The 50,573-nt window shown below is 32.3% G+C and carries 47 protein-coding genes and 1 pseudogene; 31 read left to right on the forward strand and 17 right to left on the reverse strand.

Translation table 11 applies throughout. From position 1 onward, the window contains the following. The 4 genes from sprA to B3R94_RS06295 all read left to right on the forward strand — a co-directional run. The coding region (gene sprA / locus B3R94_RS06280; RefSeq protein ID WP_291099406.1) for a cell surface protein SprA at positions 1 to 1,959 on the forward strand (1,959 nt) is incomplete at its 5' end. A gap of 20 nt (positions 1,960 to 1,979) precedes the next feature. After that, complete coding sequence (gene gcvH / locus B3R94_RS06285; protein WP_280036610.1) at positions 1,980 to 2,360, forward strand: glycine cleavage system protein GcvH; 381 nt, start codon at positions 1,980 to 1,982, stop codon at positions 2,358 to 2,360. Next, positions 2,353 to 2,733, forward strand: a complete 381-nt coding sequence (locus tag B3R94_RS06290) for a VanZ family protein (protein WP_291094136.1) — start codon at positions 2,353 to 2,355, stop codon at positions 2,731 to 2,733. Before gcvH ends, B3R94_RS06290 begins: the two co-directional genes overlap by 8 nt. A gap of 51 nt (positions 2,734 to 2,784) precedes the next feature. Continuing rightward, positions 2,785 to 3,195, forward strand: a complete 411-nt coding sequence (locus B3R94_RS06295; protein WP_180905292.1) for a hypothetical protein — start codon at positions 2,785 to 2,787, stop codon at positions 3,193 to 3,195. Between the two features lie 255 nt (positions 3,196 to 3,450). Here B3R94_RS06295 and nadE read toward each other — a convergent pair whose 3' ends face one another. Then, entirely contained in the window at positions 3,451 to 4,245 is a 795-nt protein-coding gene (gene nadE, locus B3R94_RS06300) for an NAD(+) synthase (protein WP_180905291.1), read from the reverse strand. A 100-nt stretch (positions 4,246 to 4,345) separates the two neighbouring features. Here nadE and B3R94_RS06305 point away from each other — a divergent pair, with 100 nt between their 5' ends. From B3R94_RS06305 to B3R94_RS06335, 7 genes are all read left to right on the forward strand, one after another. Further along, on the forward strand, positions 4,346 to 5,395 hold the full coding sequence (locus tag B3R94_RS06305) for a gliding motility protein, GldB (protein ID WP_180905290.1): 1,050 nt from the start codon (positions 4,346 to 4,348) through the stop codon (positions 5,393 to 5,395). A gap of 17 nt (positions 5,396 to 5,412) precedes the next feature. Next, complete coding sequence (gene gldC, locus B3R94_RS06310) at positions 5,413 to 5,739, forward strand: gliding motility protein GldC (protein WP_038335027.1); 327 nt, start codon at positions 5,413 to 5,415, stop codon at positions 5,737 to 5,739. 96 nt (positions 5,740 to 5,835) lie between these two features. Beyond that, a complete protein-coding gene (locus B3R94_RS06315) occupies positions 5,836 to 7,158 on the forward strand; it encodes a TolC family protein (RefSeq protein WP_291099411.1) in 1,323 nt (440 codons plus the stop codon). Positions 7,159 to 7,174: 16 nt separating this feature from the next. After that, a complete protein-coding gene (locus B3R94_RS06320; protein WP_291059682.1) occupies positions 7,175 to 7,744 on the forward strand; it encodes a hypothetical protein in 570 nt (189 codons plus the stop codon). A gap of 69 nt (positions 7,745 to 7,813) precedes the next feature. Beyond that, complete coding sequence (gene tsaB / locus B3R94_RS06325; RefSeq protein WP_038335034.1) at positions 7,814 to 8,485, forward strand: tRNA (adenosine(37)-N6)-threonylcarbamoyltransferase complex dimerization subunit type 1 TsaB; 672 nt, start codon at positions 7,814 to 7,816, stop codon at positions 8,483 to 8,485. A gap of 18 nt (positions 8,486 to 8,503) precedes the next feature. After that, entirely contained in the window at positions 8,504 to 8,887 is a 384-nt protein-coding gene (locus tag B3R94_RS06330) for a DUF423 domain-containing protein (RefSeq protein WP_280049058.1), read from the forward strand. Between the two features lie 35 nt (positions 8,888 to 8,922). Beyond that, entirely contained in the window at positions 8,923 to 9,444 is a 522-nt protein-coding gene (locus B3R94_RS06335) for a hypothetical protein (RefSeq protein ID WP_291099414.1), read from the forward strand. 33 nt (positions 9,445 to 9,477) lie between these two features. Here the strand turns inward: B3R94_RS06335 and B3R94_RS06340 are convergent, their stop codons facing one another. The 3 genes from B3R94_RS06340 to B3R94_RS06350 all read right to left on the reverse strand — a co-directional run bounded on the left by B3R94_RS06340 (position 9,478) and on the right by B3R94_RS06350 (position 11,443). After that, positions 9,478 to 10,038: a cytochrome b/b6 domain-containing protein gene (locus B3R94_RS06340; RefSeq protein WP_291099417.1), complete on the reverse strand. Its 561-nt coding sequence runs from the start codon at positions 10,036 to 10,038 to the stop codon at positions 9,478 to 9,480. Positions 10,039 to 10,094: 56 nt separating this feature from the next. Then, on the reverse strand, positions 10,095 to 10,595 hold the full coding sequence (locus tag B3R94_RS06345; protein ID WP_038335039.1) for a hypothetical protein: 501 nt from the start codon (positions 10,593 to 10,595) through the stop codon (positions 10,095 to 10,097). A gap of 161 nt (positions 10,596 to 10,756) precedes the next feature. Continuing rightward, positions 10,757 to 11,443, reverse strand: a complete 687-nt coding sequence (locus B3R94_RS06350) for a YceI family protein (protein ID WP_221854254.1) — start codon at positions 11,441 to 11,443, stop codon at positions 10,757 to 10,759. A 148-nt stretch (positions 11,444 to 11,591) separates the two neighbouring features. On the opposite strand from B3R94_RS06350, the gene B3R94_RS06355 reads away from it, so the two are divergent. Both B3R94_RS06355 and B3R94_RS06360 read left to right on the forward strand, forming a co-directional pair. Continuing rightward, positions 11,592 to 12,557 carry an ABC transporter ATP-binding protein gene (locus B3R94_RS06355; protein ID WP_291099420.1) on the forward strand — a complete coding sequence of 322 codons (966 nt, stop codon included), beginning with the start codon at positions 11,592 to 11,594 and terminating at the stop codon, positions 12,555 to 12,557. Continuing rightward, positions 12,548 to 13,087, forward strand: coding sequence for a GNAT family N-acetyltransferase (locus B3R94_RS06360; protein ID WP_125350502.1), 540 nt, complete (start codon positions 12,548 to 12,550; stop codon positions 13,085 to 13,087). Before B3R94_RS06355 ends, B3R94_RS06360 begins: the two co-directional genes overlap by 10 nt. An 88-nt stretch (positions 13,088 to 13,175) precedes the next feature. Here B3R94_RS06360 and B3R94_RS06365 read toward each other — a convergent pair whose 3' ends face one another. The 3 genes from B3R94_RS06365 to B3R94_RS06375 are packed head-to-tail and all read right to left on the reverse strand — an operon-like array spanning position 13,176 to position 15,950. Next, positions 13,176 to 13,952 (reverse strand): alpha/beta fold hydrolase, encoded by a 777-nt coding sequence (locus tag B3R94_RS06365; RefSeq protein WP_291099423.1) that lies wholly within the window; start codon positions 13,950 to 13,952, stop codon positions 13,176 to 13,178. A gap of 3 nt (positions 13,953 to 13,955) precedes the next feature. Next, positions 13,956 to 14,681: a pyridoxine 5'-phosphate synthase gene (locus B3R94_RS06370; protein WP_125350500.1), complete on the reverse strand. Its 726-nt coding sequence runs from the start codon at positions 14,679 to 14,681 to the stop codon at positions 13,956 to 13,958. Positions 14,682 to 14,690: 9 nt separating this feature from the next. Then, on the reverse strand, positions 14,691 to 15,950 hold the full coding sequence (locus B3R94_RS06375) for a mechanosensitive ion channel family protein (protein WP_114997928.1): 1,260 nt from the start codon (positions 15,948 to 15,950) through the stop codon (positions 14,691 to 14,693). 65 nt (positions 15,951 to 16,015) lie between these two features. Here B3R94_RS06375 and B3R94_RS06380 point away from each other — a divergent pair, with 65 nt between their 5' ends. The 6 genes and pseudogenes from B3R94_RS06380 (at position 16,016) to ggt (ending at position 26,173) form a co-directional block, all read left to right on the forward strand. Beyond that, a complete protein-coding gene (locus B3R94_RS06380) occupies positions 16,016 to 16,501 on the forward strand; it encodes a DUF456 domain-containing protein (protein ID WP_286495298.1) in 486 nt (161 codons plus the stop codon). A gap of 110 nt (positions 16,502 to 16,611) precedes the next feature. Continuing rightward, complete coding sequence (rimP, locus tag B3R94_RS06385; protein ID WP_291099429.1) at positions 16,612 to 17,073, forward strand: ribosome assembly cofactor RimP; 462 nt, start codon at positions 16,612 to 16,614, stop codon at positions 17,071 to 17,073. A gap of 15 nt (positions 17,074 to 17,088) precedes the next feature. Further along, a complete protein-coding gene (nusA, locus tag B3R94_RS06390) occupies positions 17,089 to 18,324 on the forward strand; it encodes a transcription termination factor NusA (RefSeq protein ID WP_280037281.1) in 1,236 nt (411 codons plus the stop codon). A gap of 63 nt (positions 18,325 to 18,387) precedes the next feature. Further along, a pseudogene (gene infB / locus B3R94_RS06395) lies at positions 18,388 to 21,388 on the forward strand (translation initiation factor IF-2). Between the two features lie 239 nt (positions 21,389 to 21,627). After that, positions 21,628 to 24,429 (forward strand): TonB-dependent receptor, encoded by a 2,802-nt coding sequence (locus B3R94_RS06400; protein WP_291099431.1) that lies wholly within the window; start codon positions 21,628 to 21,630, stop codon positions 24,427 to 24,429. Positions 24,430 to 24,505: 76 nt separating this feature from the next. Continuing rightward, on the forward strand, positions 24,506 to 26,173 hold the full coding sequence (gene ggt / locus B3R94_RS06405; RefSeq protein WP_280037276.1) for a gamma-glutamyltransferase: 1,668 nt from the start codon (positions 24,506 to 24,508) through the stop codon (positions 26,171 to 26,173). Positions 26,174 to 26,237: 64 nt separating this feature from the next. Here the strand turns inward: ggt and metQ are convergent, their stop codons facing one another. The 5 genes from metQ to B3R94_RS06430 all read right to left on the reverse strand — a co-directional run bounded on the left by metQ (position 26,238) and on the right by B3R94_RS06430 (position 30,164). Continuing rightward, complete coding sequence (gene metQ / locus B3R94_RS06410) at positions 26,238 to 27,047, reverse strand: methionine ABC transporter substrate-binding lipoprotein MetQ (protein ID WP_280037274.1); 810 nt, start codon at positions 27,045 to 27,047, stop codon at positions 26,238 to 26,240. An 8-nt stretch (positions 27,048 to 27,055) separates the two neighbouring features. Then, positions 27,056 to 27,709 carry a methionine ABC transporter permease MetI gene (gene metI / locus B3R94_RS06415; protein WP_280037273.1) on the reverse strand — a complete coding sequence of 218 codons (654 nt, stop codon included), beginning with the start codon at positions 27,707 to 27,709 and terminating at the stop codon, positions 27,056 to 27,058. Then, positions 27,690 to 28,727 carry a methionine ABC transporter ATP-binding protein gene (locus B3R94_RS06420; protein ID WP_280049069.1) on the reverse strand — a complete coding sequence of 346 codons (1,038 nt, stop codon included), beginning with the start codon at positions 28,725 to 28,727 and terminating at the stop codon, positions 27,690 to 27,692. The genes metI and B3R94_RS06420 overlap by 20 nt, the downstream gene beginning before the upstream one ends. A 258-nt stretch (positions 28,728 to 28,985) precedes the next feature. Beyond that, positions 28,986 to 29,267: a GNAT family N-acetyltransferase gene (locus B3R94_RS06425; RefSeq protein ID WP_280037269.1), complete on the reverse strand. Its 282-nt coding sequence runs from the start codon at positions 29,265 to 29,267 to the stop codon at positions 28,986 to 28,988. Between the two features lie 24 nt (positions 29,268 to 29,291). Beyond that, the gene (locus B3R94_RS06430) at positions 29,292 to 30,164 is read right to left on the reverse strand and encodes a pirin family protein (RefSeq protein WP_291099436.1); all 873 of its coding nucleotides are present in this window, start codon (positions 30,162 to 30,164) and stop codon (positions 29,292 to 29,294) included. A gap of 223 nt (positions 30,165 to 30,387) precedes the next feature. On the opposite strand from B3R94_RS06430, the gene B3R94_RS06435 reads away from it, so the two are divergent. Both B3R94_RS06435 and B3R94_RS06440 read left to right on the forward strand, forming a co-directional pair. Continuing rightward, a complete protein-coding gene (locus B3R94_RS06435; RefSeq protein ID WP_185144212.1) occupies positions 30,388 to 30,546 on the forward strand; it encodes a hypothetical protein in 159 nt (52 codons plus the stop codon). 71 nt (positions 30,547 to 30,617) lie between these two features. After that, positions 30,618 to 30,869, forward strand: coding sequence for a hypothetical protein (locus B3R94_RS06440; protein ID WP_125350491.1), 252 nt, complete (start codon positions 30,618 to 30,620; stop codon positions 30,867 to 30,869). Positions 30,870 to 31,120: 251 nt separating this feature from the next. Here the strand turns inward: B3R94_RS06440 and B3R94_RS06445 are convergent, their stop codons facing one another. From B3R94_RS06445 to hutH, 4 genes are all read right to left on the reverse strand, one after another. Continuing rightward, the gene (locus tag B3R94_RS06445; RefSeq protein ID WP_125350490.1) at positions 31,121 to 32,785 is read right to left on the reverse strand and encodes a hypothetical protein; all 1,665 of its coding nucleotides are present in this window, start codon (positions 32,783 to 32,785) and stop codon (positions 31,121 to 31,123) included. A 6-nt stretch (positions 32,786 to 32,791) separates the two neighbouring features. Beyond that, complete coding sequence (locus B3R94_RS06450; RefSeq protein ID WP_291099439.1) at positions 32,792 to 34,771, reverse strand: urocanate hydratase; 1,980 nt, start codon at positions 34,769 to 34,771, stop codon at positions 32,792 to 32,794. A gap of 88 nt (positions 34,772 to 34,859) precedes the next feature. Beyond that, positions 34,860 to 35,234, reverse strand: a complete 375-nt coding sequence (locus tag B3R94_RS06455) for a DUF2809 domain-containing protein (RefSeq protein WP_291099442.1) — start codon at positions 35,232 to 35,234, stop codon at positions 34,860 to 34,862. 230 nt (positions 35,235 to 35,464) lie between these two features. Further along, complete coding sequence (hutH, locus tag B3R94_RS06460) at positions 35,465 to 36,973, reverse strand: histidine ammonia-lyase (protein ID WP_291099445.1); 1,509 nt, start codon at positions 36,971 to 36,973, stop codon at positions 35,465 to 35,467. A 138-nt stretch (positions 36,974 to 37,111) separates the two neighbouring features. Here hutH and folE point away from each other — a divergent pair, with 138 nt between their 5' ends. From folE to B3R94_RS06500, 8 genes are all read left to right on the forward strand, one after another. Further along, complete coding sequence (folE, locus tag B3R94_RS06465; RefSeq protein WP_114997904.1) at positions 37,112 to 37,789, forward strand: GTP cyclohydrolase I FolE; 678 nt, start codon at positions 37,112 to 37,114, stop codon at positions 37,787 to 37,789. A 17-nt stretch (positions 37,790 to 37,806) separates the two neighbouring features. Then, on the forward strand, positions 37,807 to 39,279 hold the full coding sequence (gene cysS / locus B3R94_RS06470; protein ID WP_114997901.1) for a cysteine--tRNA ligase: 1,473 nt from the start codon (positions 37,807 to 37,809) through the stop codon (positions 39,277 to 39,279). 138 nt (positions 39,280 to 39,417) lie between these two features. Next, positions 39,418 to 42,528, forward strand: coding sequence for a SusC/RagA family TonB-linked outer membrane protein (locus tag B3R94_RS06475; RefSeq protein WP_291099451.1), 3,111 nt, complete (start codon positions 39,418 to 39,420; stop codon positions 42,526 to 42,528). Positions 42,529 to 42,539: 11 nt separating this feature from the next. Further along, a complete protein-coding gene (locus tag B3R94_RS06480; protein WP_291099454.1) occupies positions 42,540 to 43,973 on the forward strand; it encodes a RagB/SusD family nutrient uptake outer membrane protein in 1,434 nt (477 codons plus the stop codon). 104 nt (positions 43,974 to 44,077) lie between these two features. Beyond that, positions 44,078 to 46,006: a putative porin gene (locus B3R94_RS06485; RefSeq protein WP_291099457.1), complete on the forward strand. Its 1,929-nt coding sequence runs from the start codon at positions 44,078 to 44,080 to the stop codon at positions 46,004 to 46,006. A gap of 109 nt (positions 46,007 to 46,115) precedes the next feature. Next, entirely contained in the window at positions 46,116 to 47,150 is a 1,035-nt protein-coding gene (locus tag B3R94_RS06490) for an alpha/beta hydrolase (RefSeq protein WP_291099460.1), read from the forward strand. Positions 47,151 to 47,171: 21 nt separating this feature from the next. Beyond that, positions 47,172 to 48,233: a DUF2891 domain-containing protein gene (locus B3R94_RS06495; protein ID WP_291099463.1), complete on the forward strand. Its 1,062-nt coding sequence runs from the start codon at positions 47,172 to 47,174 to the stop codon at positions 48,231 to 48,233. An 84-nt stretch (positions 48,234 to 48,317) separates the two neighbouring features. After that, positions 48,318 to 48,614, forward strand: coding sequence for a hypothetical protein (locus B3R94_RS06500; protein WP_038335098.1), 297 nt, complete (start codon positions 48,318 to 48,320; stop codon positions 48,612 to 48,614). 78 nt (positions 48,615 to 48,692) lie between these two features. Here the strand turns inward: B3R94_RS06500 and dusB are convergent, their stop codons facing one another. Then, the gene (dusB, locus tag B3R94_RS06505; RefSeq protein ID WP_291099467.1) at positions 48,693 to 49,688 is read right to left on the reverse strand and encodes a tRNA dihydrouridine synthase DusB; all 996 of its coding nucleotides are present in this window, start codon (positions 49,686 to 49,688) and stop codon (positions 48,693 to 48,695) included. A 32-nt stretch (positions 49,689 to 49,720) separates the two neighbouring features. Here dusB and B3R94_RS06510 point away from each other — a divergent pair, with 32 nt between their 5' ends. Both B3R94_RS06510 and B3R94_RS06515 read left to right on the forward strand, forming a co-directional pair. After that, positions 49,721 to 49,936, forward strand: a complete 216-nt coding sequence (locus B3R94_RS06510) for an AtpZ/AtpI family protein (RefSeq protein ID WP_114997876.1) — start codon at positions 49,721 to 49,723, stop codon at positions 49,934 to 49,936. 5 nt (positions 49,937 to 49,941) lie between these two features. After that, entirely contained in the window at positions 49,942 to 50,322 is a 381-nt protein-coding gene (locus B3R94_RS06515) for a hypothetical protein (RefSeq protein ID WP_038335112.1), read from the forward strand. Positions 50,323 to 50,573: the final 251 nt, after the last annotated feature.

Here is a 50,573-nt window from a genome sequence, read left to right on the forward strand (position 1 = left end):
TTCTTGTTCAATTGGCAATATAATTTAGGTTTTGATTTGACAAAATCGTTGCGTTTAGATTTAACATCTTCGACAATGACGTTGAATGATGGAACAACTTTCCAGCGTGCAGATCAAGATATGATTTGGCAAAATATGTTCACAATTGGACGTCCAGTTCAGTATGATCAACAATTTCAGGTGAATTATAAATTACCTTTAAAATTCTTCCCATATTTAAATTGGATGAATGTTGAAGCTGGATTTACTTCGAATTATAACTGGATTGCAACTTCTACAGCTTACAGAAATTTTGAGACAGAAGTTACAAATCCTGATGGTTCTACATCAACACGAATTGCGAATTTAGGTAGAGGTACAGCTCAAAACTCGAATTCGATCAACTTGATGGGAGATTTAGATTTTGCAAAATTTTATCCAGAATTTAAAGGATATAAACGTTACGATTCGATCTTAAAAGGTCGTCGTGCAGAAATAGATTCGTTGAATACAGTTTACACAACTTTATTCTCTAAAAAACGTCGTACAAATAAGAAATCAGCATACAAATTCAAACATAAATTTACAGCAAAAGATTATGGTTGGATGGTTTTATCATCGTTAAAACGTGCTAATTTTACGTATAATCAGACAAATGGAGCTGTAATTCCAGGATTATTGTATGAGCCAGGTTTCTTTGGTGTTGATGGTAAAAATGGACCAACTTTAGGTTTTGTTTATGGAACGCAATTCGATATCAAACGACAATTAGTCGAAAGAGGATTGATTGTTGGTGATGAATTGATGACAGATGCATATCAAATTACAAAAGGTTCTGATTTTAATGGAACTGCTTTAATTGAGCCTATTCCAGATTTACGAATTGATTTGAATGCAAAACGCACAAAAGATCGTCGTATTTATCATTCAGGATTTAATTTAGCAGTCGAAAATCCTTACATTGATGAATTAGCAAATCTTAATATTTCGACCGTAAATATCAAAACAGCTTTCAAAGATGGAGATGCAATTTTTGAGCAATTCCTAACAAATACTAAAACTATTTCTGGACGTTTAGCACAAAAAAGAGGTAGCGGAAATGTAGATGGACTTGGTTATTACGAAGGATTTAATGCAAGAAGTTCTGATGTACTTTTACCAGCCTTTTTAGCGGCGGTGCAAGGAAAAGATGCAGGTTCGTCTAAGTTAGGATACAATCGTTCTATTCCTGTTCCGAACTGGCGCGTAACGTACACAGGATTGAAATCTGTTTCAATTATCAATAAATATTTTGATAATGTTGAGGTTTCGAGTTCATATAATTCGACTTACACAACAACTGGTATTCAGTCTAATCCAAACTTTATGTTAGATACAGGAATTATGGGTGGTGGACAAGTGACTGGTAAAGATGAAAATGGAAACTTCTATACGCAGAATTTATATGGATCCGTTACGATGATCGAATCATTTTCACCATTATTGGGAGTGGATTTAACATTCCGTAACAGTATGCAATTACGTGCGCAATATAACAGAGATCGTTTATTATCATTAAGCACAACAAATTATACGTATACAGAAGATTATGGATCTGAATATATTGTTGGATTTGGATATATTTTTAAAGATTTCAAAATGAAAATTCGTTACCAAGGAAATCAGAAAACAATCAAAGGAGACTTAAATATTCGTGGAGATTTTTCTTTAAGAGATAATCAAACAACAATTCGAAAAGTAATTTATAACTTTGATGACGTACAAAATCCAAACGTACCAACAAGTATTTATGGAGATTCGCAAATTACAGGTGGACAGCGAATTATGACGTTTAAGTTGACAGCAGATTATAACGTGAGTAAGAATTTGAACTTGAGATTCTATTGGGATCAGATGATGAGTAAATATAAAATTTCAACAGCTTTTCCAATTTCTCAAATTCGTGCCGGATTTAGTGCTACCTTTACATTCGGAAATTAAAAAACAATAAAACAAACATTATGAGCATTCCAAACAATTTAAAGTACAGTAAAGATCACGAGTGGATTTCTGTAGAAGGAGATGTAGCAACAATCGGTATTACAGCTTTCGCACAAGGAGAGTTAGGAGATATTGTTTATGTTGACGTAGAAACAGAAGGAGAAACTTTAGGTCAAGAAGAAGTATTTGGAACAGTAGAAGCAGTAAAAACAGTTTCTGACTTATTTATGCCAATTAGCGGTGAAGTTGTAGAATTTAACACTGAATTAGAAGGTGAGCCAGAATTAATCAATACTGATCCTTACGGAAAAGGGTGGATTATCAAAGTTAAAATTGAAGATGCTTCTCAATTAGATACTTTATTAGATGCAGCTGCTTACGGAGAATTAATCGGTGCATAAGACAAAGAAAATAATATTTTTTGCATATGTAGCGTTGGTGTTTTATCTGACGCTACTTCCACAAGAAAATTTCTCGAAATTAAGCACAATCAAAGAATTAGAAATCTTTTTGGAGATTGATAATTTTGATAAAATAGTACATTGTGGAATGTTTGGGATGATGACGATTTTGTTATTTGTCGCATACAAATTAACAAACCTACGCTTGATGATAATTCCGTTTTTGGTAAGTTTCCTCATCGAAATTTTACAAGGCGTTTTAACTTCACTTCATCGTAGTTTTGATTTTGTCGATTTAATGGCAAACTTATCCGGAATCGCCCTCGCATATATCGCAATAACATATTATTTACAATATAAAAAAACTCAGTAGTATTACTGAGTTTTTTGTTTTTAGTATATTTAGAAATAAAATTTATTTACTATGTTTAAAACAAAAAGTATATGGAGTATGATAATTTTCTCTTCTTTATTTTTGATAGTTATTTATGTATTATTGAATAATCATTTTGATAATTCAACTAAGGAAAATTACAGATATACTATTGCTACTTTGACTAGAATTGATTTTATAGGTAAGAATTCTTCAAATAAAATAAAATTTAATTATTTATATAATGATAAATTAAATAATGGTAGTGACTATTTCGATAATGATAGCACATCTTTCTATAATAGTAAAATAGGTAAAAGATTTTTAGTTAAAATCAATAAAAATGAATGGGTTAATAGACTATTTTTTACGACTAAACTATATATAAATAAACCTGTTCTAGATAATATAAAAGAAGCTCCATCACAAGGTTGGAAAGAGTTACCAAGCTGGGCTAAATAATAAAATTTCACTTACGACTTCTTCATTTATATTATCAATTAAGAAAATGTCATTCCGAGTTTGTCGAGGAATCTGAGATTCTTCATTCCGCTAACGCTACATTCAGAATGACATTATACGTAAGTCATGTTGAATTCGTGTCAACATCACATCAAAATAAAAAAGCAAACTTTCGCTTGCTTTTAAATTGTATTCTAATTATATGTTTTATTGAAGTTCGAATTTCGAAACTCGGAATATGTTTTACCTGTTCACTTACTTCATCAATTCCTCTGGAATATCACAAATCGGAATTGGAACCATCTTGTGTTGGTTAATACGATTTAATCTCGAATAAATCTCGAAAACTTCTTTTTCTCTTCCTTCAAATTCATCTGCAGTTTTTCCAGCTTCTTTCGCTTTCATCGCCCATTCCAATTCATCGTAATTTGCTCCTAATTGATCTTCATCCGAACGATCATCGCCAAATAAACCATCGGTTGGTTTTGCTTTTTGAATATCTGTATTAATGCCTAAAAACTCAGCAATTTTATACACTTCCGATTTCATTAAATCAGCAATCGGACTAAGATCTACACCGCCATCACCGTATTTTGTATAAAAACCAACGCCAAAATCTTCGACTTTATTTCCTGTTCCTGCAACCAAATAATTGTGTAAACCAGCAAAATAATACAATGTTGTCATACGTAAACGAGAGCGTGTATTGGCCAACGCTAAATTCACTTTGTCTGTCGTTTCCGTTTCTGGTAAAGCCGAAACCATTGCATCAAAAGTTGAGGTTAAATCAACTTCTATCGAATCGATTGGCGACGAAAACTTATTTTTTAACCATTCAATATGACGTTTTGCTCTATCCGCTTGATTTTTTTCTTGATGAATTGGCATTTCCAAATTAAGCAAAGGATAACCTGTCATTGCACAAAGCGTTGAGGTTACAGCCGAATCAATTCCGCCCGAAATTCCAATCACAAAGCCTTTTTGGTGCGCTGTTTCCAAATAATCTTTCAACCAAGAAACAATATATTCTACAACTTTTTCAGTTTGCATAGTTTAATAATTTATTTCAAAGATAGCAGATTATGAAAAAAATTAGGGTTGAAAATACTACAGATTATTTTACTATTTTTGTTAGCTAAATAACCAAGCAATGAAATTTGTATATGGCTTAGCTTTTGCGAGTTTAATTTTATTTACTGCGTGCAAAAAAGAAAAATCGTGGGAAGTGGATGTCAAAGAACAAAATGTTCAGTTGAATATTCATGATATCAGCCAAGATTTTTTTAACGATTCGATTCCTTTAGCGGCTTTACGAAAAGATTATCCTTTCTTTTTTGATGCAAAAACTGCGGATGACGTATGGGAAAGTCAACGTCGTAATAAAGAAGAATTGAGTATTTATGGACAATCTCGAAAGGTTTTTGGAGATTTTAAAAACTTAAATCAATCGTTAACGCCGATGTTTCAACGTTACCAATTTTATTTTCCAGAATATAAAATTCCGACGGTTTATACCTATTCATCAGGTTTACAAAATATAGATTATCCTGTGATGTTTAGTCAGCAATCTGGCTTGATGTTTATTGCGATGGATGCGTATTTGGGGTCAAAGAATAAATTATATGATAGCATTGGCGTAGAACGTTATTTACGCACAAATTTAGATTTTAATCGTTTGCCTTCTCAAGCTGTTGATGCAATTGCGAATGATGTGGTAACATTTAGCCCAAGAAATCAATTATTTATTGATAAAATGATTTATGAAGGGAAGAAATTGATTTTGCAAGATGCATTGTTAACAGTTACACCAGACGAATATAAAGTTGGTTACACGCCAGAACAAATTCAGTGGTGTATTGAGAACGAAGGTCAAATTTGGAACTTTTTTGTGGAGCAAAATTATGTATTCAGTTCAGATGCTTCTTTGGATAAACGCTTTTTAGCAGTTAGTCCATTTTCAAAATTTAATAATGAAATAGAACAAGATTCTCCAGGAAGAATTGCGGCTTGGATTGGTTTGCAAATTATTCGCCAATACATGAAAGAGAATCCGAAGGTAGAATTGAAAGCTTTGTTAGATGATATGGATGGTCAAAAAATCTTCAAAGATTCTAAATATAAGCCAGCTTTAGAAAGTAATAATTCAACAAATTATACAACAAAAACAATTGATGGTAAAGTTTACCATTTTGTGAAATAAACTAATAATTAGAAGTTATGAGAACAACAAATATTACGGTAGAGATTGAATTGGACGAAAATCACGTACCAGAAAAAATGACTTGGAATGCACCAGACGGTGGAATTAGTCACGAAGAAACAAAAGCAATGTTACTTTCTGTTTGGGATGATAAAGCAAAAGAAGCTTTGCGCATCGATTTGTGGACAAAAGAAATGACACAAGATGATATGAAACGTTTCTTTCACCAAATTTTAATTTCGATGTCTAGTTCTTACGAAAGAGCAACAGAGGAAAAAGAAGTTGCAGAAAGAATCGCTGCTTTTGCAGAAGAATTTGCAATTGCTTCAAAAATTAAAGGTTAATTTACTGACCAAATAAAACTTTAAGTCGAATTTCGTAACATTTTGGTTAGAAATTCGACTTATTTTATATCTTTAATTTTCTGACAAGAATAGTCTATGAAACAATTATTTTTTACTTTACTATTTATTACTTCTCTTTCTTCGTTTGCCCAAGAAGAATGGACAATTGAAAAATGTATTGAATATGCTTCGAAAAATAATTTGACTGTTCAACAGAATACCATCAACCAAGAAATTTTTAATAAAAATTTAGAATTAACCTATAACGCTTGGTTGCCAACGGTTTCGGGTTATGTAGATACTAACTTTACAATCGGAACTTATAATCCAACAATAGAAAAGGGATATTATCAATTTGCGCATTCATTTGGCGTACAATCTAGCATCAATATTTACAATGGTGGAGTTGTTCAATTGAATAAAGACAAAGCTGCTTTGGAATTAGAAGCGTCGAAAGTACAAACTGCGATGACGATAAATGATATTTCGTTACAAGTTGCAAATTATTATTTGGCGGTTTTATTGAACAAAGAATTGAAACAAGTTGCAGTAGGAAATCTAACTATTTCGAAACAATTATTGGATCAAAATCAAAAGAAATTCAAAGCTGGTTCAGTAGCTCAATCTGTTGTTGCTCAATCTGAATCTGAAGTCGCGACAAATACACGTGAAGTGGTAAATGCACAAATCGAAATAGAGCGTGCATTGTTCAATTTAGCGATGTTGTTGCAATTAAATGATTACCGAAATTTTGCTGTAACTGATGTCAAAATTCCAGATAATGTAACGTCTCAATTGTATAATTTGGATGATGTGGTAGAAACGGCTTATCAAAATCAACCTTCTGTAAAACATGCCGAATTGCAAATTGATGTTGCTGCGAAAGAAACTCAAATCGCGCGAACTTCATTATTTCCAAAAGTGACAGGAAGTTTCAATTTCGGGACAAATTATCTGCAATATTTTAACAAGAGATTACATCAAGATGCGTTATTAGAGCAATTAGGACATAATGTAACAGGCGTTTTTGGAGTTGGTGTGAGTATTCCAATTTGGAATCAATATTCCTATAAAATTAATATTCAGAAAGCATTAATCAACGAGGATTTAGCAAAAGTTGATCTTTTACAATCGAAACAAGATGTGTTGAAAAACGTTCAGTCGGCTTATTTCGAATTAAATAGTTCGTTTGCGTCATATGAATCATCGAAAGAAGCGGTAAAATATGCGAAAATTTCATACGATTTTGCGCAAAAATCTTACAATGCTGGAGTTATTAATCAATATGATTTTAACCGTTCGCGTAATGACATGATGGTTGCAGAATCGCAAATGTTGCAAGCGAAATACAACTACATTTTCAAACAAAAAGTATTAGATTTCTATGCTGGCGTTCCTATTACGTTGGAAGGGAAATAAAAGTTAAATAAAGCTTATGAAAAATATATTTTTATTGTTCTTATTCAGTTTTTTATCGTGTTCAAAAATAGATGAGGTTAAAGATAATACTATTCAGAAAGTAAAAAATAAAGCATCAACTACGACTGAAGTTGTGTGGAAAAAAGGTATTGACAAACTATTTCAAAATACTACAGCTATTAATTCCATTAAATTAGGAGATGTTTATGGTAAAGGTTTAATATTTGAAATTAAAAATCAAAAAGGGGTTAAAATGGATTTTTTAGGAGGTTTTTATCAATGCTTTTTTAAATATCAATCAGATAAAAATGATTTATTCAAATTTTTAAATGATTTGAAAACAGATAAAGCTGACATTTCGGATAATGAATTAATGAAAACAAATGAAGTTACAATTTTAGAGAAAATAAATTTTATCAAGAGTAAATTTCCTGAAATATATAATAAACTTGATTTTTTTACAGAATTTAATAATATAGGAGAATTAGAATATTATCAAATTGCGAAATATCCTCATTATAATATCCTTATATACGATAAATCAAATAATACTTTTTATCATTTCGTAGAAAATTATCAGGATTAACTCCATTTCCGAAAGAAAATCATCTTTTCAAACATAAAACATCTAACTTTCGTGATGTATCTTTGCATCATGGCAACAATCTTAAATTTAGAAACTTCAACAAAAAATTGTTCGGTTTCGATTGCTAAAGATGGCGTTCAACTATGTTTGGTTGAAGAAAGTGATGAAAATTATGCACATGGCGAAAAACTGAATCAGTTTGTGGATTGGTGTGTGGAAGGTGCGCAAATAAATTGGAAAGATATCGAGGCGGTTTGTGTATCAAAAGGTCCAGGTTCTTACACTGGTTTGCGTATTGGCGTTTCGTCTGCCAAAGGTTTTGCGTATGGTTCTGATATTCCATTGATGGCAATTAATTCGTTGCAAATTTTGGCGGAATCACAATTAAATCAAGAGGTAGATTATATCATTCCGATGATTGATGCAAGACGAATGGAAGTCTATACAGCTTTATTCGATAAGCAAGGAAATCAGTTGACAGAAACCGAAGCGAAAGTAATTGACGAAACTTCTTTTGAAGAATTGAAAGGAAAGAAAATTATTTTTGTGGGTGATGGAGCAGAAAAATGTCAAGAAGTTTTAGCGCATTTGGATGCTACGTTTATACAAACTTTTCCATCGGCAAAGGATATGATTCGTGTTGCGGAAGAAAAATTTAATCAAAAATCATTTGAAGATGTTGCGTATTTCGAGCCATATTATTTGAAGGATTTTGTGGCTGGAAAAAAGAAATCTGAATAAAATAAAAAGAGATAATTTATGAAAAATCTTGTGTTGACAATTGCTTCATTATACGGAATGACGGCGGTTATATTAGGCGCTTTCGGAGCTCATGCGTTCAAGAAAATTTTACCAGCCGAAAAATTAGCAAGTTTTGAAGTCGGAGTACGTTATCAAATGTATCACGCAATTGTTTTGTTAGCTGTTGGAATGTATTTTCAATTTAATAACGGATTAGAACGTTCTGCAGCTTGGTGTTTAATTGCCGGAACATTTGTTTTTTCTGTAAGTATCTATTTGTTGTCATTCGCAGAACATTGGAACGCAAATCTTAAATTTTTAGGGCCAATTACGCCACTTGGAGGTCTATTTATGATTATCGGTTGGGGTTTATTGGCTTGGATTTTTATGAAAGGAAAATAATTTTCTTTAAATTTATATAATTGTTAATCAGTTATATGGATTTGTGGAATAAACTATTGGTTGGATTATTATTTTTACTTGCAATTAATACAAAAGCGCAAGATAAATTAGTATTGACGACTCCTTTAATCTTTAAACATAGCAACTTTGAATTGAAATTGTTTAATAATCAACAATTCAAATACAAGTCGGTTTTTTATAACTGTATTGTAGAGTTAGATAAAAACGGTAAAGAAATCAATAATGCTAATTATGGTTTTGCAGAAGGAACTTATCAAGTAAAGGATAATAAATTAATCTTAACTGTAAAATCGTCAAGTAACTATTATTCTTTAGAAAAAGAATATTATTTTTTGATTCTTGATAAAAAGACTTTTTTGATATCTAACAAGGATCGAAAAAATCTCAAAGAAGCAAGAATGAGAAGACCAAATAAATCTTTTCCGAATTATATTATAGATACGGATAATCGTAGAGAATATACATTTTATAGTACTGATCAAAAAGTAACTATCGAAGGTTACGAAAAAGATAAAATATATCAATTGTTTAAATAAAAAAGACACTTTATAAAGTGTCTTTTTCTATTTTTAATCTTTACCATTTATCATCTTCGAAACAATTCCAGAATTTTTATTGACTTCATCGATAATAACTCCAATGAGATGAATGAGAAAGAAGATAGGAAACCAATAAATTGCAGTTTTATGCAGTTCTTCCATTGGGTCTTTGTAAGTTCCATTTCCCCACATTAAATAAAATCCTGTCACAATATTAATTAGCATTAACAAATAGAAAATCATATAAATTATTCCCTGAAATTTTTCGGATGTTGAATGACTTTTCAAAGGATTAGGAAATCGGATTCCCTTTACAAGCATATAAACAATTCGGATAGCAAAAAGAACTAAAGCGATATAAGCAAATATTTCGTGCCATTGCCACATTGGTTCTAAAGAACTTCTTCCAATTGTTTTTAAAGTAGCGTCAGAAATGTTTAAACCTTCTTTTGAAACTTCATTGGTAATTAAAGCAGAAAGATTTTTCTTGCTCATCCATTCCATTCTCAAAAAGCCAGTTAAGAAAAGCATTATCATCGATATTCCGATTGTCCAATGTAATAATCGATGAGTTAAAGTAAACTTTTTCATAATTTATAGTGATTAAAAAAACCTCTCTAAATTGAGAGGTTTTTGTTGTATTTTTTTTATTCAAAATCGTCTTCCGTGAATTCGAATTCTTCAAATGTACATTCTATTTCGAAAGGAATATCTTTTTCAGATTCTTCTACAAAATCTTGCACTTCACCTTTCCAATTCAAGGTCAAAATTCCTTTGTCGTTTACACTAAAAGTTAATTCGTTGTTTACCGTTTCGTAATCTTCTTCCGAAACATTCAACGTTGTATAATATACTTCCACAGTTTCACCTTCTTCGTCTTCTTCCTCGGCAAAACCGTAAGGAATAGAAACTTTTTTACCGTTTAATTCTTCTACAGATTCTACATCCAAAGGAAAATCATCAATAAATAAAGAAAGTTGAGGAAAATCGTTTTGTAACGAATCGCCTTCTACGTGTTCTAAGTCATCAGTCGAATGTATTTCGACCAACAAACATTTTTTATTTCCTTGAAAAACGACTTTGCATAACGATTTTTCAATATTATAATTAAATGTTTCATCCGGATGGAAGAACTTAATTGTTTTCATTGTTTTGTTAATGTATGTTATTAATTATGAGTACGAATATAATTAAGTTCAATTAATTATCACAAAAAAAATGAGAGAAATTATATTTTTTCGCCTCTAAAACAAAAAAGCCATCTATCTAAGATAAATGGCTTCTATTATTTTATGAATATTCAATTCGATTATTTTGCAGCTTCTTCAGTTGCAGCAGCTGGTTTAGCTGATAAATCTACTTGTAATAAAACTTCGTCTTTTATGATAGAACCTCCAGCACCTACGAATGCAATTCCGAAATCTTTACGGTTAATTCCGAATTCTTCAGATTTGATTGTTACACCATTCGCATCAACAGTTACATTAGCTTTGAAAGTTACATTTTTAGGAACTCCACGGAAATCTAAGTTTCCAGAAATTTCTGAATTGTAATCTCCACCTTCTAAAGCTTTAACTCCTGTAATTTCGAAAGTTGCAGTTGGGAATTTTTCAACGTCTAAGAAATCAGCAGATTTTAAGTGTCCGTCTAATTTTCCTTTACTTTCTGCATCAGCATCTAAATCTTTCGATTCGAAAGAAGCAAAATCAGCAACAAATTTCCCTGATTCTAAAACTCCGTCGTGTACTTTTACAGAACCTTCTTTTAATTTTACTACTCCGTAGTGACCTTCTTCTGGTTTGTTGATATCGTCAAAAGTTTTTCCACCTTTCCAATTTACAACAGATGCAGTTGTATCAACAGCATATTCTGCAGCTCCTTCAGTTGATGTTGCTCCTTCTTGAGCTTCTGTAGCAGCTTTAGTTTCAGTTTTTCCTCCACAAGATGTTAATGCAACAGCAGAAACAACAGCCAATCCTAAGAATAATTTTTTCATATCGCTTTTTTTAATTTTTTCTTTTACAAAACTATAATATAAATTAATAGTTGATATTGATTTATATCAATAAATGAAATAATTAAACAATTATTTCATATTGAATAAATCTAATACCTTAGCCAAACATAAGAAAAATTATTCAATCGTGCTAAACGTAAAACAACTCAGTTATAATTATCCAGATTTCGAAGAAAAAGTACTCGATAACATCAATTTTGCAGTTAACAAAGGCGAAGTGATAAGTATTATCGGAGAAAGTGGAAGTGGAAAGTCAACTTTACTGAAATTGATTTATGGTTTGTTAGATTTTAAAGAAGGAGAAATTTACTATCATACCAAAAAATTACGTGGTCCTGCTTATAACTTGATTCCAGGTCATAAAATGATGAAATACGTAGCGCAAGATTATGATTTGTTAGATTTTGTGACTGTTGGTGAAAATGTCGGAAAATTCTTAAGCAATTTTGATTTAGAACTTAAGCAACAACAAATTGACGAAGCGTTAATGGTGGTTGAAATGTTAGACTTTAAACATATTTTTCCAAATAAACTGAGTGGAGGTCAACGACAGCGTGTGTCTATTGCACGAGCTTTGGCACAACAACCCGAAATTTTGTTGCTGGATGAACCTTTTTCTAATTTAGATCAAATATTAAAATTAACCATTCGAGAAAAAATTATGGATTGGTGTAAAGCGCATCAAATTACAGTGATTTTTACAACACATGATTTGAATGACGCTTTTTATACTTCGGATAAAATTTTAGTTTTGCAAAACGGAAAAATGATTCAGTATGATGAGGTCGAGAATGTGCGAAATTCTCCTGCGACAACTTATGTGGCCAAACTTTTTGGTTATGTAAATGTGTTGGATGATTCACAAGATTTAGGAATTTATTCTTCTAAAATTGTCATTTATCCAGAAGAAATTGCAATTTCAGAAAATGGAAAATTCGAAGGAAAAGTAATTTTATCAAAATTTCAGGGAAGAGATTATTTGGTAAGATTTACATTCAAAAACATTGAATTGTTGACTTATTCTTCTCAAAAATTAATGAAAGATGAGTTGATACATTTTGAAGTTATAAAATTTCATCAATTATGCATTTAGAAAGTTTACAAGTAACGGAATTGTGTAGCGAACGATTAATTTTGATGCCATTCACGATTTCCATTTGCGAAAATATATTACAAAATAATTATACCGATTTAGAGCAATTAAATTTGATTAGAGGAAAAGGTTGGCCAGATGCAGATGTAATCGAAACATTGCCTCGAATTATTGTGAACTTGTCTAAAGTAGATGCACCAACAGGTTTCGAATCGTGGATGATTATCAAGAAATCAACACGAGAAATAATTGGTGACATTGGTTTTAAAGGTTATAATTTTGTTGGAAGAAGTTGTGATATTGGTTATGGAATTATCGAAGCAGAAAGAAAGCAAGGTTTTGCAGTGGAAGCAGCTGCGGAATTGATAAATTGGGCATTTACAAAAGAAACTTTAGAAGAAGTAACCGCTTGTTGTTTGATAGAAAATATTGGTTCAACGAAACTTTTAACTAAACTAAATTTCACTGAATTGAATAGAGATTCAACTATGATTTATTGGTCGTTGTTGAGAGAAAATAAATTGAGTTAAAGAAAAGAATAGATTTTTCGATAAACTTGGAATGATAATCAGATATAAAAAAAGCGAAATTCAAATTATGAATTTCGCTTTTTTGTTTTTATTTATTCAACAAGAAATCTAAAACTTCTGCTGTAAAATCTTTCGGATTTTCGGCATGTAACCAATGTCCTGCATTTGCAATTTTCTTGATTTCCGCATTTGGAAAACGCTCCTTGATAATCATTTCATCTTCTGGCATAATGTAATTTGAATTTGCGCCACCCAAAAATAAAGTTGGACCATCAAATTCGCCTTTCAACAATTCAGAACCAATCATCTCTTGATAAAATTTATCCAAAATATCTAAATTGAATCGAAAAGCGTATTTTCCATTATCGGCGTGGTAAACGTTTTTCAACAAAAATTGTCGCACACCAATTTCAGGAATATATTGTTCCAAAGTAGCTTCTACATCTTTTCGAGTTTCGACTTGATCAAAATTGACAGATTTCAACGCTTTGAAAATCGCATTATGATGAGGTTGATAAGCTTTTGGTGCCATATCAGCTACAATCAAATGATCTAATCTATTTTGATGAATCATCGCAAAATCAATCACAATTCTTCCGCCAAGTGAATGTCCCAACAAATGTGCTTTTTCGATAGAATTTGCATCCATATAATTCACGATATCTTGCGTCATCGCTGCCAAAGAAGAATCTTCGCTATGAAAACTACGTCCATGATTGCGTAAATCAATCAAATGTGTTGTAAAATATTCGCCAAAATGTTTTCCTAATGTGCTCCAATTATCCAATTGTCCAAACAATCCATGAAAAACCAATAAATGTTTTTCACCAGAGCCGACAATTTTGCTATGTAAGATTTCTGCCATTTTCTACAAATTTGCTAATTCAATTTTACGTAAATACGCTTGTATCGTATTTTCTAAACCTAAATATAGAGCTTCAGAAATTAACGCGTGACCAATAGAAACTTCTGCAATTGTTGGAATTTCGCGAATAAAATATTCAATATTATCTAAACTCAAATCGTGTCCAGCATTTACAGCCAATCCATTTTCGATTGCTAATTTTGCCGTTTCTTTATAAGGAAGAATTGCGTCAAGATTTCCTAAACCGTATTGCGTCGCAAATTCTTCTGTGTACAACTCGATTCGATCAGCACCAGTTTTCGCAGCACTTTCAATTAAAGCAGGATTTGGATCTAAGAAAATAGAAGTTCTGATTCCAGCATCTTTAAACGTTTTAATCACATCTGTTAAATAATCAAAATGTTTGATTGTATCCCAACCAGCGTTTGATGTAATCGCATCTTCTGCATCAGGAACCAAGGTAACTTGTTCTGGTTTTGAGTTTAAAACCAATTCCATAAAACTATCAATCGGTTTTCCTTCAATATTAAATTCAGTTGTTACAACAGGTTTCAAATCGTACACATCTTGGTAACGAATATGGCGTTCGTCTGGACGTGGATGAATCGTAATTCCCTGTCCTCCGAATTCCTGAATTTTGATTGCCGCTTCTACAAGATTTGGCGTATTTCCACCGCGCGCATTACGAATTGTGGCAATTTTATTTATATTAACACTTAATTTAGTCATGATTTTATATTATAATTTTTTAATATCAGAAAGCGAAATGCTTTGCATAATTTCTAAGTCAAATTTACGACAAGCTGTCAACAAATGATCGAAAATATCGGACTGAATTCTTTCAAATTCCAAATTGCTTGCCGAAGTTGTAAAACAACCAATTTCTAACGGCATTCCAAGTGGAGAAACAGGTAATTGTTTTACGATAATTGGATCATTTTGCGAAACAGTTTTTAAACTTTTTAAATAATGTTCAACATAAATTCTAAAAACACCAATATTGGTTAAATTTTTACCATTAATATCTAAATCAGAATTTTCAATGTTTTGATTATAGATGGAAATTTCGTGACGTTTTTGTTGAATATAATGATGAATTAAAGTAATATTTTCGAAACGATTTAACATTTCTTCGTTACAAAACTGAAAAGAATTGACATTAAACGAAACCGAACGTTTTATTTGACGAGTTCCAGTCGCCAACATCGCCATATGATTGGTTACTTGCGACGAAACCAAATCCACAGTAGGAACCGTTGCAATAGATTTATCAAACTTCTCAATTTTCACCAAATTAATGTTAATTTCTTTAACTGTTCCCTCAATATCGCCTTTGGAAACGGTAATCCAATCACCAACTTTTACAATTTTAGAATAAGAGATTTGCAAACCAGAAACAAATCCGAAAATCGCATCACGAAAAATCAATAAAACAGCTGCGGTTAAAGCTCCGAGAACAGTAATAATCGTATTTTTATCAACCGTAAACAAAATCATTATTCCAGAAATAATCGCAAAAAACGTGATAATAAACTTCAACATTTGCCCAAAAGTTCGCACTCCAACTGTTGTATAACTATTTTCTTCGTTGTACACATCAATAATTGTATTGATAACTCGGAAAATAAGTTGCGTAAAAACGATTAATGAAATAAGTTGTGTAATGCGTTGAACAACATGAAAAATATTTCCTTCATTCTTGAACAAAATAACATTCATGCTTAATGCAAAACTGATTGGAATGAGATGAATAGCTGAAACAAAGACTTTGTTTTTGTACAAAAACTTCAACCAATCGTTTTCGGTGAAATTTTTCAGTTTTTTTAGAAGCGGAAGAATAATAGCTCTTAGCACAAAATCTAACACAAAAAGAATAGCTATCCAAGTAACAATTTCTAAAAAGGTAAAAAGATTTTCGGATAAATCAATTTTGAAATATTGATTGAAAAAAAATTTTACACCATCAGAAAATTCTTCATAAAAAGATTTATCTTGCATAAGCTGTGAATTGAGTTTAAATAGATTTGTTTGTGCAAAGTTACAGTTTTAAAAATACTAAAATAATGGATAACGATAGTATACTAAATCTTATTAGTGGAATTTTATTGGTTGTTGGTTTGGTCGGAACTGTTTTGCCAGCTTTACCAGGAGCACCTTTGGCATTGGTCGGATTATTAGTTTTCAAATTCAGTAGTGATTGTAGTTACAATTGGGGAACGATAATTATTGCAGGACTTTTTGTGTTATTAGGTGCGCTTTTAGATTATTTATTACCAGCTTACATGACCAAGAAATTAGGTGGAACCAAATACGGGATTTGGGGATCTATTGTAGGATTAATCATCGGATTATTTTTTCCACCAATCGGGTTTATCGTAGGTCCTTTTCTGGGAGCATTATTAGGCGAATTGGTTTTTACTGCGGCTTCGCCTAAAGTTGCATTAAAATCTGCTTTCGGATCTTTTGTCGGATTTATTTTAACAACAGGATATGATGTTATTTTAACATTAATTTTTATAGGAATATTTGTTTATCACTTAATGAATTAGTCAGATTAAATGATTGAAATTAGGTCAATAAAAAATATTTAACTATATTTGCAAAGAATTTAAAGGAATAAATGGAGGAGGGCTGGTTATAGCTCTCTTTTTCGTTGTATATGGATTCAAATAAAGTAAAACAGCTGATAGACGAAGCAATTGCGGAAAATCCGTCATTGTTTCTTATCGATTGGAAAATCACTCCAGATGATAAAATTGTAATTTTAGCAGATGGAGACGAAGGTCTTTCAGTCGAAGAAATTGTAAGAATAAGCCGACATGTAGAGCATAATCTTGATAGAGAAGAATGTGACTTTGCATTAGAGGTTTCCTCTCCTGGTGTAGGAAGTAACCTAACCATGCCACGTCAATTTGCCAAAAATGTAGGAAGAACTTTAGAAGCTACATTAAGCGACAAAGTGATGGAAGGCGAAATTGTAGAAGCCGATGAAGAAGGTGTTACAATTTTTTGGGAAGCACGCGAACCAAAACCTGTAGGAAAAGGAAAAATTACAGTAGAACACGAAGAAAAAATAAATTACGCTGACATTAAGAAAGCGATTATAAAAGTCACCTTTTAAAAAAATTAAAGTTTAATGGACAATCTTGCATTAATTGAATCTTTTGGAGATTTTAAAGACGATAAGAACATCGACCGTATTACGCTGATGGCAATCTTAGAAGAAACCCTGAAAAGTGTTTTGAAAAAGAAATATGGTACAGATGATAACTTTGATATTATTGTAAATCCTGATAAAGGAGACTTAGAGATTTGGCACAACCGTATTGTTGTAGAAGACGGTTTCTCAGAAGACGACGCAACAGATATCGAATTATCTGAAGCACGTAAAATTGAGCCAGATTTTGAAGTAGGTGAAGAAGTATCGGAAAAAATTCCGATCGAAGCATTAGGTCGTCGTGCGATTTTAACATTACGCCAAACATTGGTTTCTAAAGTAATGGAGCATGATAACTCTAATTTATACGAGAAATTTAAAGGTTTAATTGGAGAAGTAGTTTCGGGAGAAATCCACTATGTACGTCACAAACAAGTGATTATTATGGATGACGAACAAAACGAAATGATTTTACCAAAAGAAAATCAAATACCATCAGATTTTTTCAGAAAAGGAGATACATTACGTGCTGTTGTAGATGACGTAAAATTGAGAGGAGCAAAACCTCAAATTATTTTATCTAGAACATCACCAAAATTTTTAGAGAAATTATTTGAACAAGAAATTCCAGAGATTTTAGACGGATTAATTACAATCAAAAATGTAGTTCGTATCCCTGGAGATAAAGCAAAAGTTGCAGTAGAATCTTACGACGATCGTATCGATCCAGTAGGAGCTTGTGTCGGAATGAAAGGATCTCGTATCCATTCAATTGTACGCGAATTACGTAACGAGAACATCGACGTAATCAACTACACAAACAACATGAGTTTGTTTATTCAACGCGCTTTAAGCCCAGCTAAAATTTCGAATATCGAAATTAATGAAGAAGAAAACAAAGCCTTAGTTTACGTAAATGCAGACGAAGTTTCGAAAGCAATTGGTAAAGGAGGTTACAATGTTCGTTTAGCTTCTAAATTAGTTGGAATGGAAATTGATATTTTCAGAGAAGGAGCCCAAGACGAAGACGTAGAATTATCAGAATTCTCAGACGAAATCGATGCGTGGGTAATCGATGCATTTAGTGCTATCGGGTTAGATACTGCCAAAAGTATTTTAGAACAAGATGTTGATGATTTAATTAAACGTACGGATCTAGAAGAAGAGACGATCTTAGACGTAATCCGTGTGTTAAAAGAAGAGTTTGAAGATTAATTCATTCTCAAGTCATAAACAATTCATACATTTGCAAACATTAAAATAAGAGATTAGCTTCATATGTCGGAAACAATAAGATTAAGTAAAGTATTAAAAGAATTAAATATATCAATAGATAGAGCTGTTGATTTTTTAGAAGGGAAGGGTACAACAGTAGAAAAAAATCCGAACTCTAAAATCGACGTGCCAACTTACGATATTTTAGTTAATGAGTTCCGATCTGATGCTAAACAAAAGCAAGCTTCCGGTGAAGTAGTCATTAACAAAATTTCAGATATCAAAGCCGCTGAGAAAAAAGAAGCAGAGGCAAAAGCTGCAACTGAAAAACCAGTAGAAAAGAAACCTGAAATCATTGAAACGACGAAAGTTGAATTGGAAGGACCAAAGACTGTTGGAAAAATAGACTTAGATGCTTTGAAACCTAAAGCCAAAGTAGAAAAACCTGCGGCAAAAGAAGAGGTGAAGAAAGAAGAAATCAAGAAAGAGGAGGCACCAAAAGCTGAACCTAAAACTGAATCAAAAGAGGAACCGAAAGGACCGAAAGTGATAAAAGTTATTGATCTTGATAAAATAAATAATACAGGTAAACCTAAAAAGCAAGATTCTCCAGCTCCTAAAAAAGAGCAAGCAGAACCTAAAAAGGCGGAAGCACCGAAGGCGGAAGTTAAAAAAGAGGTGAAGAAAGAAGAACCTAAAAAGGTGGAAGAGGTTAAAAAGCCTGAAATAAAAACGGAAGCGAAGCCTGAAGTGAAGAAAGAAGAAATTGAAGAAGTAGCAGCAGTTGAACCTCAAAAAATTGAAACTGTCTACACAAAATTAGATGGACCTAATTTTACAGGTGCAAAGATTGACTTATCAAAATTTGATAAGAAAAAAACTGACGATAAAAAAGGGAATCAAAAAGGTGCTAATAACGCTGCTGACAAGAAAAAGCGCAAACGTATCCAGAAAAACGTTAAACCAGAAGATGTAGCAAAAGCTGGAGAAAACGGAGGAAACAATAANNAACAACCACGGAGGAGGAAATAATAACAACCGTCAAGGAGGTCAAGGACAAGGAGGAAATCGCCCAGGAGGTCAAGGTGGAAATCGTCAAGGTGGTGGAAACTTTAGAGGTGGAAACAACCGTGGACCAAGAGTTCCTCAAGTAGAACTTTCTGACGAAGATGTTAAAAAACAAATTAAAGACACTTTAGATAAACTTACTAATAAAGGAAAAGGATCTAAAGGGGCTAAACACAGAAGAGACAAACGTAAAGAACGTCGTGAGTTTGCTGAGCAAGAGCAAGAAGCAATGGACATGGACAAAACTTTACACGTAACAGAATTTGTAACGGTTAACGAATTAGCTTCGTTAATGGATGTTTCTGTTACAGAAGTTATCTCTGCATGTATGTCATTGGGAATCATGGTTACCATGAACCAACGTCTTGAAGCGGATACAATTCAATTAGTTGCAGATGATTTTGGATTCGAAGCAGTATTTGCTAATGCTGAAGAAGAAATCTCAACTGAAGAAGAAGAAATCGATAACGAAGAAGATTTAGTAACTCGTGCGCCAATTGTAACTGTAATGGGACACGTTGACCACGGTAAAACATCTTTATTAGATTATATTCGTAAAGCAAATGTAATTGCTGGTGAGTCTGGAGGTATTACACAACATATTGGTGCGTACAACGTAACATTGCCTAGTGGTAAACGTGTAGCATTCTTAGATACACCAGGTCACGAGGCTTTTACAGCGATGCGTGCTCGTGGTGCTCAGGTAACGGATATTGCAATTATTGTGATTGCAGCCGATGACCAAATCATGCCACAAACGCGTGAAGCAATTTCTCACGCTCAAGCAGCTGGAGTACCAATGGTATTCGCAATCAACAAAGTTGATAAACCAGCAGCTAATCCAGAAAAAGTAAAAGAGCAATTAGCTCAAATGAACTTATTAGTTGAAGACTGGGGTGGTACTTACCAATCTCAAGAAATCTCGGCTAAATCTGGTTTAGGAGTAGAAGATTTATTAGAAAAAGTATTATTAGAAGCTGAGGTATTAGACCTTAAAGCGAATCCAAAACGTAAAGCATCTGGTACAGTTGTAGAAGCTGCATTAGATAAAGGACGTGGATATGTTTCGACAATTATTGTACAAACAGGTACATTACACATCGGAGATTATGTATTAGCAGGATCTCACCATGGTAAAGTTCGTGCAATGTTAGATGAGCGTGGTAACAATATCAAAGTTGCTGGACCATCAACACCAGTTACGATATTAGGATTAGCGGGTGCGCCAACAGCAGGTGATAAGTTCAAAGTTTACGAAGATGAACGCGAAGCGAAACAAATTGCAACTCGTAGAGATCAATTACAACGTGAGCAAACTATTCGTACACAAAAACATATTACACTTGATGAGATTGGACGTCGTATTGCTTTAGGAGACTTCAAAGAGTTGAATATTATCTTGAAAGGGGACGTGGATGGTTCTGTAGAAGCATTGACAGACTCTTTACAAAAACTTTCGACAGAAGAAATTATTGTTAACATCTTACACAAAGGAGTTGGACAAATTACAGAATCTGACGTATTATTAGCTTCTGCTTCAGATGCGATTATTATTGGATTTAATGTTCGTCCTGGTGGATCTGCTCGTGATATTGCAGAAAAAGAAGAAGTTGAAATTAGAACATACTCAATTATCTATGCTGCGATCGAAGAGATCAAAGAAGCGATGGAAGGAATGTTATCTCCAGAGTTGAAAGAGCAAGTAACAGGTAATATTGAGGTTCGTGAAACATTCAAAGTAACGAAAGTTGGTACTATTGCCGGATGTATGGTCTTAGACGGTAAAGTTTATAGAAACTCTAGTATTCGTATCATTCGTGATGGAGTTGTGATTCACGATGGTGAATTAGCTTCATTGAAACGTTTCAAAGATGATGTGAAAGAAGTTAGTAAAGGTTACGAATGTGGTCTTAACATCAAAAACTTCAACGACATTCAAGTAGGTGACATTATCGAAGCTTACGAAACTGTAGAGGTTAAAAAGAAATTGAAATAATCAATTCTCAACAAATATTTTAGAAAGGAGCTCAATTTGAGCTCCTTTTTTTATGAAATTTTATTTAATAAAAATCAATACTCTACTTATTATATAGAATTATATTCTATTATTAGTTTTATTTTTAGAATAGAATTTTTGTTTAACATTAATTTAAAGTTTTCTTTTATTTTATTTAAAAACGACTTGTTTTATATTCTATAAAGTCTATAAATTTGCTAGACTTTAAAATTGTAAATATGAACAAGAAATTATACTCACTCAAAAAAATATTTTTTCTAACTGCTCTTTTCGGCGGAACATTTTTATTCGCCCAAACTAAAGTCACAGGTACGGTTGAAGATATAAATGGACCAATCGATCAAGCAACGGTTAATGTAAAAGGAACAAATATTACGACGACAACAGATGCAGATGGTTTATATCAATTAACGTTAGAGCCTGGGAAGTATGAAATTATTGTTTCAAAAATAGGTGAGCCAACAACGACGCAAACGATTAATGTGCTTGATGAAAATGAAGTTTCTTTAGATTTCTTTTTACAATCAATCAATTCGGATACTGATCTTAGCGAAGTCGTTTTGATTGGTTCACGTGCAGTTGGACGTACACAATTAGATTCTTCAACACCAGTTGATGTGATAGATATTAAAGAGGTGACAAAAGAAGTAGGACAAGTTTCGTTGAATCAAATCTTAAATTATGTTGCGCCATCTTTTAGCTCGAATACGCAAGTTATTTCTGACGGAACAGATCATATAGATCCTGCTTCTTTGCGTGGTTTAGGACCAGATCAAGTACTGGTTTTGATTAACGGAAAGCGTCGTCATACAACATCATTGGTTAATATTAATGGTTCGTTTGGTAAAGGTTCTGTTGGTACAGATTTGAATGCGATTCCAACTTCTGCGATCAAAAGAATTGAAATTCTTCGAGATGGAGCTGCTGCCCAATATGGTTCTGATGCGATTGCAGGTGTGATTAATATTGTCTTAGAAGATTCGACAGATAAACTACGTGCGTCAATTTCGTATGGAGGAAATCTTTCGAAAAATGCAGAAGATAATTTTGATGGTGAAACTTTTCAAGCGAATGTAAATTATGGTGTAAAAGTGGGTGAAAAAGGAGGATTTGTAAATGTTGCAGGTTCTTACGACAAGCGTCAACCATTCAATCGCCAAAAAGAATTTACAGGAACAATTTTCTCAGATTATAATCGACCAGATTTATACCCAAATCCAACTGGAAAAGATATTACAGAGGAAGAATTAGCGCGTCGTGGAGAAACGCGTGCTGATTATGTTTCGCGCATTGGACAATCAAAAAATGAAGGAGGAGCGATTTTTATTAATTCACTTTTTCCAGTTTCAGATAAAACCGAAATTTATGCATTTGGAGGATTAAATTATCGTTTGGGTGAATCGGCGGCTTTTCGTCGTCAGCCTGCTCAGTTACATCAAACAGTAGCGTCAATTTATCCAAATGGATTTTTACCATTAATTCAAACTAATAATTACGATCGCTCTTTAGCAGCGGGAATTCGTAGTGAAATTAACGGTTGGAAAGTTGATTTTTCGAACACATACGGAAATAATACCATCGATTTTGGAGTAAAAAATACAGTTAACGCATCGATGAAAGAATCTTCACCAACATCTTTTGAAGCTGGTGGATATCGTTTTACGCAGAATACAACCAACCTGGATTTTACGCGTTTTTTTGATGATGTTTTAGCTGGAATTAATGTCGCTTTTGGTGCAGAATTTCGTTATGAAAATTATCAAATTGTAGGAGGTGAAGAGTCATCTTATGCGAATTATGGTAAAGTTCGTCAAATTGGTGTAGACGGAAATGGAAAGCCAATTTATGTACAAGATTTTAATGGAAATATCAATACATTATTCGCTGTAAATGGTACTGCTTTAGCAGGTGGAGCGCAAGCTTTTCCAGGATTTTTACCAGCGAATGAAGTCAATGCAAATCGTCATTCTGTTGCGGCGTATTTAGATACTGAATTTAATTTTACGAAAGATTTCTTAGTGGCTGCTGCGTTACGTTATGAAGATTATTCAGATTTTGGTTCAACATTAAATGGAAAAATTTCGACTCGATACAAATTAGGAAACTATGTGTTGAGAGCCGCAGCAAGTACAGGATTTAGAGCGCCATCTTTACATCAATTATATTTTAGTGCAACATCAAGTTTATTCTTAGATGGAGCAATTTCTAATTCAGGAACTTTTACAAATGATAGTCGTGCTGCAAAATTATTAGGAATTCCACAATTGAACGAAGAAAAATCGAAATCAGTTTCGGCTGGAGCTACGGCAAATTGGGGAAAATTCAAATTGAGTGTTGACGGATATTTCATTAGAATTGATGACCGAATCATTTACACAGGATCTTTCACAGGAAGTAATGCAGCAAATGCATCAGCACAAGATAAAGAGATTTACGAATTATTGCAACAAGCAAATGCAACTTCAGCTCGTTTCTTCGCAAATGCAATTGATACCGAAACGAAAGGAATAGATGTTGTTTTGACGTATCAAGATCGTTTGGGAGCAGGAAAATTACGTGGAGATTTATCGGCGACTTTTAGCAAGACAAATGTTGTGGGTGATGTACATGCTTCCGATTTATTGAAAGGAAAAGAGTCTACTTATTTTGATCGTTCAAGTCGTATTTATTTAGAATCGGCTATACCTCGTACAAAAATTAATTTATCCATGAATTATTCATTGGATAAATGGAATGTTTACTTAAGAAACGTGTATTTTGGAGAAGTTGATGCAGCGACAAATACGGTGGCCGATTCGCAAACATTTAGCGGAAAAGTTGTAACAGATTTGAGTTTTGGTTATGCTTTCAACAAAAATATTTCGTTAACAATAGGAGCAAATAATTTGTTTGATATCTATCCTGATGAAACGAAAATTGGAGGAAATAGAGGAGCAGGATATTTTGTGTATTCACGTACTGGACAACAATTCGGAACAGGAGGACGCTTTGCTTTCGCTCGTTTATCATTAAGTTTATAATTTAAATAGTTTATATGTTTTACCAAATCTTTGTCGTAATTGATGAAGGTTTGGTATTTTTGTTTAAATCGATTTTATGAAAAAAATATCATTTATTATAGTTTCATTCTTCGCGATTATTCAGTTGAATGCGCAAGAATCTTACAAAAATGGAGCTGTTGTAACAGCTCATCCCGAAGCTTCAAAAGTTGGAGTTGAAATTCTAAAAAAAGGTGGAAATGCGATTGACGCTTCTATTGCAGTTCAGTTTGCGTTGGCGGTTGTTTATCCAAATGCAGGAAATATTGGTGGCGGTGGATTTTTGGTTTATCGTGATTCAAAAGGAAAGACCGATGCGTTAGATTATCGTGAAAAAGCACCTTTGAAAGCGAGTGAAGATATGTATTGGGACAAAAATGGAAATGCAATTACTGATCTTAGTTTGTATGGACAATTTGCTGCAGGAGTACCCGGAACAGTCGATGGAATGGTGAAAGCGCATGAAAAATATGGGAAATTAAATTGGAAAGAATTAGTTCAGCCAGCTATTAATTTAGCTCAAAAAGGATTTAAAATAACAAAACAACAAGCGAGCGAACTGACAAATAAGCATAATGATTTTGTAAAATATAATTCAAAAACGAATGCTTTAACGTCTAAATCATCTTGGAAAGAAGGAGATTTGTTGGTTCAAAAAGATTTAGCAAATACATTAAAATTAATTCAACAAAAAGGTCGTGCTGGTTTTTATGAAGGAAAAACGGCTGATTTAATAGTGAAAGAAATGAAACGCGGAAACGGAATTATTTCGCACGAAGATTTAAAACAATATCAATCGGTTTGGAGAACGCCAGTTTCGGGAAATTATAAAGGTCTTAAAGTAATTTCGATGCCGCCGCCTTCAAGTGGAGGAATTGCATTGGTTTCGTTATTTCAATCAATCGAAGATTATCCAATCAACAAATGGGGATTTCAAGCAGATTCTACAATTCAAGTGATGGTAGAAGCAGAGCGTCGCGTTTATGCTGATCGCGCAGAGCATTTAGGTGATCCAGATTTTATAAAAGTTCCGCAAAAACAATTGTTGGATAAAAGTTATAATGTAAATCGAATGAAAGATTTTTCGTTTGATAAAGCAACACCAAGTTCAGCAATTAAAGCGGGAGAAATAATTGGTAAAGAGTCAATGGAAACAACGCATTATGTAATTGTTGACAAAGATGGAAATGCGGCTTCTGTAACGACTACTTTGAATAATTCCTATGGATCTTTGGTTGTAGTAGAAGGTGCAGGATTTTTGTTGAATGATGAAATGGATGATTTTTCTGTAAAACCAGGTACACCAAATTTATATGGTTTAGTTGGAGGAAAAGCTAATGCGATTGAACCTTCGAAAAGAATGTTAAGTTCGATGACGCCTTCTATTTTAGAGAAAGATGGTAAATTGTTTATGGTTGTGGGAACGCCAGGTGGCTCTACAATTATAACGTCAGTTTTTCAAGCCATCTTGAATGTTGTTGATTTCGGAATGACGATGCAAGAAGCTGTTGCAGCACCAAGATTTCATCATCAATGGTTGCCAGACCAAATCGATTATGAGCCAAATGCAATTTCAGAAAACGTTCGTGAATCGTTAAAACAAAAAGGTTATACATTGAAAGAACGTAAACCTTACGGGCGTGTGGAAGGAATTTTGGTCAACACTAACGGAACATATCAAGCTGGTGCAGATCCAAGAGGAGATGACAAAGCAGTAGGGTATTAAAAAAGTTAGATAAACAAAAAGGCTATTCAATTGAATAGCCTTTTTAATATTATAAATAATTATTTTACCAACCTTTTATAGCTCCACCTTTGAATACTTCGTCTGCTTTTTTAACAACTTGTTCAGATTGGTATGCTTGTACAAATTTCTTCACTTTTTCATCGTTTTTGTTGTCTTCACGACTCACAATGATATTGACATAAGGCGATTCTTTATCCTCTGTAAAAATTCCTTGTTTTTTAGCATCTAAACCAGCTTGTCCTGCAAAATTATTATTAATAACAGAAATCGCTACTTTTTCATCATCTAAAACACGAGGTAATTGGGGAGCTTCTAATTCTAAAATCTCTAATTTTTTAGGATTAGAAACAATATCAGTTAATTTAGGAAATAAACCCACACCATCTTTCAATTTAATTAAACCTATTTTTTGTAACAACAATAAAGATCGACCTCCATTAGCTGGATCATTCGGAATAGCAATTGTATTACCTTCTTTTAATTCATTTATAGATTTTATTTTTTTAGAATATCCAACGATTGGGTATAAAAATGTATTTCCAATAGGTTCTAATTTGTAACCACGTTGTTTTTCTTGTTCTTCTAAAAATGGAACTGTTTGGTAAGCATTAACATCTAAATCACCTTGATTCAACGCTTCATTCGGAATAATATAATCATTGAAAGTAATCAATTCTACTTCCAAATTGTATTTTTCTTTTGCAACTTGTTTTGCAATTTGAGCAACCTCAAATTCAGGTCCAGTCATTACACCAACATTTATTGTATTTGCATCAGTTTTAGATTCTCCACATGATGTTAAAGCAAGTGCTGATAGTGTTGTAAGAAGTATATTTTTAATTAACTTTTTCATTGTTTAAATTATTTATGATTGAATTTTTTTGATAAGAAATCACCAGTAAATTGGATGATAAAAACGATAATTATTAATAGAATTAAAACGGTATTCATTATAAAAGTATCATATCCAACATACCCATATTGATAACCGATTTGTCCTAATCCGCCAGCTCCTACAGCGCCACCCATTGCCGAATAGCCGACTAAAGTAATTAACGTAATTGTTGCGGCATTTATTAACGATGGTAATGCTTCTGGTAACAAAACTTTGAAAATGATTTGCGAAGGTTTTGCACCCATAGAACGTGCTGCTTCTATCAAACCTTCAGGAATCTCTAATAAACTATTTTCTACTAAACGCGCTATAAATGGTGCGGCTCCAATACTAAGAGGTACCAAGGCAGCAGAAACGCCGATTGATGTTCCAACTAAACTTCGTGTAAAAGGAATCATCCAAACGATTAGAATAATGAATGGAATTGATCTGAAAATATTGACAAAAAAGGCTAAAATTTGATTAACCAATTTGTTTTCTAATAATTGTCCTTTTCTCGTTAAAAACAAGAATATTCCGATTGGAAGACCAAGTACAAAACCAAAAAATCCGGAAACAAATGTCATTAAAACTGTTTCCCAAGTTCCCTTAAGTAATAGATTAATAACTGCTTCTGACATAACCGATTTTTTCTAAATTAAATTTATTTTGCTGTAAATATGTTTCGATTGCTGAGTTTTCTTTTGAATTAATTTTCAAGAAAAATGTTCCGTAATTGATTTCTCCAGCATATTCGATTCTTGAATTTACGATTTCTGCTTCAATATTATGCAACGAATTTATTTCTGCAATAAGTTGATTGAATTTTGGTTGATTCGTGAAATTGATTTTATAAATTATTGAGTTATTATCTGAATAAGTATCAACCAAATTTTTCTGAAAACTTAGAGGTAAAGCTATGTCCAATGAATTTTTGATAAATTCTTGCGTGATATTCTCTTTCGGATTTGTGAAAATTTCTTCTACTGTACCATGTTCTACTAATTTTCCACTTTCAATCACTCCAACTTCATCACAAATAGAATTGATTACTTCCATTTCATGGGTGATTAAGAGAATCGTTAGATTTAATCGTTGATTGATTTCTTTCAACAATTTCAAAATAGATTTTGTAGTCGCAGGATCTAACGCACTTGTCGCTTCGTCACATAACAAAACTGTTGGATTATTAGCCAAAGCACGCGCTATTGCAACACGTTGTTTTTGTCCGCCTGATAAATTTGTAGGATATTCTTTTGCTTTTTCGTGAATATCAACAAGGTGTAAAAGTTCGTCAACCTTTGTTTTTATTTGGCTTTTTGAGATACCTTCCAATTCCATCGGAAAAGCAATATTTTCTTCTACAGTTCGCGAAGAAAGTAAATTGAAATGTTGAAAAATCATACCGATTTTTCTTCTTTCTAAAGTTAATTTTGAATTATTTAAGTTCAATAAATTTGTTCCATTTATCAAAACTTCTCCTGTATCAGGTCGTTCTAATAAATTAACACAGCGAATCAAGGTGCTTTTTCCGGCACCAGATTTACCAATGATTCCAAAAATTTTTCCTTCTTCTATCTGCAAAGAAACATCGCGCAAAGCATGAATTTCTCTTTTAGAAGTTCTGAAAGTTTTGGATATATTTTTTAGTTCAATCATTCTAAAAATCTTAATAAAAAAACCTCTCAATTATTATAAATAAATGCAGAGAGGTTGTGTTTTTTTTTGCTTTTATAAAGTCTATTAAAATTATGGACTTATAAAAAGTTATGCAAAAATAATTAGTTTTTTTTGAATGATTTTTTATTAAAAATGAAATTTATTCTACAAAATAACCATCTTGCAGGATAAATTTTCTAATTAATATTTAAGATTACGATTTATTATTGTATAATCGAAATTCATAGTAATTATTTCTTAAGATAAGATATCTCTAATTTCTGGATTTTTTTCAAACTGCGCTTTAGCAAAAGGACACAAAGGAATTACTTTGATATTATCTTTTCTCACCCAATCTACTAAGGCTAATAAAGCTTTTTTACCAACACCTTGTCCACCATATGCTTCGTCAACCTCTGTATGATCGATAATAATTTTATCATTACCAGCCCAAACGTAATCCATTTCTCCAGCTTTTTTATCACCATCTAAAACGACAAAAGCACCATTTTTCTTATCATCAATTTGTTTAATTTCCATGAGTTTTATTTTTTAAGTTGTTTATTAATCTTCTAAAGTACCAAACTTTCCGTTATTAAAATCCTCAAAAGCTTCGCGAATTTGCTCTTGTGTATTCATCACAAAAGGACCATAGGAAGCGATTGGCTCATTCAAAGGTTCTCCACTCAAAATTAATACCACACTATTTTTTGTTGCTTCAATTGAGAAATCTTCGCCTTCGTTTGTAAACAATAATAAGTGATCAGTTGGGACAATTTCTTGGTTGTTCACTTTTACTTCTCCATCAATAACTAATAAAACGGTATTGTAATTTTCAGGGAAATTAAAATTAGCTTTTCCGCCTTCATTCAATTTTGCATTCAGCATATTAACAGGAGAAAATGTTGATGCAGCACCTTTTGTTTGGTTATATTCACCAGCAATAACTTCGATAAAACCATTTTCAACTTCTACAGTTGGAATATCTTTATGTTCAATTGCTTGATATTTTGGTGCGCTCATTTTGTCTTTTGCAGGAAGGTTTACCCATAATTGAACCATTTGAAAAATTCCACCTTGTTTATAAAATTCTTCTGCATGATATTCTTTGTGTAAAACACCAGAAGCTGCTGTCATCCATTGTACATCTCCTTGATGAATTGTTCCTCCTCCACCAGAACTATCATGATGAGAAACGCTTCCTTCATAAGCAATAGTTACAGTTTCGAAACCACGGTGTGGATGCACGCCAACACCTTTTGGTTTGTCTGTTGCTGGAAAATTGAATTTAGAATTGTAATCTAACATAATAAATGGATCCATTCTTTTCATATCTAAATGATAACCACTTGGAATAAAATTGTGAACTCTAAACCCATCTCCAACGAAGTGAGGTTCTCTTGGAGCGATAACTATTTCTATATTTTTTGTATTCATAATGATTTTTTTATATGTTTTTATTTTTGTTATACAAATTTACGAAGCTAAATAGTTGATTATATTGATGTAGGTTAAGAAGTTTTAATTGAATAAGTTAACATATATCAATGGTTTGTATGATCTGTTAAATTTAAATAGTTCTAAAATATAGATGAACGATGTTTGTCTAATTATTGTTTTTTTTATATTTGGTTGTATCTATCTAACAAAATAAATAAAAATGAAAAAAAATTCAATAGTTTTAGGTGTATTTGCATTAGTTACATTAGGATCTTGTAAAAATGAAACACCTCAAGAAAAAGCGCAAAAAGAGTCACAGAAAGCTTTAGACAAAGCGTATGATGCAAACGAAGCAAATCAAGTTGCGACAAAGCTGTAGTAAAATCAGATATTGCAACAGTTATTTATACAGATATTGCTGCCGCAAATGCTGCTGTTGCTAAAATTCCGATGCCTGCATTGTTAAATGATAAAGCTAAAAAATTAGCAAGTGATTTGGGTAAAGCGTTGATTGATAGTATTAATGTAAAAGACGCAAAAGAAATAGAGAAATCTGAAAAGAAAATTACTGATTTGAAAAATGATGTTGAAAAAGCTTATCAAGACAGTAAAATAAATGTTGAGGATCGTGATGCAATCAAAACATATATCGAAGATTGTGTAAGAGCTGCAGTAGCTACTGTTGTAGCTATACATTCTTAATATTCTTTTTATAGAAGTATAAAGCCCACCTCAATTGAGGTGGGTTTAGTTATATATAATAAATTCTCATCAACCATATTAGGAAGTGTAACCTTTAGCAAAGGCTCTTCTTCCATGGCACGTTTTGTCGAAAAGATAGCTTCATCGTTTCATTCACATCCCAATGTATATTGATTTTAAACTGTTTTCAGCATCAGAATTTTATTCAACTGTTTATTTCAGGTCTATGAGATCACAATTAAACAAATAAATTAGTCAAGTAGTTTTTCTATAAATTCATTATTCTGAATTCTAATTTTTATAAAATTATCGCTATTAATTAAAAAATCTAAATATTTTTTAATAAGTATATCGCCGTATGATTTTTTAATTTTATTGATTAAATCAAGTTCCATATCTTTTTGAGAAGAATAACTGTAGAGATAAGCTAAACGTTTAAGTAAATTTATTAAGAAGGTATTTTTGTTAAATAAAAAGAGTTGATCAAAATAACATAAAATTATTTCAGCTGGAACATAATTACTTATTACATCGATCATTTTTTTATACTCCTTTTCAGCATCTAATATCTTAAAATATAAATCAATACAATCATCTGATTCGTAAAAATTTATTTTAAGATTAGTAAGTGTTTTCGTTCTGAATTTTTTAAACTTTTCTTCTTCATTTAAATGATTTTTTATAAAAAGAAAATCTTCTAATGATGGATTGTAAGGGAATTTTAAAAGTTTTATTTCTGTATATTTAGGCAAATCATTTGTCTGTTTATAAAGTTTTTCTAGAATATTGTAATAAGGGTAGTTGTATTTTTCTTTAGAATTGTTTGAAATAATATCTTTACAATAAGCTTCTACAGCAATATGGTCAGTTTTCATTAGTTCTTCTAAAATCATTAAATTATAGTCATTTTGATAAATTGATGGTTTGAAATAATCTTTTATTTCTGTAAACAACTCTGTCTCTATCATGATTTGTAGAAAGAATGTCTGAATCTCTATGTTATAATTTATATTTTCTTTATGCCATTTTTTTAGGTAATTTAGAAGGTGTTGTCCGATAATTTTTTTTCTCTCTGTAGTCGCTTGATAATATATTTCTTTATTTATTTCAAAATCATTTACAGTTATATTATCCATATTAAGGAAGTTGCTCCAATGATCAAGTACAACGTTTTTCCATTGTTCTTCTACTGCTATTTTATTGATCCTAAAAGCATATTTTTCTATAATAGCGTAAACATATTTTTCTAATCTTTTACTTGTTGTACCCGAGTTAAAATGAAAAGAAAGTAATAAATCACATATTCTTATAATTAGTGGTTTTACGATTTCTGTCGTCTTAATAATGCAATCTATATAAGCAAATACAGGTTCAAGAGCAATTTGTAGTAAATCGATTATCTTTTTTACTTCGGATATTTCTACTTTCCTTTTTTTACCTATTATTGAGGTTATTGTATCTTTTATTAATTGTTCTACTTCATCAAGAGAATACTCTTTTTGTTTTTGAGAAAATGATAACATGAAATATTGTTCAGCTTCTCTATTTGTATTAAAAAAATCAAGTAACCATTTTCTTAAATCTTCTTCTTCAATTAGTTTAAGTAAAGTTTCGCTCTCTTTTTCTTTTTTTATGCGAGTTTTTTTAACAGGTTTTAAAGAGGTAAGTTTTACGATTTCTTCTAGCATTTTTTTTTGATGAATACACCAAGATTCGTTACTTCCACAATCACAAGAATGGGAAGTAACTTCTTTATTTTTGATTACTATATTTACATCGTAACTATTCGACTGGTCATCTACAAAAGCAATAAAGTTCCCTTTTTTTTCTTCTTCTAATTCTCTAATTTCGAGTTTTTTAATATCTCTTTTGTTTTGAGAAGAAATTAATTTGAGTAAATTTTCAATAGTATTCATAAGCTTTTATAATAAATCTTCATCAACGATATTTGGTAAAGTCACCTTTAATAAAGGTTCTTCTTCCATTGCGCGTTTAATTGCAAAAATAGCTTCTTCGTTTCTTGCCCAAGAGCGACGAGCAATTCCGTTATTCACATCCCAATGTAACATTGATTTCAAGCGTTGTTCAGCATCAGAAGATCCGTCCAATAACATGCCGAAACCACCGTTGATTACTTCGCCCCATCCAACGCCGCCGCCGTTGTGAATCGATACCCAAGTTGCGCCACGGAAACTATCACCAATCACATTATGTATTGCCATATCGGCTGTAAATTTTGATCCATCATATATATTAGATGTTTCGCGGAAAGGAGAATCTGTACCCGAAACATCGTGATGATCTCGACCTAAAACCACAGGTCCAATTTCACCTTTTGCAATTGCATCGTTGAATGCTTTCGCAATCTTGATTCGACCTTCAGCATCCGCATATAAAATACGAGCTTGTGATCCAACCACCAATTTATTTTGTTGCGCTCCTTTAATCCACGTGATGTTATCCTGCATTTGTTGCTGAATTTCTTGTGGCGAATGCAGCATGATTTCTTCTAAAACTTGGCAAGCAATTTCGTCTGTCTTTTGTAAATCTTCTGATTTTCCCGACGTACAAACCCAACGGAAAGGTCCAAATCCATAATCGAAACACATCGGTCCCATTATATCTTGTACATACGATGGATATTTAAAATCGATACCATTTTCTGCCATCACATCTGCTCCAGCACGAGAAGCTTCTAGTAAAAAGGCATTTCCGTAATCGAAGAAATAAGTTCCTTTTGCGGTGTGTTTATTTATTGCATCAGCGTGACGACGTAATGATTCTTGTACTTTTTCTTTGAATAGTTCAGGGTTATTCGACATCATTTCGTTGGCTTCTTCAAAAGATAATTCAACTGGATAATAACCTCCTGCCCAAGGATTATGTAATGAAGTTTGATCAGATCCTAAATCAATATATAGATTTTCTTGGTCGAATTTTTCCCAAACCTCAACAATGTTTCCGTCGTAAGCAATTGATACAACTTCTTTGGCATCTTTCGCTTTTCGTACACGAGTAACTAATTCATCTAAATCCGAAATCACTTCATCTACCCAACCTTGTTCGTGGCGTTTCCAAGTAGCTGCAGGATTAACCTCAGCTGTTACCGAAACTACTCCTGCTATATTTCCAGCTTTTGGTTGCGCACCTGACATTCCACCTAAACCAGCGGTTACAAATAATTTTCCAGCTGTTCCATTCGAATCGATTTTACGACAACCATTTAAAACTGTAATCGTTGTTCCGTGAACAATTCCTTGCGGGCCAATGTACATATAACTTCCGGCTGTCATTTGTCCGTATTGTGAAACCCCTAAGGCATTCATTTTTTCCCAATCATCCGGTTTCGAATAATTCGGAATCACCATTCCATTTGTTACCACTACACGAGGTGCATTTTTGTGCGAAGGAAATAAACCCATCGGATGACCTGAATACATCACCAAAGTTTGTTCGTCGGTCATTTCCGACAAATATTTCATTGTTAAAAGATATTGTGCCCAGTTCTGGAAAACAGCTCCATTTCCTCCATAGGTGATTAATTCTTCTGGATGTTGTGCAACTGCATGATCCAAGTTATTTTGAATCATTAATTGAATGGCTTTTGCTTGTTCCGAATTTCCTGGATAATCTGTAATTGGGCGAGCAAAAATTTTGTAATCAGGCATCAAACGATACATATAAATTCGTCCGAAATTTTCTAATTCTTGTTTAAATTCTGGAATTAATTCAGCATGATCTTTTGGTTCGAAATAACGTAACGCATTTTTTAAGGCTAATTTCTTTTCATCTTCCGATAAAATTTCTTTTCGCTTTGGCGCGTGACTTACGTTAGGATTTCTGTCTTTTTTTTGAGGTAAAACAGAAGGAATACCTTGTTTTATTTGTTCATGAAAAGTCATTTTTTTGTATTTTATGTTTTGCGTTGAACGTTATAAGTTTTACGATTTTTTGTTGTTATTCTGAGCTTGTTGAGGAATCTCGTTCAAATTACATTTCTTTCATCAAATCTTTATCAATCAAAAATAATAGAACAAATCCAATGAAATAGCAAAGCAAATCAATCCACGAAAAAGAAGTTCCGATGATTATTCGAACTGCTTTGTTATGTCCTAAAACAATCATTTCTATAAAATTGAAATATTGTAAAATTTCAACTACAAAAGAAAATATCAACGTAAAAATTGCAATGTTAATCGCTTTTGTGTTGATAAATGCTTTGATAAAATAGTAAATGAAAATCACGACTAAAATATCACCAACAAAAGGACGAATGATTTTGTCTTTGATGTACAATGCAATAATTACTTCAATCAAAAAGATAATAATTGCTATGGTGAATGATTTTTTATCGAATTTTAGCATATTACATTTTAATTTGATGCGAAGTTGAAATGAATTCAACTTGACTAATCGTTAAGTCATCCTGAACTTGTTTCAGGAACACATTATATTTTTTTTAATTGGAATGACATTTACTTGATTGTCGTTGTTGTAATTGTCACTCTGAGCTTGTCGAAGAGTCTTCTATATATAGTAGTTTTCTATATTATTAATAGTTTATCCTTCGACAAATTCTGGATGAAAAGGATAACTTAAAAACTTAATATTAATTTTTTGAAATCATCTGTTTGCAACAAATCAATAATATTGTTGATATCATCTCCAATCAAACGATCGTCTTCTAATTTTGGACATACCGAGCGAACAGCAGCAAAAACTTGCTCTAAGTAAGGACTTGTTTGCTTTGGTCGTCTAAATTCTAAACCTTGGCAAGCATACATCAGCTCAATAGCTAAAATACGTTCCACATTGTCTAAGACTTGATTGAATTTTCGTCCCGAAATACTTCCCATCGAAACGTGATCTTCTTGTCCTAATGAAGTCGGAATACTATCGGCAGAAGCAGGGAAACATAAGGTTTTGTTCTCCGTACATAATGCAGCCGAAGTATATTGTGGAATCATAAAGCCAGAATTTAAACCAGAACTTTCTGTTAATAATTTTGGTAACCCGTATTTCCCTTCGATTAATAAATATTGACGACGATCCGAAATATTTCCTAATTCAGAAGCGGCAACTGTCGCATAATCTAAGACCATTGCTAATGGTTGTCCGTGGAAGTTTCCACCAGAAATAGCTTCTTCGTCCGAAACAACAATTGGATTATCTGTTACAGAATTTAATTCGATTTCAGCTAATTCTTGTAAATGGAAAAATGCATTTCGTGATGCACCATGAACTTGTGGCATACAACGCAATGAATATGGATCTTGTACACGACCACAATCTGCGTGAGAGAAAGCGATTTCAGAACCTTTTAATAAATTTCGCATACGTTCTGCAACCAATAAAGTTCCTTTGAATGGACGAACTTGGTGTAATTCTTCTTCGAATGGACGAGGCGAACCTTCGTATGCTTCCAGTGATAAAGCACCCGCAACGTCAGCTAAATTCAGTAAATATTCGAATTTTTCTAATCCGTGTAAGGCATGAGATAAGATGAATTGTGTTCCATTGATTAATCCTAAACCTTCTTTTGCGGATAAGTTTAATGGTTGTAGATTATGTTTGGCTAAAGCTTTTTTTGTCGAAACAATTGTATCGCCATCCCAAACTTTTCCTTCACCAATTAATGGTAAAAATAAATGCGATAAAGGCGCTAAATCTCCAGATGCTCCAACAGATCCTTTTTCAGGAACGACTGGAATAATATCTTTTTCAACCATTAATAAAATTCGTTCCACAACATCTAAAGTCACACCAGAATATCCTTTTGATAAAGCATGTGCTTTTGCAATTAACATGGTTTTAGAAATTTCTTTCTTGATTGGATTTCCAACACCAACCGCATGACTGATTAATAAATTATGTTGAAGTTGACGCGTTTCTTCTTCCGAAATTTTAGTGTCGCAAAGTGGTCCAAAACCAGTATTAATTCCATAAACTGTTTGTCCAGAAGCAACTATTTTAGCAACATTTTGTTGCGATTTTAAGATTTGTTGTTTACTCGCTTCATTAAGTTCAATTTCGATGTTTCCTTCTTTGATTCTTTTGTAATCCTCGAACGAAAGAAAATCGATACCGTAAGTTTTCTTGATCATTTTTTCGAATTTGTGATACTTCAAAGATAATCTTTTCATTGATTTGATAAAAGATAGAAATCATTTCAGATGGAATAATTGAGATTTGATAAGGTTTTATAACACTATCTTTTATAAATTTGCAGAAATTTTTATGTAATGTGTGATAAACATCTTCATGACGAAATGGGGGACGACCATATTTCAGCAAACTTAGAAACGCCTTTGAGAGCTGATGCCTTTGAGTTGTCTGCTGAAGAAAAAGTGGAAAAGATAGAAGCGGATTTCCGTAACATCATGGAAACTTTAGGCTTAGATTTAACAGATGATAGTTTGAAAGGAACGCCAAAACGTGTTGCGAAAATGTTCGTAAAAGAAATTTTTGGTGGTTTATTGCCAGAGCGTAAGCCTGGAATGTCAACTTTCGAAAATAAATATAACTACAATCAAATGTTGGTTGAAAAGGATATCGTGGTTTATTCGACTTGCGAGCATCACTTTTTACCAATTGTTGGACGTGCACATGTAGGTTACATCTCGAAAGGGAAAGTAATCGGATTGTCTAAAATGAATCGTATTGTAGAATATTATGCAAAACGTCCGCAAGTACAAGAGCGTTTGACAATGCAAATTGTGAAAGCAATGCAAGAAGCTTTGGGAACTGATGATGTTGCATGTATTATTGATGCGAAACATTTGTGTGTGAATTCGCGCGGAATCAAAGACATCGAATCAAGTACAGTTACTGCCGAATACGGTGGAGCATTTAAAGACAATGAGCAATTAAGAAAAGAGTTTATTTCGTACATCGGAATGAAAACTACTTTTAATGTTTAAAATATAAATCCTATAAAATGGTAAAAGAAAATCAATTAAAATTACATAATTCCTTAACGGGACAGAAAGAAACGTTCGAACCAATTAATCAAGATAATGTTGGAATGTATGTTTGTGGACCTACCGTTTACAGTAATGTGCATCTTGGGAATGTGCGTACGTTTATGTCGTTTGATATGATTTATCGTTACCTAAAATTTTTGGGTTACAAAGTTCGTTACGTTCGTAATATTACTGATGCTGGGCATTTAACAGATGATGGAAATGTAGAAAATGATCGTTTTGTAAAACAATCTAAATTAGAGAAATTAGAACCAATGGAAATCGTACAGAAATATACGGTTGATTTTCATAAAGTTCTAGAGAAATTTAATTTATTACCTCCAACAATCGAGCCTACAGCAACGGGACATATTTTAGAACAAATTGCTTTAGCGAAGAAATTAATTGATTTAGGATTTGCTTATGAAGTAAACGGATCAGTTTATTTTGATGTAGAAGCTTACAACAAAAAAGGACTTGATTATGGTGAATTGAGTAATCGTAACATCGAAGAATTAATCAATAATACAAGAGATTTAGACGGGCAAGGAGAGAAGAAAAATCCAGTTGATTTTGCACTTTGGAAAAATGCTTCGCCTGCTCACATTATGCGTTGGGCTTCACCTTGGGGAGATGGTTTCCCTGGTTGGCACTTAGAATGTACAGTGATGAGTACAAAATATCTTGGAGATTATTTCGATATTCATGGAGGAGGGATGGATCTTAAATTCCCTCATCACGAATGTGAAATTGCGCAAGCAAAAGGTTCTAACGGTCACGAACCAGTAAAATATTGGATGCATGCAAATATGTTGACAATGAATGGTCAGCGTATGAGTAAATCGACTGGAAATTACATTTTACCAATGCAATTAGTGAATGGTGAAAATGATTTCTTCGAAAAACCATTTCATCCTGCTGTTGTACGTTTTTGTTTCTTACAAGCGCATTATCGCAGTGTTTTAGATATCTCGAATGATGCAATGTTAGCTTCAGAAAAAGGATATAATCGTTTGGTTGAAGCATTAAAAACATTAGAAACAATTACACCAAAGAAAACTTCTACCGTTAATATTGATGAATTAGAAGCGAAATTATACACCGCAATGGATGATGATTTCAATACGCCAATATTGATCGCTCATTTATTTGATGCAGTAAAAATGATTAATTCAATCAAAGATAGTTTCGAGAATATTACAGCAGAAGATTTAGAACGTTTAAAAGCGATTATGAATGGTTTTGTTCATGATGTTTTAGGTTTAGATACAGAAGCTGCAAACGAAAGTTCTGACAAATTAGATGGTGTAGTAAAAATGCTAATCGAAATGCGTAATCAGGCACGTGTGGATAAAAATTGGGCTTTATCAGATCAGATTCGTGATCAATTAAGTGCATTAGGTATCCAACTAAAAGATGGCGCTGACGGAACAACTTTCACTTTTTAAGAAAGATTTATAAAATATTTAACCCACTTAGAAATAAGTGGGTTTTTTCATTATACATTATTTTATTTAACAATTTATTTAGATATTTTAAGTTTTTTTCTCATATTTGTAATAATTAGCACTAAAAATTAACACAATATGAGGAGAAGATTTACTTCTTTGGGCATTCTATCAATGTTTTTGATGGGAAGTTTGGCTTATGCCCAAGTTAAAGGAGTCTTAAAAGACTCGAATGGTTTTCCAATGGATGAAGTTGAGGTGATTGTTACAAGAACAGGCGCTTCAGTATTCACTGATGTGGAAGGAAATTTTAATGTAGACGCCAAAGTTGGTGATATATTAAAAATTATTGATTCTAATGGAGAAGAAAAAACGATAAAAGTTACTTCTACAACATTAGGAGAGGTAAAATTTACTACAAAGGCTTCTGATAATATAGAACTTGGAACGGTAAATATTATTGGAGGAATTAAACTTGATCCTGCGCAAAAAGTAGGATCTTATACTATTGTATCCAGAGATAATTTTGAAAATACACCTGTGTCATCTATTGATGAAGTATTAAATGGGCGTGTTGCAGGTCTTAATTATTCTACAGCTAGTGGAGATCCAGGTTCTTCAAATATGATATTGATTCGTGGAGTTGGATCTATTTTAGGAACTCCAAATCCATTGTATGTCATTGATGGTATAGTAGTTGGTAAAGGAGCTGATAATGCTAGTTTAATGGAGTCGTGGAATCCATTATCTTCGATTGACCCTAACATGATTGAAAATGTTACTGTTCTTAAAGACGCTTCTGCGACTGCTTTATATGGAGCAAGGGGAGCAAATGGTGTTATCGTTGTTACTACGAAAAAAGGTAAATATGGACAAACTCCACGTTTTAATTTTTCATCAGATATGGCAATCCAAGACATAGCTTTTGATAAAATTAATATGATGAATGCTAGTCAGTATCATCAATATGGAGGGCAAACTTATTTTAATTCTCAACAAGCATTAGGACAGACTTTTAGTTCACTTGAAGAAGCAACAAATCAGTTTATTAAAAATAATGATCCTAATTGGGATGGAAAAACAGAAACGAATTGGAGAAAAGCTGTTCAACGCAATCAATCGTTTGTAAATACATATAATTTTTCAGTAACAGGAGGAACAAATGGTATTTCATATCGTGCTGGAGTTACATATTACAAGAATAAGCCTTTAATTCAAACAACTGATTTTGATAGAAAAAGTGCTATTTTAGCTTTTGATCAAAAGATAACAGATAATTTAAAATATGGTTTTTCTTTAAATTACACAGGTGTTAAAAGAAAAACAATTCCTGATGCAAATGCTTCTGCAAATCCTTGGTTGTCATCTTTATTTATTCCAACAACCAAATCAATTTATAATCCTGATGGAACTTATAATCAAACTAATTTAGGAGAAGTGACAGCAGGATTTAATCCAATTGGTAATTTACATAACAATTATTTAAAAGGAAAAATTGATACATATTTAGGGTCGTTTACTGCAGAATATAAGTTTCTTAAATATTTAACTTTTAATACTGTTTTTGGAGGGCAAAGGCAATTAATGGATGAAGTTGTATGGTGGAATCCTAATTTTGGAGACGGTATTGCACAAAACGGGTTTATGCAAACTGGTGAAACTCACATTTGGGATTGGAACTGGACAAATACATTATCGTTTAAAAAGAAATTTAATGATCTACATGATTTAGAATTCTCTATAGGTTCTGATTATCAAGATCATGAATATAAGTTGAGACAAAAACAAGGAAGAGATTTTTCTGAACCAATACCAGATTTTCAATATTCTGATCCAGAAAAATATATAGATGTTGATAGAGGTGCTGGTTATTTTTTTAAATGGAGACAAGATTCTTATTTTTCTAGATTAAGTTATATTTATGATAATAAATACACTTTAACAGGACAAGTTAGATATGATAGAATTTCTGTTTTACCAAAAAAGAATCGTGGAGGAGTTTTTTGGTCTGTAGCAGGAAGTTGGGACCTTGGAAAGGAGGAATTTTTAAAAGGATCTTCTGTTGTTGATAATCTAATTTTAAGAGGAAGTTATGGACGTTTAGGGAATGTCCCTTTTGCTGATATGTGGGGAAGACAATATGATTACTATGCATTGGTTGCATCTTCAACGACAACACCTTATCCATATGGTGATAACTATTATGCATCTATATCTTCACCAGGAAATGCTAATTTAGATTGGGAAATTTCTAAGCAATTGGACGTAGGTTTTGAAGTTAACTTATATAAAAAAGCACTTGGTTTAATCTTTTCATATTATGACAAACAAACAGAAGGAGCTTTATTTAGTGCTGTTACTAAGCCTGAGTCAGGGAGTCCAAGTAGTTATACAGCAAATGTTGCTGATATTTCTAATAAAGGATTTGAAATTACATTAACAAGTACACCAGTTAACAAAGATTTTAAATGGGATATCAATGCTAACTTTTCAAGAAATATAAATAAAATAGAAAAGCTTAATATAGAAGATGAAATTTATGAATATTCACAACTAAATGCACTAGCTGGTGGTAAATTGTTAGGAGAATATTATACATGGTTATGGGCTGGTCCGAATAATGATCCGAATGTTGGAGAGTTAGGGGTTGGAAGTTGGTATACAGATGCTTCAAGAACAACAATCACAACGGATAAGAGTAAAGCTGAAAAGGTTTGGTTAGATAAATCTGCTTTCCCTAAATATATGGCAGGTATTACAAATACATTCTCTTACAAAGGATTATCTTTAAGTGTAATGTTTTCAGGTCAATTTGATTTTTATGTAAATAATGGGTATCATTCATTCTTTTTTAATGATGGAAACTTTCCTGGAAGAAATCAGATAACAGATGCTATGGATTATTGGACTCCAGAAAATACAGATGCCGCGAATCCAAAACCTCAATTAAACAACCCAAATAGTAGTCGTTTAGAGTCTGATCGTTGGATAAGAAAAGGAGATCATATTCGTTTAAAAGAAGTGAAACTAGCTTATAGTTTTGGAGATAAATTTAAACAACAAACAGGTGTTAAGAATTTAACTTTATATGCGAAAGGCTTTAACTTATGGACGTATGCGTTTGATAAAGATTTAAATTTTGATCCAGAGTCAATTAGCAATGCTTGGTCTTTTATGGGGAAAGGAGTGTTTAATTACACTACTCCAATTATGAAAAGTTTTTCAATAGGAATGTCATTAGACTTTTAAAAATTAATTCAATGAAAAAAACAATATTTACAATAGCTTGTATTCTTTCACTCAATATTTTTAATTCTTGTAGTGAAGATATTTTAGATTTAAAACCTCCTTATGAAGAGACAATGGGAGATGCTATAAAAACAGAAGATGATGTAAATAAATTTTTAATGGGAACTTATTTAAAAATATCATCATCATCATTATATGGTTCTAATTTTTTCTTTTTTGGAGATTTATTAGGAGATTCTTTTTTTAGAAGTAATAAAAATAGTGGAGGTCTAACAGGTCTTATAATGATGAATTATGACCCTACTAATACTGGAGATATAGACTTTTATCGTTCTGCTTATGATGTTATTCAAAATGCAAATTTTGTAATTAATAATGAGTTAGAAGATACATCTATTAATAAGCAATATAAAGCTGAGGCAAGAGCATTAAGAGCTATTACTTATTTTAACCTATTAACTTATTATTCAGCTTCTCCTAAATCAGGACTTAACCAAGATATAGGTGTGCCAATTGCCGTTTACCCTTATAATCCTGATGAAAAAATAGCTCGATCATCTGTTAGTGATGTTTATAAATTAATTGTTGAAGATTTAAATTATGCAATAGAAAATGCTAAAGCAGAAATGACAAGTAAAATCTATATTACTAAAACAGCTGCAAAATTAATGTTGTCACGAGTTTATTTAACAAGGCAAAATCAAGGTGATGCTCAATTAGCGTATAATTTAACAGAGGATATTATAAGTAACTCTCCTAAGTCTTTTTCTCCAATTAATCCAGATAATTTTGAAAGCTATTTTGCTTTAAATAACGATGATTTAGCTGAAAATCAACCAGAAACTGTTTGGGAATTAGATTTTAATACATTAAATAATCCAGGTGTTAATAATTCTTTAAGTGTTTATTATAGTAGAACGGGTTCTCGAAAAGGACTTTTAGCAAAAGAAGCTTTATATAATAGTTTTGCAAGTAATGATGTAAGAAAAATATTATTTTCTACTCAAAGTATTCCTACAGAGGATTTTCCAAAAGGAGTTTGGATACGTAAATTTGAAAGAGCATCGACAGGAGGAAACTATACGAGAAATAATAAAATTTTAAGATTTTCGGAAGCTTATTTAAATAGAATCGAAGCGTTATATCAATTAGGAAATAATACTGAAGCGCTGTCTAAATTAAATGAGTTTGCTTTAACTAGAAAAGGAAATGCTTATTCTGGAGGTAATTTATTACAAGATATCTTGACAGAAAGAAATAAAGAATTTTTTGGTGAAGGACAACGCTTTTTAGATTTAAAACGTTATAATTTACCAATTAATAAAGGAACAAATTGTCCTGGAAACTGTGATGTACCTATAGGTAGTAAGTATTTTGTTTTTCCATTTTCTAATGGACAATTAATTCTTAATCCATTGGCTGTACAACATCCTTTATGGAAATAAACTAACGAATTAAACATTTTTATAACATTTGCCCACTTAGAAATAAGTGGGTTTTTTTGTATCTCTCAATTTTAGATTACTTTTGTAAGGATTTATTCAACAGGATGAAAAAAACAATCATTGGTTTATTTTTATTAGGAGCTGTTGTAGCGCAAGCTCAGGAGGATTCAATAAAAGTTTTAAAACCATTAAAAGGATCATCAACAAATGATTCGGTTACATATTATAAAACCAAAATAGACGATTATAAGTTTTGGACAAATGGCAGAAAACCAGAGGTTTTGGATACGACATTAAGTATCAAAAACTATTATAATCAAAATTTTATTCGCAATGATGCGTTCGGAAAATTATTTTTTCCGAATGTTGGTGGTGTAGTGGTGGATTTGGAGTATCAAAATACGCCATTCAATCCGTCGATGTTACCAACTGGTAAAAAATACAATTATTATTATGCAAATGATATCAAATATTATGATGTCAAAACGCCATATACCGAGTTTATTTACGAGAATGGTGTTAAAGAAGGTAACTTTTTGTCTTCAACATTTTCGCATAATTTCAACAAGCAATTCAATTATACGTTTCATTATCGTGGATTAATTTCTGAAGGTCGTTATCGTCATGAAAAAGCGCAGAATAATACCTTTGTTTTTTCATCAAATTATAAAACAAAATCGGAACGTTTCAAATTGTGGTGGAACTATGCAGCACAAAATCTGAAAAATAATGAGAACGGTGGAATAGAAGATATCAACGATTTTATTTTGCAAGATGATCGCAGAATGACAAATGTTCGTAATATTCCCGTGAATTCGCAGACAGCAAAATCTGAATTTGATGCACGTCGAATTGAATTGAATGCTTCGTACGGAATCTTAAAAAAAATGAATGAAAAAGATTCGACTTTTTATAATCCAATTGAATTGAAGAATAAATTTTCGTATGAAAAACAAAAATATCGCTACGAGGATACGTCACCAAACGGAACTTTATATTCTACACCGATTATTACAGGAATGGATTATAGAAGTAAAAAGAGTTTTACAGATTTATCCAATACGACAACTGCTGGTTTTCAGTGGACAGATCGTGTGAAGATAGAGGCTGGTGTTAAATTCCAGAATTTGCGCGTTTTTGCTGATCAAGCCATGACGATTGTTGCAGTTCCAAAGCAAATAGAGGAAAATCTTTTTGGAGTTGTTGGAAAAGTGGATTTTGATTGGAATGAAAAATTGAAACTTTACGGAAATGTTGAATATCTGCAATCTGATAATTACAAAAGTGTTTATAATGTAGATGCAGTTTTAGATGTGACGCCGATAGAAGGTTATACATTGAGCGCAGGAGCGGTTATTCAGTCAAAACTTCCTTCGTTGAATGCGGTTTATAATCAAAGTTTCTTTAATAATTTTAACTACGTTAATAAATTTGAAACCGAAAATGTTCAAAACCTTTTTGCAAAATTAAAGTTAGATAAAGTCAACACGACTTTAGAAGCTTCAATTTATAATATTGACAATAAAGTGTATTTGAATGATATTTTGAATTATGAGCAATTGGCGGATAATATCAATTATTTCAAGATAAAAGGTGAAAATCATTTACGTTTCGGAAAGATTAATTTGGTTTCGACAGCGCAATATCAAAAAGTAACGAAAAACGAAGAATATATGCCTTTGCCAGATTTCTTGATTCGTGAAACATTGTATTGGCAAGGAGAATTATTCAACAAGAATGCTCAATTGCAAGCTGGTATTAATGCAACATATTTTACGAAATACAATGGTTTGCGTTACATCCCGATTCTGAACGAATTTGCGTTGCAAGATCCAGCAAATATACAAGAGATTGGTGGTTATCCTATTTTGGATGTTTTTATCAATTTCAAGGTTCGTAATATGCGTTTTTACATTCGTGGTGAGCATATCAATGCGTCGTTTACAAAACAACCTGATTATTTTGCAGCACCAAATGTTCCGTACCGAGATTTCAAATTTCAACTTGGCTTGAAATGGAATATTTTTAGTTAAAAAAATACAAATTATACAGAAAAACGACTTCATGATGAGGTCGTTTTTTCTGTCCAAAATCATTTGTGTAGAATAATTCTAAATAACTATTTTTAGAAAAATTTTATACATGAAAAAAATCCTACTTTTATTTTGTTTGATTTTCTCGCAAATCGGTTTTTCGCAAGAGAAATTAACAATTGGTGAAATCCAAAAAATAAATTCTAAAATCTTAAATACTGAACGAGAAATTTGGGTGAATCTTCCCGAGTCGTATACCAATAATAAACTTCAAAAAGTAAATTATCCTGTGATTTATGTGTTAGATGCCGAATCTAATTTTACGTTTTTAACAGGTGTAGTTTCTAAATTTCAATCTGGTTTTTATCCAGAAATGCCCGAATCGATCATTGTCGGAATTACAAATAAAAATGGTGATCGGACAAAAGATTTTACACATGTGAATGATGTTAATTTCCTCAATTTTATTCAAACTGAATTGTTTCCTTTTATGCAGAAAAATTATCGTGTGAATGATTTTCGTTTGTTAATTGGACATTCTTTGGGTGGCTATTTTGCGTTGAAAACCTTGTACAATCACCCCAAAACTTTCAATGGATATGTTGCGCACGATCCAAGTATTTGGTTTAATGACAAAGAATTATTGAATCTTTATCAAAACTTAGAAAATCATTCTTTCGAGAATCGATTTTTGATGATTACGCAAGTCGGAGAAGGTCAAAATACAAATCATTTACGCGATCATTATCAAAGCATAAAAAAGGTGGACGAACGTTTGAAATTTTCGAAGAATAAATCGTTGAATTATCATTACAAACAATATGTTGACGAAGAACATGGTTCGGTTCCGATGATTGGCTCGATTGATTATTTACGTTGGCAGTTTGATGGTTATCGTGTGAATATTAAAGAGATTCCGAATCGACCAAATTTGGTAAAAGATTCGTTTGAATCGATTTCTAGAAAGTTGAATTATTCTTTTCAACCAACAGAAACGTATATCAACAATGTTGCAAATTATCTGGTAAAACAAAAGAAAACGGATTTAGCAAAACAGTTTTTTGAACAAAATCTGAAAAATTTTCCTGAAAGTTTACAAACAAAAGAAGAATTGAAAAAATTCCTGGACTCGAATAAAAATTAGTAATTTGGTAAAAACATTTTGATGAAAAAATTACTCTATTTAACAACTTTACTAACGACAACTGCATTTGCGCAAGAATTACACTTAGATCAAGCCAAAAAAATATTTGAATTACCAACGCATTGTATTTCTGTAGAATACCCGAATAAATTAGGAAATGTTTTGGGAAGTGATGCAGATCTTAAAACGCCAAAGCAATTGCGTCCAATTTTTTATGGTTGTTTTGATTGGCATTCGTCTGTGCATGGATTTTGGTCGATTGTGAAATTGATGAAAAATTTTCCTGAATTGGATCAAAATAATCAGGTTAGAAATGAGTTAAATCAATTGATTACAGCAGAAAATGTTGCGGTTGAAATGGCCTTTTTCAATGATAAAAATAACAAGAATTTCGAGCGTACTTATGGTTGGGCTTGGTTGTTACAATTGCAAATGGAATTGAATCATTGGCAAGATAAAGATGCGCAAGTTTGGGCAAAAAATATGAAACCTTTGAGTGATTTGATTATTGTTCGATACAAAGAATATTTGCCGAAATTAGTTTATCCAATTCGTACAGGTACGCATGATAACACAGCTTTTGGTTTGAGCTTAGCGATAGATTATGCACGTTCTGTGAATGATAAAACATTCGAAAAAGTGATTATTGATAATGCTAATCGTCTTTATTTAAAAGATAAAAGTTGCAATATTGCTTTCGAACCAAGTGGATCAGATTTTCTTTCTGCTTGTTTGGAAGAAGCTTTGTTGATGTCTAAAATTCATCCGCATGATGAATATAAAAAATGGCTGAAAGGATTTTTGCCTCAGTTACAAAAAAAGAATTTTGACTTGAAACCTGGTGTAGTTTCGGATCGTACAGATGGACATTTGGTGCATTTGGATGGATTGAATTTTAGTCGTGCAACGGCTTTGTATCAAATCGAACATAAATTGCCAGAGTTAAAACATTTGAATAAAATTGCGCAAAATCATCTCAATTATTCCTTAAATAATATTACAAATGACGATTATATGGGAAGTCATTGGTTGGGAACTTTTGCACTTTATGCGCTGAAAACCAAACACGAAACTAAAAATTAGCTAATAATAGGGATTTTATAACGATAGAATTGAATCTAAATTTGTTTCAAACAAAACTAATACGAAACATTAAATTTTAATTCTATGAAAAAATATTTTTATATCGTCATCGCAATTTTAGGTCTTGCAGCATTCGGATTTAGTCAATATTCGAAAAGTCAATTAGAAGATCAATTGGCTAAAACAGGGAAATGCGTAGAAGGTGTTGTTGTGGAAACTAGCGGAACATTTAAACGTCCGAAAGCAACGATACAATATCCTGTTAATGATGAAGTTTATGAAGTTACTTTACGATCTAGAGCAGACGTGGACGAAGTTGTATTGATGAAATATGATACGCTGAATCCAGAAGAAGTGTTGCTTGTAGATAATTGTAATTAATTATAGTCTCAAGTTTAAATGAAAAATCCACCAAGTTTTTTGGTGGATTTTTTTATATTAATGAATTATTTCTAACGATTAAATTTCTTCTAATGTTGGAATAAATTTTTTTTCGATTTCTTCGAAAGTTTGCATCAAATCAACAAGATTATCTTGTGTGACTAATTTTGTACGGTAAGGTTTGAAATTCGGAATTCCTTTGAAATAATTGGTATAATGCATACGTGTTTCTAAAATTCCTGTACGTTCACCTTTCCAATCAATCGCCCAATTTAAGTGGTTTTTAGCCGCTTCCATTCGTTCTACAATTGTTGGTTCTGGTAACAATTCACCTGTTTCTCGATAATGTTTAATTTGCTCGAAAATCCAAGGATAACCAATCGCCGCACGACCAATCATTACACCATCTACACCGTATTTTTCTTTGTATTCGATGGCTTTTTGTGGCGAATCAATATCTCCATTTCCAAAAATCGGAATCTCAATATTTGGGTTCGCTTTTACCTTTGCAATCGGTTCCCAATTTGCTTGTCCTTTATACATCTGCGTACGCGTACGTCCGTGAATTGACAATGCCTTGATACCTGTTTCTTGCAAACGCTCGGCAACTTCATAAATGTTAATCGAGTCAGAATCCCAACCCAAACGTGTTTTTACAGTAACTGGTAAATGCGTACTTTCAACGACAGATTTTGTTAAACGTACCATCAAATCTATATCTTTTAAAACACCAGCTCCTGCGCCTTTACAAACCACTTTTTTTACGGGACATCCAAAGTTAATATCAACAATATCTGGTTGAACAGTTTCAACAATTTTAGCTGACATCGCCATTGCCTCTTCATCTCCACCAAAAATCTGAATACCAATTGGACGTTCGTAATCAAAAATATCTAATTTTTGACGACTTTTTATTGCATCACGAATCAATCCTTCAGAAGAAATAAACTCTGTATACATCAAGTCTGCACCATGTATTTTGCATAGGCGACGAAATGGCGGATCACTCACATCTTCCATCGGTGCAAGCAATAAAGGGAAGTCTGGTAATTCTATGTTTCCTATCTTTACCACGAAATAATTTTTTGCAAAATTACATAAAACTTATGAAAGAAGAACGAAAGTCCGAAGGTGTAAATCAATATTTAAAGTTTTCTGCGACGGGAATACAGATGGCGGTAACGATTGCGTTATTTGCTTGGTTAGGAACTTTTTTGGATAAAAAAATGGAAACAGACAAGCCATTATGGACGGCTGGCTTATCTTTGCTGGGAGTTTTTGCAGGATTATATTTGATGTTGAAGCAATTACCGAAAAAATAATTTTAATGATTAAGAAATTTATTCTTTTAGCACTTTCTTTTATTGCAATGGTAGCAATTTTTTGTGGTATTCATTACGCAATTGTTGTGCATTATAATTTTAGCGAAAATCCGCTAATTGTTCCAAAAATGTATTTAATAATTGGATTAATTACGTTAATAATTTTGCAAGTTGGATGTTTTGTGAAGATAAAATTTCCAGAATATGTTGGTTTTGCCTTTATGGGAGGGATGATAGCGAAGATGGCAATTGTATTAGCATTGATTGTTGTGAATGAACAAATTAAATCAAATGTTGTGCAATTAATTATAAGTTATTTTGTAATTTTGCTAGCCGAAGTTTTAGTGTTTATTCGCTTAATTAATTTAAAGTTAAAAAAAGTTTAATGATTTTTAGCATTTGACTTTGGTAAGTGGTTAATTTACTATAATTTTGCACGCAATTTAGAAACAAAGGAATTATACATGAAATTTTCAGCGTTATTAGCGTTTTTATTACTTTTCAATTTCGGATTCGCCTCTACAGCAGTTCCGCACGAAAGTCTTCCAAAAACGTTTGAGGAGTTAGTTAAAAGTGAGGAGACAAAAAACCACGAGGAAGCTGCTAAAGTGAAATCTGGCGAATCTACATTTAACCC

Origin of the sequence: Empedobacter sp. UBA7611 (genome assembly GCF_002484365.1) — a bacterium.
Taxonomy (GTDB): Bacteria; Bacteroidota; Bacteroidia; order Flavobacteriales; family Weeksellaceae; genus Empedobacter; species Empedobacter falsenii_B.

What these genes read in the sequence shown, in the direction of transcription:
- B3R94_RS06490 (WP_291099460.1), top strand. Translation starts at nt 46,116, where the DNA reads ATGAAAAAAATCCTACTTTTATTTTGTTTGATTTTCTCGCAAATCGGT.
- ggt (WP_280037276.1), top strand. Translation starts at nt 24,506, where the DNA reads ATGAAAAAAATATCATTTATTATAGTTTCATTCTTCGCGATTATTCAG.
- B3R94_RS06510 (WP_114997876.1), top strand. Translation starts at nt 49,721, where the DNA reads ATGAAAGAAGAACGAAAGTCCGAAGGTGTAAATCAATATTTAAAGTTT.
- B3R94_RS06450 (WP_291099439.1), bottom strand. Translation starts at nt 34,771, where the DNA reads ATGACTTTTCATGAACAAATAAAACAAGGTATTCCTTCTGTTTTACCT.
- rimP (WP_291099429.1), top strand. Translation starts at nt 16,612, where the DNA reads ATGGATTCAAATAAAGTAAAACAGCTGATAGACGAAGCAATTGCGGAA.
- B3R94_RS06380 (WP_286495298.1), top strand. Translation starts at nt 16,016, where the DNA reads ATGGATAACGATAGTATACTAAATCTTATTAGTGGAATTTTATTGGTT.
- B3R94_RS06360 (WP_125350502.1), top strand. Translation starts at nt 12,548, where the DNA reads ATGCATTTAGAAAGTTTACAAGTAACGGAATTGTGTAGCGAACGATTA.
- nusA (WP_280037281.1), top strand. Translation starts at nt 17,089, where the DNA reads ATGGACAATCTTGCATTAATTGAATCTTTTGGAGATTTTAAAGACGAT.
- B3R94_RS06485 (WP_291099457.1), top strand. Translation starts at nt 44,078, where the DNA reads ATGAAAAAAACAATCATTGGTTTATTTTTATTAGGAGCTGTTGTAGCG.
- B3R94_RS06515 (WP_038335112.1), top strand. Translation starts at nt 49,942, where the DNA reads ATGATTAAGAAATTTATTCTTTTAGCACTTTCTTTTATTGCAATGGTA.
- B3R94_RS06320 (WP_291059682.1), top strand. Translation starts at nt 7,175, where the DNA reads ATGAAAAATATATTTTTATTGTTCTTATTCAGTTTTTTATCGTGTTCA.
- B3R94_RS06315 (WP_291099411.1), top strand. Translation starts at nt 5,836, where the DNA reads ATGAAACAATTATTTTTTACTTTACTATTTATTACTTCTCTTTCTTCG.
- cysS (WP_114997901.1), top strand. Translation starts at nt 37,807, where the DNA reads ATGGTAAAAGAAAATCAATTAAAATTACATAATTCCTTAACGGGACAG.
- B3R94_RS06420 (WP_280049069.1), bottom strand. Translation starts at nt 28,727, where the DNA reads ATGATTGAACTAAAAAATATATCCAAAACTTTCAGAACTTCTAAAAGA.
- B3R94_RS06305 (WP_180905290.1), top strand. Translation starts at nt 4,346, where the DNA reads ATGAAATTTGTATATGGCTTAGCTTTTGCGAGTTTAATTTTATTTACT.
- B3R94_RS06370 (WP_125350500.1), bottom strand. Translation starts at nt 14,681, where the DNA reads ATGACTAAATTAAGTGTTAATATAAATAAAATTGCCACAATTCGTAAT.
- B3R94_RS06335 (WP_291099414.1), top strand. Translation starts at nt 8,923, where the DNA reads ATGGATTTGTGGAATAAACTATTGGTTGGATTATTATTTTTACTTGCA.
- B3R94_RS06375 (WP_114997928.1), bottom strand. Translation starts at nt 15,950, where the DNA reads ATGCAAGATAAATCTTTTTATGAAGAATTTTCTGATGGTGTAAAATTT.
- B3R94_RS06295 (WP_180905292.1), top strand. Translation starts at nt 2,785, where the DNA reads ATGTTTAAAACAAAAAGTATATGGAGTATGATAATTTTCTCTTCTTTA.
- nadE (WP_180905291.1), bottom strand. Translation starts at nt 4,245, where the DNA reads ATGCAAACTGAAAAAGTTGTAGAATATATTGTTTCTTGGTTGAAAGAT.
- B3R94_RS06425 (WP_280037269.1), bottom strand. Translation starts at nt 29,267, where the DNA reads ATGGAAATTAAACAAATTGATGATAAGAAAAATGGTGCTTTTGTCGTT.
- B3R94_RS06500 (WP_038335098.1), top strand. Translation starts at nt 48,318, where the DNA reads ATGAAAAAATATTTTTATATCGTCATCGCAATTTTAGGTCTTGCAGCA.
- B3R94_RS06430 (WP_291099436.1), bottom strand. Translation starts at nt 30,164, where the DNA reads ATGAATACAAAAAATATAGAAATAGTTATCGCTCCAAGAGAACCTCAC.
- folE (WP_114997904.1), top strand. Translation starts at nt 37,112, where the DNA reads ATGTGTGATAAACATCTTCATGACGAAATGGGGGACGACCATATTTCA.
- hutH (WP_291099445.1), bottom strand. Translation starts at nt 36,973, where the DNA reads ATGATCAAGAAAACTTACGGTATCGATTTTCTTTCGTTCGAGGATTAC.
- B3R94_RS06455 (WP_291099442.1), bottom strand. Translation starts at nt 35,234, where the DNA reads ATGCTAAAATTCGATAAAAAATCATTCACCATAGCAATTATTATCTTT.
- B3R94_RS06445 (WP_125350490.1), bottom strand. Translation starts at nt 32,785, where the DNA reads ATGAATACTATTGAAAATTTACTCAAATTAATTTCTTCTCAAAACAAA.
- gcvH (WP_280036610.1), top strand. Translation starts at nt 1,980, where the DNA reads ATGAGCATTCCAAACAATTTAAAGTACAGTAAAGATCACGAGTGGATT.
- B3R94_RS06350 (WP_221854254.1), bottom strand. Translation starts at nt 11,443, where the DNA reads ATGAAAAAATTATTCTTAGGATTGGCTGTTGTTTCTGCTGTTGCATTA.
- B3R94_RS06340 (WP_291099417.1), bottom strand. Translation starts at nt 10,038, where the DNA reads ATGAAAAAGTTTACTTTAACTCATCGATTATTACATTGGACAATCGGA.
- metQ (WP_280037274.1), bottom strand. Translation starts at nt 27,047, where the DNA reads ATGAAAAAGTTAATTAAAAATATACTTCTTACAACACTATCAGCACTT.
- B3R94_RS06400 (WP_291099431.1), top strand. Translation starts at nt 21,628, where the DNA reads ATGAACAAGAAATTATACTCACTCAAAAAAATATTTTTTCTAACTGCT.
- B3R94_RS06495 (WP_291099463.1), top strand. Translation starts at nt 47,172, where the DNA reads ATGAAAAAATTACTCTATTTAACAACTTTACTAACGACAACTGCATTT.
- B3R94_RS06345 (WP_038335039.1), bottom strand. Translation starts at nt 10,595, where the DNA reads ATGAAAACAATTAAGTTCTTCCATCCGGATGAAACATTTAATTATAAT.
- B3R94_RS06435 (WP_185144212.1), top strand. Translation starts at nt 30,388, where the DNA reads ATGAAAAAAAATTCAATAGTTTTAGGTGTATTTGCATTAGTTACATTA.
- B3R94_RS06330 (WP_280049058.1), top strand. Translation starts at nt 8,504, where the DNA reads ATGAAAAATCTTGTGTTGACAATTGCTTCATTATACGGAATGACGGCG.
- tsaB (WP_038335034.1), top strand. Translation starts at nt 7,814, where the DNA reads ATGGCAACAATCTTAAATTTAGAAACTTCAACAAAAAATTGTTCGGTT.
- metI (WP_280037273.1), bottom strand. Translation starts at nt 27,709, where the DNA reads ATGTCAGAAGCAGTTATTAATCTATTACTTAAGGGAACTTGGGAAACA.
- B3R94_RS06365 (WP_291099423.1), bottom strand. Translation starts at nt 13,952, where the DNA reads ATGGCAGAAATCTTACATAGCAAAATTGTCGGCTCTGGTGAAAAACAT.
- gldC (WP_038335027.1), top strand. Translation starts at nt 5,413, where the DNA reads ATGAGAACAACAAATATTACGGTAGAGATTGAATTGGACGAAAATCAC.
- B3R94_RS06440 (WP_125350491.1), top strand. Translation starts at nt 30,618, where the DNA reads ATGCCTGCATTGTTAAATGATAAAGCTAAAAAATTAGCAAGTGATTTG.
- B3R94_RS06480 (WP_291099454.1), top strand. Translation starts at nt 42,540, where the DNA reads ATGAAAAAAACAATATTTACAATAGCTTGTATTCTTTCACTCAATATT.
- B3R94_RS06475 (WP_291099451.1), top strand. Translation starts at nt 39,418, where the DNA reads ATGAGGAGAAGATTTACTTCTTTGGGCATTCTATCAATGTTTTTGATG.